General features: G+C 71.1%; 60 protein-coding genes, 1 pseudogene and 1 riboswitch. Of the genes and pseudogenes, 18 read left to right on the top strand and 43 right to left on the bottom strand.

The features are described 5' to 3' along the window. Positions 1-60 precede the first annotated feature (60 nt). On the top strand, positions 61-1,182 hold the full coding sequence (locus ACLQ3B_RS27940) for a low temperature requirement protein A (protein WP_425783664.1): 1,122 nt from the start codon (positions 61-63) through the stop codon (positions 1,180-1,182). Here the strand turns inward: ACLQ3B_RS27940 and ACLQ3B_RS27935 are convergent. The 4 genes from ACLQ3B_RS27935 to ACLQ3B_RS27920 all read right to left on the bottom strand — a co-directional run bounded on the left by ACLQ3B_RS27935 (position 1,179) and on the right by ACLQ3B_RS27920 (position 4,686). Continuing rightward, positions 1,179-1,895 (bottom strand): thymidine kinase, encoded by a 717-nt coding sequence (locus tag ACLQ3B_RS27935; RefSeq protein WP_124821847.1) that lies wholly within the window; start codon positions 1,893-1,895, stop codon positions 1,179-1,181. The two genes, ACLQ3B_RS27940 and ACLQ3B_RS27935, sit on opposite strands and share 4 nt — an antisense overlap. 56 nt (positions 1,896-1,951) lie before the next feature. After that, a complete protein-coding gene (locus ACLQ3B_RS27930; protein ID WP_425783663.1) occupies positions 1,952-3,346 on the bottom strand; it encodes an MFS transporter in 1,395 nt (464 codons plus the stop codon). Positions 3,347-3,363: 17 nt separating this feature from the next. Continuing rightward, the gene (locus ACLQ3B_RS27925; RefSeq protein WP_425783662.1) at positions 3,364-4,131 is read right to left on the bottom strand and encodes a glycerophosphodiester phosphodiesterase; all 768 of its coding nucleotides are present in this window, start codon (positions 4,129-4,131) and stop codon (positions 3,364-3,366) included. A gap of 78 nt (positions 4,132-4,209) precedes the next feature. Continuing rightward, complete coding sequence (locus tag ACLQ3B_RS27920; RefSeq protein WP_425783661.1) at positions 4,210-4,686, bottom strand: MarR family winged helix-turn-helix transcriptional regulator; 477 nt, start codon at positions 4,684-4,686, stop codon at positions 4,210-4,212. 56 nt (positions 4,687-4,742) lie between these two features. Here ACLQ3B_RS27920 and ACLQ3B_RS27915 point away from each other — a divergent pair, with 56 nt between their 5' ends. Continuing rightward, positions 4,743-5,642 (top strand): alpha/beta hydrolase, encoded by a 900-nt coding sequence (locus tag ACLQ3B_RS27915; RefSeq protein ID WP_425783660.1) that lies wholly within the window; start codon positions 4,743-4,745, stop codon positions 5,640-5,642. Between the two features lie 114 nt (positions 5,643-5,756). Here the strand turns inward: ACLQ3B_RS27915 and ACLQ3B_RS27910 are convergent, their stop codons facing one another. Further along, positions 5,757-6,737: an alpha/beta hydrolase family protein gene (locus ACLQ3B_RS27910; RefSeq protein ID WP_425783659.1), complete on the bottom strand. Its 981-nt coding sequence runs from the start codon at positions 6,735-6,737 to the stop codon at positions 5,757-5,759. Positions 6,738-6,898: 161 nt separating this feature from the next. On the opposite strand from ACLQ3B_RS27910, the gene ACLQ3B_RS27905 reads away from it, so the two are divergent. Further along, positions 6,899-7,885, top strand: coding sequence for an AraC family transcriptional regulator (locus ACLQ3B_RS27905; RefSeq protein ID WP_425783778.1), 987 nt, complete (start codon positions 6,899-6,901; stop codon positions 7,883-7,885). Here ACLQ3B_RS27905 and ACLQ3B_RS27900 read toward each other — a convergent pair. Beyond that, entirely contained in the window at positions 7,877-8,644 is a 768-nt protein-coding gene (locus tag ACLQ3B_RS27900; RefSeq protein WP_425783658.1) for a lysophospholipid acyltransferase family protein, read from the bottom strand. The two genes, ACLQ3B_RS27905 and ACLQ3B_RS27900, sit on opposite strands and share 9 nt — an antisense overlap. Positions 8,645-8,796: 152 nt before the next feature. Between ACLQ3B_RS27900 and ACLQ3B_RS27895 the strand changes: the two genes are divergently transcribed. The 3 genes from ACLQ3B_RS27895 (at position 8,797) to ACLQ3B_RS27885 (ending at position 12,610) form a co-directional block, all read left to right on the top strand. Further along, positions 8,797-10,209 (top strand): cytochrome ubiquinol oxidase subunit I, encoded by a 1,413-nt coding sequence (locus tag ACLQ3B_RS27895; RefSeq protein WP_425783657.1) that lies wholly within the window; start codon positions 8,797-8,799, stop codon positions 10,207-10,209. A gap of 14 nt (positions 10,210-10,223) precedes the next feature. Next, complete coding sequence (cydB, locus tag ACLQ3B_RS27890; protein WP_425783656.1) at positions 10,224-11,222, top strand: cytochrome d ubiquinol oxidase subunit II; 999 nt, start codon at positions 10,224-10,226, stop codon at positions 11,220-11,222. Between the two features lie 194 nt (positions 11,223-11,416). After that, positions 11,417-12,610 carry a GNAT family N-acetyltransferase gene (locus ACLQ3B_RS27885; RefSeq protein WP_425783655.1) on the top strand — a complete coding sequence of 398 codons (1,194 nt, stop codon included), beginning with the start codon at positions 11,417-11,419 and terminating at the stop codon, positions 12,608-12,610. Positions 12,611-12,688: 78 nt separating this feature from the next. On the opposite strand, the gene ACLQ3B_RS27880 is transcribed toward ACLQ3B_RS27885, so the two are convergent. Then, entirely contained in the window at positions 12,689-13,117 is a 429-nt protein-coding gene (locus ACLQ3B_RS27880; RefSeq protein ID WP_425783654.1) for a hypothetical protein, read from the bottom strand. A gap of 97 nt (positions 13,118-13,214) precedes the next feature. Between ACLQ3B_RS27880 and ACLQ3B_RS27875 the strand changes: the two genes are divergently transcribed. Then, positions 13,215-13,667, top strand: a complete 453-nt coding sequence (locus tag ACLQ3B_RS27875; RefSeq protein ID WP_425783653.1) for a MarR family winged helix-turn-helix transcriptional regulator — start codon at positions 13,215-13,217, stop codon at positions 13,665-13,667. 6 nt (positions 13,668-13,673) lie between these two features. On the opposite strand, the gene ACLQ3B_RS27870 is transcribed toward ACLQ3B_RS27875, so the two are convergent. Together ACLQ3B_RS27870 and ACLQ3B_RS27865 are read right to left on the bottom strand one after the other, a co-directional pair. Then, on the bottom strand, positions 13,674-14,357 hold the full coding sequence (locus ACLQ3B_RS27870) for a hypothetical protein (RefSeq protein WP_196923105.1): 684 nt from the start codon (positions 14,355-14,357) through the stop codon (positions 13,674-13,676). 83 nt (positions 14,358-14,440) lie between these two features. Continuing rightward, positions 14,441-14,902, bottom strand: a complete 462-nt coding sequence (locus tag ACLQ3B_RS27865; RefSeq protein WP_425783652.1) for a peroxiredoxin — start codon at positions 14,900-14,902, stop codon at positions 14,441-14,443. Between the two features lie 127 nt (positions 14,903-15,029). Between ACLQ3B_RS27865 and ACLQ3B_RS27860 the strand changes: the two genes are divergently transcribed. After that, positions 15,030-15,677 (top strand): SDR family oxidoreductase, encoded by a 648-nt coding sequence (locus ACLQ3B_RS27860; RefSeq protein WP_425783651.1) that lies wholly within the window; start codon positions 15,030-15,032, stop codon positions 15,675-15,677. A 63-nt stretch (positions 15,678-15,740) separates the two neighbouring features. Here ACLQ3B_RS27860 and ACLQ3B_RS27855 read toward each other — a convergent pair whose 3' ends face one another. The 3 genes from ACLQ3B_RS27855 to zwf form a co-directional block, all read right to left on the bottom strand. Continuing rightward, complete coding sequence (locus tag ACLQ3B_RS27855) at positions 15,741-15,866, bottom strand: MFS transporter small subunit (protein ID WP_256442137.1); 126 nt, start codon at positions 15,864-15,866, stop codon at positions 15,741-15,743. Next, a complete protein-coding gene (locus ACLQ3B_RS27850; RefSeq protein ID WP_425783650.1) occupies positions 15,863-17,311 on the bottom strand; it encodes an OFA family MFS transporter in 1,449 nt (482 codons plus the stop codon). Before ACLQ3B_RS27850 ends, ACLQ3B_RS27855 begins: the two co-directional genes overlap by 4 nt. 164 nt (positions 17,312-17,475) lie before the next feature. Then, on the bottom strand, positions 17,476-18,855 hold the full coding sequence (zwf, locus tag ACLQ3B_RS27845) for a glucose-6-phosphate dehydrogenase (protein ID WP_425783649.1): 1,380 nt from the start codon (positions 18,853-18,855) through the stop codon (positions 17,476-17,478). Between the two features lie 213 nt (positions 18,856-19,068). On the opposite strand from zwf, the gene ACLQ3B_RS27840 reads away from it, so the two are divergent. Continuing rightward, a complete protein-coding gene (locus tag ACLQ3B_RS27840; protein WP_425783648.1) occupies positions 19,069-19,239 on the top strand; it encodes a hypothetical protein in 171 nt (56 codons plus the stop codon). Between the two features lie 52 nt (positions 19,240-19,291). Here the strand turns inward: ACLQ3B_RS27840 and ACLQ3B_RS27835 are convergent, their stop codons facing one another. Beyond that, on the bottom strand, positions 19,292-19,756 hold the full coding sequence (locus ACLQ3B_RS27835; RefSeq protein ID WP_425783647.1) for a hypothetical protein: 465 nt from the start codon (positions 19,754-19,756) through the stop codon (positions 19,292-19,294). 187 nt (positions 19,757-19,943) lie between these two features. Here ACLQ3B_RS27835 and ACLQ3B_RS27830 point away from each other — a divergent pair, with 187 nt between their 5' ends. After that, on the top strand, positions 19,944-20,726 hold the full coding sequence (locus tag ACLQ3B_RS27830; protein WP_425783777.1) for an alpha/beta fold hydrolase: 783 nt from the start codon (positions 19,944-19,946) through the stop codon (positions 20,724-20,726). Positions 20,727-20,824: 98 nt separating this feature from the next. On the opposite strand, the gene ACLQ3B_RS27825 is transcribed toward ACLQ3B_RS27830, so the two are convergent. Both ACLQ3B_RS27825 and ACLQ3B_RS27820 read right to left on the bottom strand, forming a co-directional pair. Further along, the gene (locus ACLQ3B_RS27825) at positions 20,825-21,307 is read right to left on the bottom strand and encodes a GNAT family N-acetyltransferase (protein ID WP_425783646.1); all 483 of its coding nucleotides are present in this window, start codon (positions 21,305-21,307) and stop codon (positions 20,825-20,827) included. 264 nt (positions 21,308-21,571) lie between these two features. Next, positions 21,572-22,327, bottom strand: a complete 756-nt coding sequence (locus ACLQ3B_RS27820; protein ID WP_425783645.1) for a hypothetical protein — start codon at positions 22,325-22,327, stop codon at positions 21,572-21,574. A 455-nt stretch (positions 22,328-22,782) separates the two neighbouring features. Here ACLQ3B_RS27820 and ACLQ3B_RS27815 point away from each other — a divergent pair, with 455 nt between their 5' ends. Then, complete coding sequence (locus ACLQ3B_RS27815; protein ID WP_425783644.1) at positions 22,783-23,772, top strand: tyrosine-type recombinase/integrase; 990 nt, start codon at positions 22,783-22,785, stop codon at positions 23,770-23,772. Between the two features lie 6 nt (positions 23,773-23,778). On the opposite strand, the gene ACLQ3B_RS27810 is transcribed toward ACLQ3B_RS27815, so the two are convergent. The 3 genes from ACLQ3B_RS27810 to ACLQ3B_RS27800 form a co-directional block, all read right to left on the bottom strand. Next, entirely contained in the window at positions 23,779-24,468 is a 690-nt protein-coding gene (locus ACLQ3B_RS27810) for a fasciclin domain-containing protein (protein ID WP_425783643.1), read from the bottom strand. 92 nt (positions 24,469-24,560) lie between these two features. Beyond that, entirely contained in the window at positions 24,561-26,663 is a 2,103-nt protein-coding gene (locus ACLQ3B_RS27805; protein WP_425783642.1) for a M14 family zinc carboxypeptidase, read from the bottom strand. A gap of 198 nt (positions 26,664-26,861) precedes the next feature. Continuing rightward, positions 26,862-27,641, bottom strand: coding sequence for an endonuclease/exonuclease/phosphatase family protein (locus ACLQ3B_RS27800; protein ID WP_425783641.1), 780 nt, complete (start codon positions 27,639-27,641; stop codon positions 26,862-26,864). 183 nt (positions 27,642-27,824) lie between these two features. Here ACLQ3B_RS27800 and ACLQ3B_RS27795 point away from each other — a divergent pair, with 183 nt between their 5' ends. Next, positions 27,825-28,598 carry a sulfite exporter TauE/SafE family protein gene (locus tag ACLQ3B_RS27795; RefSeq protein WP_425783640.1) on the top strand — a complete coding sequence of 258 codons (774 nt, stop codon included), beginning with the start codon at positions 27,825-27,827 and terminating at the stop codon, positions 28,596-28,598. 20 nt (positions 28,599-28,618) lie between these two features. Here ACLQ3B_RS27795 and ACLQ3B_RS27790 read toward each other — a convergent pair whose 3' ends face one another. From ACLQ3B_RS27790 to ACLQ3B_RS27770, 5 genes are all read right to left on the bottom strand, one after another. Beyond that, the gene (locus ACLQ3B_RS27790; RefSeq protein WP_425783639.1) at positions 28,619-30,238 is read right to left on the bottom strand and encodes a serine hydrolase domain-containing protein; all 1,620 of its coding nucleotides are present in this window, start codon (positions 30,236-30,238) and stop codon (positions 28,619-28,621) included. A gap of 29 nt (positions 30,239-30,267) precedes the next feature. After that, complete coding sequence (locus tag ACLQ3B_RS27785) at positions 30,268-30,543, bottom strand: hypothetical protein (RefSeq protein ID WP_425783638.1); 276 nt, start codon at positions 30,541-30,543, stop codon at positions 30,268-30,270. A gap of 3 nt (positions 30,544-30,546) precedes the next feature. After that, on the bottom strand, positions 30,547-30,885 hold the full coding sequence (locus tag ACLQ3B_RS27780) for an ArsR/SmtB family transcription factor (RefSeq protein WP_425783637.1): 339 nt from the start codon (positions 30,883-30,885) through the stop codon (positions 30,547-30,549). A gap of 225 nt (positions 30,886-31,110) precedes the next feature. Beyond that, positions 31,111-31,620: a peptide deformylase gene (def, locus tag ACLQ3B_RS27775; protein ID WP_425783636.1), complete on the bottom strand. Its 510-nt coding sequence runs from the start codon at positions 31,618-31,620 to the stop codon at positions 31,111-31,113. Positions 31,621-31,652: 32 nt separating this feature from the next. Next, positions 31,653-32,900 (bottom strand): chorismate-binding protein, encoded by a 1,248-nt coding sequence (locus ACLQ3B_RS27770; RefSeq protein WP_425783635.1) that lies wholly within the window; start codon positions 32,898-32,900, stop codon positions 31,653-31,655. A 123-nt stretch (positions 32,901-33,023) separates the two neighbouring features. Here ACLQ3B_RS27770 and ACLQ3B_RS27765 point away from each other — a divergent pair, with 123 nt between their 5' ends. Continuing rightward, on the top strand, positions 33,024-33,224 hold the full coding sequence (locus ACLQ3B_RS27765; protein ID WP_007460326.1) for a DUF5999 family protein: 201 nt from the start codon (positions 33,024-33,026) through the stop codon (positions 33,222-33,224). Between the two features lie 178 nt (positions 33,225-33,402). On the opposite strand, the gene gcvP is transcribed toward ACLQ3B_RS27765, so the two are convergent. The 3 genes from gcvP to ACLQ3B_RS27750 form a co-directional block, all read right to left on the bottom strand. Next, positions 33,403-36,225, bottom strand: coding sequence for an aminomethyl-transferring glycine dehydrogenase (gene gcvP / locus ACLQ3B_RS27760; protein ID WP_425783634.1), 2,823 nt, complete (start codon positions 36,223-36,225; stop codon positions 33,403-33,405). Positions 36,226-36,298: 73 nt separating this feature from the next. After that, positions 36,299-36,397: riboswitch (glycine riboswitch) on the bottom strand. 136 nt (positions 36,398-36,533) lie between these two features. Continuing rightward, positions 36,534-37,376 carry an NAD-dependent protein deacetylase gene (locus ACLQ3B_RS27755; RefSeq protein ID WP_425783633.1) on the bottom strand — a complete coding sequence of 281 codons (843 nt, stop codon included), beginning with the start codon at positions 37,374-37,376 and terminating at the stop codon, positions 36,534-36,536. Between the two features lie 202 nt (positions 37,377-37,578). Next, the gene (locus ACLQ3B_RS27750; protein ID WP_425783776.1) at positions 37,579-38,646 is read right to left on the bottom strand and encodes a MerR family transcriptional regulator; all 1,068 of its coding nucleotides are present in this window, start codon (positions 38,644-38,646) and stop codon (positions 37,579-37,581) included. 119 nt (positions 38,647-38,765) lie between these two features. Here ACLQ3B_RS27750 and ACLQ3B_RS27745 point away from each other — a divergent pair, with 119 nt between their 5' ends. Together ACLQ3B_RS27745 and ACLQ3B_RS27740 are read left to right on the top strand one after the other, a co-directional pair. Then, a complete protein-coding gene (locus ACLQ3B_RS27745) occupies positions 38,766-39,422 on the top strand; it encodes an NAD(P)-binding oxidoreductase (RefSeq protein ID WP_425783632.1) in 657 nt (218 codons plus the stop codon). A 27-nt stretch (positions 39,423-39,449) separates the two neighbouring features. Then, the gene (locus tag ACLQ3B_RS27740) at positions 39,450-39,641 is read left to right on the top strand and encodes a DUF1905 domain-containing protein (protein WP_425783631.1); all 192 of its coding nucleotides are present in this window, start codon (positions 39,450-39,452) and stop codon (positions 39,639-39,641) included. Here the strand turns inward: ACLQ3B_RS27740 and tnpB are convergent. The 17 genes and pseudogenes from tnpB to ACLQ3B_RS27655 form a co-directional block, all read right to left on the bottom strand. Then, on the bottom strand, positions 39,618-41,009 hold the full coding sequence (tnpB, locus tag ACLQ3B_RS27735; RefSeq protein WP_425783630.1) for an IS607 family element RNA-guided endonuclease TnpB: 1,392 nt from the start codon (positions 41,007-41,009) through the stop codon (positions 39,618-39,620). The two genes, ACLQ3B_RS27740 and tnpB, sit on opposite strands and share 24 nt — an antisense overlap. Beyond that, positions 41,006-41,555: pseudogene (locus ACLQ3B_RS27730) on the bottom strand (IS607 family transposase). Before ACLQ3B_RS27730 ends, tnpB begins: the two are co-directional and overlap by 4 nt. Positions 41,556-41,632: 77 nt before the next feature. Next, on the bottom strand, positions 41,633-42,328 hold the full coding sequence (locus tag ACLQ3B_RS27725; RefSeq protein ID WP_425783629.1) for a DivIVA domain-containing protein: 696 nt from the start codon (positions 42,326-42,328) through the stop codon (positions 41,633-41,635). Positions 42,329-42,380: 52 nt separating this feature from the next. Beyond that, a complete protein-coding gene (locus ACLQ3B_RS27720; protein ID WP_425783628.1) occupies positions 42,381-43,562 on the bottom strand; it encodes a globin domain-containing protein in 1,182 nt (393 codons plus the stop codon). A gap of 2 nt (positions 43,563-43,564) precedes the next feature. Continuing rightward, a complete protein-coding gene (locus tag ACLQ3B_RS27715; protein ID WP_425783627.1) occupies positions 43,565-43,963 on the bottom strand; it encodes a group I truncated hemoglobin in 399 nt (132 codons plus the stop codon). A 258-nt stretch (positions 43,964-44,221) separates the two neighbouring features. After that, complete coding sequence (locus ACLQ3B_RS27710; RefSeq protein ID WP_425783626.1) at positions 44,222-44,818, bottom strand: MerR family transcriptional regulator; 597 nt, start codon at positions 44,816-44,818, stop codon at positions 44,222-44,224. A 160-nt stretch (positions 44,819-44,978) separates the two neighbouring features. Further along, complete coding sequence (locus ACLQ3B_RS27705; protein ID WP_425783625.1) at positions 44,979-45,443, bottom strand: bifunctional nuclease family protein; 465 nt, start codon at positions 45,441-45,443, stop codon at positions 44,979-44,981. A gap of 186 nt (positions 45,444-45,629) precedes the next feature. Further along, a complete protein-coding gene (locus ACLQ3B_RS27700) occupies positions 45,630-46,331 on the bottom strand; it encodes a MerR family transcriptional regulator (RefSeq protein WP_387166754.1) in 702 nt (233 codons plus the stop codon). Between the two features lie 50 nt (positions 46,332-46,381). Continuing rightward, complete coding sequence (gene odhI / locus ACLQ3B_RS27695; RefSeq protein WP_007071101.1) at positions 46,382-46,834, bottom strand: oxoglutarate dehydrogenase inhibitor Odhl; 453 nt, start codon at positions 46,832-46,834, stop codon at positions 46,382-46,384. Between the two features lie 214 nt (positions 46,835-47,048). Beyond that, the gene (gcvH, locus tag ACLQ3B_RS27690) at positions 47,049-47,429 is read right to left on the bottom strand and encodes a glycine cleavage system protein GcvH (protein WP_196926700.1); all 381 of its coding nucleotides are present in this window, start codon (positions 47,427-47,429) and stop codon (positions 47,049-47,051) included. 60 nt (positions 47,430-47,489) lie between these two features. Beyond that, positions 47,490-48,488, bottom strand: coding sequence for a DUF881 domain-containing protein (locus tag ACLQ3B_RS27685; protein WP_425783624.1), 999 nt, complete (start codon positions 48,486-48,488; stop codon positions 47,490-47,492). 11 nt (positions 48,489-48,499) lie between these two features. Next, positions 48,500-48,832, bottom strand: a complete 333-nt coding sequence (locus tag ACLQ3B_RS27680; RefSeq protein WP_030327710.1) for a small basic family protein — start codon at positions 48,830-48,832, stop codon at positions 48,500-48,502. Beyond that, entirely contained in the window at positions 48,829-49,773 is a 945-nt protein-coding gene (locus ACLQ3B_RS27675; RefSeq protein ID WP_425783623.1) for a DUF881 domain-containing protein, read from the bottom strand. Before ACLQ3B_RS27675 ends, ACLQ3B_RS27680 begins: the two co-directional genes overlap by 4 nt. After that, complete coding sequence (locus ACLQ3B_RS27670) at positions 49,770-50,402, bottom strand: CDP-alcohol phosphatidyltransferase family protein (protein ID WP_425783622.1); 633 nt, start codon at positions 50,400-50,402, stop codon at positions 49,770-49,772. The genes ACLQ3B_RS27675 and ACLQ3B_RS27670 overlap by 4 nt, the downstream gene beginning before the upstream one ends. 295 nt (positions 50,403-50,697) lie before the next feature. Continuing rightward, entirely contained in the window at positions 50,698-51,159 is a 462-nt protein-coding gene (locus ACLQ3B_RS27665) for a MarR family winged helix-turn-helix transcriptional regulator (protein ID WP_425783621.1), read from the bottom strand. A gap of 56 nt (positions 51,160-51,215) precedes the next feature. Next, positions 51,216-52,388, bottom strand: a complete 1,173-nt coding sequence (locus ACLQ3B_RS27660) for a PP2C family protein-serine/threonine phosphatase (protein ID WP_425783620.1) — start codon at positions 52,386-52,388, stop codon at positions 51,216-51,218. 72 nt (positions 52,389-52,460) lie between these two features. After that, the gene (locus ACLQ3B_RS27655; RefSeq protein WP_425783619.1) at positions 52,461-53,207 is read right to left on the bottom strand and encodes an SAM-dependent methyltransferase; all 747 of its coding nucleotides are present in this window, start codon (positions 53,205-53,207) and stop codon (positions 52,461-52,463) included. A gap of 116 nt (positions 53,208-53,323) precedes the next feature. Between ACLQ3B_RS27655 and ACLQ3B_RS27650 the strand changes: the two genes are divergently transcribed. From ACLQ3B_RS27650 to ACLQ3B_RS27640, 3 genes are all read left to right on the top strand, one after another. Then, a complete protein-coding gene (locus ACLQ3B_RS27650) occupies positions 53,324-54,205 on the top strand; it encodes a universal stress protein (protein ID WP_425783618.1) in 882 nt (293 codons plus the stop codon). A 99-nt stretch (positions 54,206-54,304) separates the two neighbouring features. Next, a complete protein-coding gene (locus ACLQ3B_RS27645; protein ID WP_088948250.1) occupies positions 54,305-54,517 on the top strand; it encodes a phosphatidylethanolamine-binding protein in 213 nt (70 codons plus the stop codon). Further along, positions 54,514-55,043: hypothetical protein (locus tag ACLQ3B_RS27640; protein WP_425783617.1), on the top strand; the 530-nt coding region annotated here is incomplete at its 3' end. The genes ACLQ3B_RS27645 and ACLQ3B_RS27640, both read left to right, overlap by 4 nt.

The raw sequence follows: 55,043 nt of genomic DNA, 5'->3' as shown, positions 1-55,043 counted from the left end.
GGCGCGGCGCCGGCAGGCCGCGGACCGCTTCACCCGCAGTTGTTGCGCCCGCGCCGGGGCGTGGAGCGGACCACCTCCACCGAACTCTTCTTCGACCTGGTCTACGTCTTCACGATCACCCAGCTGTCGCACTACCTGGCCAAGAACCTCAGCTGGCAGGGTGTCGGGCGGACGGCGGTGCTGTTGGGTCTGGTCTGGCTGGTCTGGATCTACACGGTGTGGGCGGGCAACTGGCTGCACCCGGACCGGACGCCGGTGCGGACCACGCTGCTGGTGGTGACGCTGGGCAGTCTGCTGCTCGCCGCGGCGCTTCCCACCGCGTTCGGCGCCAACGGGCTGCTCTTCGCCGCGGCGTACGCGGCGGTGCAGGTGGGCCGCACGGCCTTCTCCATGTGGGCGATCCGCGGCGAGCGCTGGCTCGGCGACAGTTTCCGGCAGTGTGTCGTCTGGGTCACCGGCACCTCGGCCCTGGCGATCGCCGGTGGGCTGGTGGACGCCCCGGCCCGGGAGCTGATCTGGATCGCGGTGATCGTCGTCGACTCGGTCGGGCTGGCGGCCGGGTTCCCGGTGCCCGGGATGGGGCGCAGTGCGCCGGAGCACTGGCAGGTGGAGGGTGGGCACCTGGCCGAACGCTGTCAGGCGTTCATCCTCATCGCGCTGGGCGAGTCGATCCTGATCACCGGTGGCACGCTGACGCAGCGGCTGGACCGGGTGACGATCGCCGCGTTCCTACTCGCCTTCGCGGGTTCGGTGGCCCTGTGGTGGGTGTACTTCGACCGCGCGCAGGCCAGTATCGCGGCGTTGGCGGCCGCGGGTGAGCGGGCCGGCCGGCTCTCCCGGCTGGTGTTCAACTATCTGCACCCGGTGATGGTGGGCGGCATCGTCGTCACGGCCGTCGGTGACGAGCGGCTGCTGCACGCCCCCGGTGAACCGGTCGGCTGGGCGAGCGCTCTGGTCGTCCTGGGCGGCCCCGCGCTGTTCCTGGCCGGGCATGCCGCGTACCAGATGGCGCTCGGTGACGCCGGGGTGGTCGCCCGGGTCGCGGCGACGCTGCTGCTGCTCGCGCTGTCCCCGGCGGCGGTGGCGCTGCGGGCGCCGGTGGCGTTGGCCGCCGGGGTGGCGCTGCTGATCACGGTCGGGGTGATCGCGGCCGATCGGCGGTCGGCGCGGCGGGCGCCTTAGTCGCGGGGGCCGAGGTCGCCGCTGCGGTAGTGCCGGCGGCACAGCACCTGGTAGCGCACCTCGGCGGTGTCGACGGTGTCGCCGATGACGACCTGGGCGCCCTCGCGCACGACCCGCCCGTCGACGACGCGGGCGTTGAGCAGCCCTTCGCGACCGCACCAGCAGAGCACCTCGACCTGGATGCGGGCCACCTCGTCGGCCAGCTCGAACAAACGTTGCGCGGCGGGGAACATGCGCGAGCGGAAGTCGGTGGCCAGGCCGAAGGCGAACACGTCGACGTCGTAGCTGTCGACCAGCTCGGCCATCTGCTCGACGTGCTCGACGGTGTAGAAGCACGCCTCGTCGCAGATGAGGTAGTCGACGCGTACCCCGTCGGCCCACCGGCCGCGCACCAGGGCCCGCAGGTCCAGGTCGTCGGTGACCTCGATGGCCTCGTGGGCCAGGCCGATGCGGGTGGTGACCTGCGGGCCCAGCGACCTGTCGATGCGGGTGGTGACCAGCCCGCGCCGGCCCTGCCGGGCGTGGTTGTAGTTCATCTGCAACGCCATCGTGGACTTGCCGCAGTCCATCGGCCCCCAGAAGAACTTCAACGCCGCCGCGTGCACCGGACGCCCGTCGAGCCCGCGCGCGGCCGCGCACCCGGCCGGGGCGTGTGGCTGGCCGGGGAAGGGGTGGGCCAGGCAGGTCGGGGCGGTGGCGGCGTCGTCGGTCACGGTCGGGCAGCCTAGCCCATTGACCGGGCCCGATCGGTCGGGCGCGGGATCCGTGCTCAGAGCACCCGGGGTGGTGTGTTGCCCACGGCCACGATGGCACGGCGCAGCGGCACGGCGGCGAGGAGCAGGAACCCGACCACGAAGAAGATCAGCAGTGAGACCAGGCCCACCCGGTACGAGGCGGTGAGTTGGAACACCAGGCCGAAGGCGAGCGGCCCGAGCCAGCTGGTGCCCTTGTCGCTGATCTCGTAGAAACCGTAGTACTCGCCTTCCTTGCCGGTCGGGATGAGCTGGCTGAACAGCGACCGGCTCAGCGCCTGGCTGCCGCCGAGGACCAGGCCGATGGCCGCGCCGAGGGCCATGAACGGCAGCGGCGCCTCGGCCGGCAGCCGGAACACGCCGATGATCACAGCGGTCCAGAGGACCAGGCTGATCAGCACGGTCTTGCGGGCGCCGATGCGCCGCGCCAACGCGCCGAGGGCCAACGCGCCCCCGAAGGCGAGGAACTGCACCAGCAGGATGGTGATGATCAGGGTGCTCTGCTCCAGCCGCAGCTCCTCGGTGCCGTACTGGCTGGCCAGGGTGATGACGGTCTGGATCCCATCGTTGTAGACCAGGAACGCCAGCAGGAAGAACAGGGTCAGCGGGTACGCCCTGATCTCCCGCAGGGTGCGGCCCAGTTGCCGGAACCCGTCGGTGAGCACGTTGCCCTGCCGGGCCAGCGCCGCCTCCGCGCTGGGGCGTTCCCGCATCCAGCGCAGCGGCACGAGGGTGAACACCGCCCACCACACCCCGGCGGAGACGATCGACCAACGGGCCAGGTCCAGGGTGCGTTGCGGGTTGTCGTCGTCGCTGAACAGGGTGACCGCGACCAGGTTGAACGCCAGCAGCAGGCCACCGCCCAGGTAGCCCAGCGCCCAGCCGCGGCTGGAGATGGCGTCGCGTTCGTCCGGGCCGCCGAGCTGCGGTAGGAACGAGTTGTAGACCACGAGGGCCGCGCCGAAGGAGATGTTGGCGATCAGGAACAGCGCCCCGCCGAGCAGGTAGCGGTCACCGGTGACGAAGATCATCGCGATGGTCGCGCCGGCGCCGGTGAACGCGGCGCCGCCGAGCAGCCGCTTCTTGTGCGCCGACCGGTCGGCGATCGCCCCGATCACCGGCAACACGAACACGGTGAGGAACACCGACAGCGAGATCAGGTACGGGTAGTAGGACCCCGCCGCCACCCGGATGCCCAGCGGGTACACGTACCCGTCGCAGGTGTCCGCGCCCAGCTCGCAACCGGCGGCCAGCTCGGCGACCGTGGTGATGAACGGGCCCAGGAACACAGTGATGACGGTGCTCTGGAACGCGGAGTTGGCCCAGTCGTAGATGTACCAGCCGCGCCGCTCCCGGCGAGTGCTCGCCGCAGGAGGGGTGTCGTCCACCGTGGGGGTCACGGTCTCGGCCATCGGGGGTCCTTCGATCGTCAGGCGGCCCAGTGGCCGCGGCTGCGGTAGACGTCGCGCAGCACGCCGACGTGATCGGTCATGATGCCATCCACTCCACGATCCAGTAACTCGTGCATCTGGGCCGGTTCGTCGATCGTCCAGACGTGCACCTGCAGGCCGATGCGGTGGCAGTAGTCGAGGAAGCGGCGATCCACCACCGGCACCCGCCGGTAGCTTGGCGGCACCTGCGCGGCGACCACCGACGGCGGCAGCCGCAGCGGACGCCCGTGCAGGGAGGCGAGCCGCAGCCGGGCGACGCCGCGCATGCCCAGGCTGGTGGCGACCCGCCCCTCGGTGAGCGCCCGCAGCCGGGTCAGCCGGGCGTCACTGAACGAGGCGAGCAGCACCCGGCCGCCCGCACCGGCCCGGGTCACGGTCGCGACGGTCGGCTCGACGCCGCCGTCGGCCTTCACGTCGATGTTGAAGCGGACCTGCGGCCACGCGCCCAACACCTCGTCGAGCCGGGGTACGACGGCAGCGCCGCCGACGCGTACCGACGCGAGATCGGCCCAGCTCATCTCGGCGATGCGCCCCGCCTCACCGGTGACCCGGCGCAGCGTCGGATCGTGGAAGATCACCGCCACGCCGTCCGCGGTGGCGTGCACGTCGGTCTCCACGTACCGGTAGCCCAGCCCGATGGCCCGGGCGAACGCCTCGGTGGTGTTCTCGTCGCCCTCGGCCGCGCCGCCACGGTGGGCGAACGCCAGTGGCGCGGGCGCGTCGAGGTAGCCCAGTCGGGTCAACACGCGACGCAGTATGCCCGCGGTCGGTGGCCGGCGGGTGGCCGGCCGGCGTCTGTCGCCCGCTCGCGCGAAGCAGGCTCGTCAGCCGACAGGCGTGCCGACACCGCCGTGCGCCAAGCTGGCGCGCAGCCGCGCCAGCGTGTGACCGAGTTCCGCGACCTGGGCCGGGGCGATCGACCGACCGATGTGCGTGGTCAGGTGTTCCTGGAAGGTGCCTTCGGCGGCACCGACGAGTTCCGCGCCCAGCGGGGTCAACTCCAGAAGCAGTGACCGGCCGTCGGCCGGGTTCGGCACGCGCCGAACCCAGGCCCGGGCTTCGAGGCGGCCCACGCCCTTGCTGGTCGCCCCGACCCCGATCGCGAAAAACTCGGCGAGATCGGCGACCCGGGAACCAGGATGGTCACGTAGGTAGCTCAGAAACTCGAACTGGGAAGCCACGATGCCGTGCTTGCGGCGCAACGTCTCGTTCAGGGCGTTGTAGAGCCGCGTCTCGCAGCGAACCAGGTCGCTGAAGACCTGAGCCAGTGTGACGGACCCGGCACCGGAAAAAGATGCCATGGCAGGTATATTAGCTTCCACGGCAGCTACTTTATCGCCCGTGGGAGGCGTCGGACATGAGCAGAGAACAGCGCGCGGCCATCGGCGCCATGCTGGGCGGCGGGCCCAAGGGCTTCGCGCCCGAGCCGGTCGAGACGATGCGGGAGAGCTTCGCCACGCTCATGGCGCCGTTCCCGGTTCCTCCGGTGCGGACCTCGGAGCTGACCCTGGGCGGCCGTCCGGCAGTGCTTGTCGAACCGGAGGGCCAGGCCCGCCCGGGCACCATCCTGTATTTTCACGGCGGCTCGTTCGCGCTTGGATCTCCGCGGACCGCGATGGGCCTGACCGCGAGTCTGGTCACCCGGACAGGAGTGCGGGCCTTCTCCCTCGACTACCGACTGGCCCCGGAGAACCCCTTCCCGGCTGCGATCGAGGACTGTCTCGCGGCGTATCGGTCCCTGCTCGACAGCGGCGTCGCCGCCGAGTCGATCGTGTTCGCGGGCGATTCCGCCGGTGGTGGCCTCACGGTGACCACCACCCTCGCCGCCCGAAACGCCGGGCTACCTCTGCCGAGCGCGCTGGTCGCGTTCTCGCCCGGCCTGGACCACACCCGCACAGGCGAGTCGATGGACACCAAAGAAGGCGTCGACCCGTTCTTCACCCGGGAGGGCATGGCCCACACGGCGGAGTTCTACCTCGGCGGCCAGGACCCGAACCAGGAACTCGCCGCGCCCGCCGTGCTCGCCGACCTGACCGGCTTCCCGCCGATCCTGCTGCAGGTCGGCACGAACGAACTGCTGCTCGACGACTCGGTCCGGCTGGCGAAACGCGCCCGCGACGCCGAGGTCGACGTCATCCTCGACATCACCGCAGGCGTTCCGCACGTCTTCCAGTCCTTCATCGGTCAGCTCGACGAGGCCGACCACGCCCTGGACCGCGCCGCCCTGTTCATCACGCAACGACTGCAGACCCCCTGAGCGCCCCGCACGAAGGCTGGTTCCGTCGTCGCTCAGCCGGACACCGGCGTCGCGATCCGGCGTGGCGTGCCGATGCTCGGTGCACGCCACGGTCTTCCACCTCGTGCTTGAGAACTACTTCGACTCGACGCGTCCGATGGGTGTGGTGCTGCCGGCGAGCGCAGCGGTGGCCTGCGTCCAGGCCGGGTCTTCGGGGTAGAGCTCGCTGCGCAGGTAGGACCAAATGAGCGCGCGCACGGCGGCAACTCGGTCGGGGTTTTCGTCGGTGGTCTCGGCCGCGTCGAAGGTGGAGATGCCGCCGAGTCCGTGCTCGGCGTCGAAGATTTCCAGCCGGGTCTTCGGCCCGGGCGCTGCGGTGTAGGGGTCGCTGCGCCAGTCCTGCCGGTCGGAGAAGAAGGGGTGCCAGTCCTTCTCGCCGACGACGATGAGCGCCTTGGGCGTCATGCCGTCGAAGTTGGTGCTGGTGAGTGCGACGTAGGGCTGCGCTGCCGGGCCGTTCAGGTCTTCGCCGCAGCCGGGGGCGGCGATCATGACGCGTGCGCTGAAGCGGTCGTCGACGGCTCCGACCGTTGACCCGTCGCTGGTGTCGGTGATGGTCTGGCCCGAGATCAGGCCGACGGTGTGACCGCCGGCCGAGTGACCGACAGCGGCGATACGGCCGTCGTCCAGGCGATCCGCGAGTCCCGGGACGACGCGTTCGATCTCGCCGAGGTGGTCCACGACCTGGCGGAGATCGTCGGCGCGTGACTTGAGATACAGCGGCGCGTCCGGGTCGTCGGCCTCTCGCAGGCCGAGGAAGGTGGCGTCGAGGTGCGTGGGCTGGATCACGACGAAGCCGTGCGCGGCCCAGAAGTTGACCAGCGGACCGTACCCGTAGAACGAGGAGACAAAGGTCGACGGGCCGTGCCCGTGCGAGAGAACGATGACCGGCAGCTCACCGCCGACGGCCGGAGCCGTCACGCGAACCGCCAGCGGAACCGGGCGCCCGGGAACATCGATCAGGACGGGGTGGTACGAGTAGACGGGCCCAGGGTCCGTCACCGGGAGACCGGCAGCGTACGTCGACGGGTCTTTCGCAGAGTCGTTGAGTTCCATGGAGTGCTCCTTGCGAGTCGTTCCCAATGTCCAGGTGGATGCCCCCGCGAGCACCTCGTCTGCCGTGGACGCCGCCGTGCAGCCGGAGCCGAGCTGGAATTCCGAGGAGTGGGTCATGCGTCCAGCGTGAGTGAGATCGGACGAACTTTGAATGCTTGACGATGCCGATTTTCTTCGCGATAGTTCGAGGCGTGGTGGTTGATCAGTTGTCGGAGGTGTTCGATCTACTTGAGGTGCGCGGCCAGGTCTCCGGCGCGTTCGCGGTGCGGGGACGCTGGGTCACGCGGTCGGTGATCGCGAGCCCGCTGAAGTTGACAGTGATGGTGCGTGGCCGGTGCTGGCTGTCGGCCGACGGGCTGGATGCCCCGATCGAGATGGAGGCCGGTGACGTCGCGGTCCTGACCGGCCGCTCGTGGCTGCGTGCCGAGGGCGGAACCGACGACGGCCCGCGCGAGGAGTTCGCGCCCGAGCCGGGACACTATGCCCTGCGCGTCGGCGGCGCGGACTTCGCCGTCGACGACGTCATCCTCGGCGGCCACGTCGAGCTCAACCAGGCGGGCGCGGCGCTGCTGACGCAGGCACTGCCGCCCGTGGCGCTCATTCGCTCCTGCGACGCCGCCGCGCCCGCCCTACGGGCGTGCGTCGACCGCTTGGTCGAGGAAGTGACGGCCGAGCGGATGGGCGCTGCCTTTGCCGTACGCCAGCACGCCCAACTGCTGATCTTGGAGGTGCTTCGGGCCTGCCTGGGCCAGGCCGAACTGCCGCCGGGGTGGCTGCGGGCGCTGACCGACGACCGCCTGCGTCCCGCGCTGACCCTCATGCACGGTGAACCGAGCCGGCCCTGGAGGCTGGAGGAACTGGCCCGTGCGGCGGCGATGTCGCGGACGTCGTTCGCGGTGCGGTTCCGCTCCGTGGCCGGCGTCCCTCCTCTGACCTACCTCAACTCCTGGCGGATGCTGCTGGCCCAACGGGCGCTGCGCGACCGCGACGTCCGGATCGGGGCCCTGGCCGTGCAGCTTGGCTACACGTCGGAGAGCGCCTTCAGCACTGCCTTCAAACGAGAGGTGGGAGAGGCGCCCATGCGCTACCGATACCGGGTCCGGCACCCAGGTGCGGGCCTAGATCAACTGCTTGGCGGATCAACGTGAGTGGCGGCGGTGCGCCCGGGTGAGGTCGGTCGGGCGGCCGGGGTCGACGTGGCGGGGCAGGTCCGGTTCGTCGGGGCGCAGCGGGGCGAGGGTGTCGGTGAGCGCGTCGATGATCCGGTCGGTGGCCCGCCGGGCCGCGCCGGGGTTGCCGGCCGCCGTCTCACCCAGGTCGACGGGCGTGCCGAAGTGCACCCGGATCACGGGTCGGCGCCACAGCGAGCGGGCGATGCCGCGCAGCATTCCGCGCGGCGCACGGTAGGGCAACACCTCGTGCGCGCCCCACTGGGCGACCGGGACGACCGGGGCGCCACAGGCCAGGGCGAGTCGGGCGGCGCCGGTCTTGCCGCGTTCGGGCCACAGGCCGGGGTCCAGGCCGATGCGCCCCTCGGGGTAGATGAGGATCACCGAGCCGCGGGCGACGGCCGTGGCGGCGTCGTCGAGGGCCCGGTGTACGGCGCTGGTGCCCCGGTCGACCCTGATGTGCCCGGCGTGGCGCATGGCGGCGCCGAACACCGGGACGCGGAACAGCCCGGCGGTCGCCATGATCCGCGGGGCGATGCCGCGGGTCTGGCAGGCGGCGGCCATGACCACCGGGTCGAACGGGCTGATGTGGTTGGCGGCCAGCACCAGCGGGCCGCGACGCAGGTGCGTCGGGACGTCGCCGGTGACCTCGAGGCGGGCGAGCAGGCCGACCAGGCCCCGGGTCAGCAGAAGGGCTGCGCGCCAGATCAGCGGCGGCTGCCAGGTGGAGGTGTTCATCAGCGCGCCATCGTCGCACGCGCCGGCAGGGCCGCGAGGGCGGGTCGGGTGATCAGGGTCATTGGTCCCGCGGCGCTGCGGAGCGCCCCACCTTCTACGACGAGCGGTAGTATTTACTACGTCTCGTAGTACGAATGGTTGGGGGTTTCCAGGTGGACGCTGTGGACGTTGCCCGCTGGCAGTTCGGTGTCACCACCGTCTACCACTTCCTTTTCGTGCCGCTGACCATCGGCCTGTCCGTGCTGGTGGCCATCCTGCAGACGATGTGGCACCGCACCGGCAACGAGCGCTACCTCAAGCTCACCAAGTTCTACGGCAAACTGTTCCTGATCAACTTTGCCATGGGCGTGGTCACCGGCATCGTGCAGGAGTTCCAGTTCGGCATGAACTGGAGCGACTACTCCCGCTTCGTCGGCGACGTCTTCGGCGCCCCCCTGGCCATCGAGGCGCTCGTCGCGTTCTTCCTCGAATCCACATTCATCGGGCTGTGGATCTTCGGCTGGGACCGGCTGCCCAAGCGGGCGCACCTGGCCAGCATCTGGGCCGCCGCGATCGGCACCAACCTGTCCGCGTACTTCATCCTCGCGGCGAACTCGTTCATGCAGAACCCGGTCGGCTACCGCATCAACCCCGACAGCGGACGCGCCGAACTGACCGACTTCCCGGCCGTGCTGACCAACAAGGTCGCCCTGATCACCTTCCCGCACACCCTGGCCGGCTCGTTCCTGGTCGCCGGGTCGCTGATCGTCGCCGTCGGCCTGTGGCACGTCATCCGCAACCGCGACTCCGCCGACACCGGCGCATACCGCTTCGCCACCAAGTTCGGCTCCTGGGTGGTCCTGGTCGCCTCCGCCGCCGTGCTGTTCACCGGCGACATCCAGGGCAAGATCATGACGGACGTGCAGCCGATGAAAATGGCCGCCGCCGAGGGCCTCTACACCACCGAGAGCCCCGCCTCGTTCTCCGTGCTCACCATCGGCAGCCTCGACGGCAGCCGCGAGGTGTTCGCCCTCAAGATCCCGTACCTGCTGTCGTACCTGGGCACCGGCGACCCGAACGGCACCGTGCACGGCATCAACGACCTACAGGCCCAGTACGCCACCCAGTACGGCGCGGGCAGCTACACCCCGATCATCCCGGTCACCTACTGGAGCTTCCGCTTCATGATCGCCTTCGGGATGGCGGCCGGCGCGATCGCCCTGCTGGTGCTCTGGAGCCAGCGCAAGGGCCGCACCCCGAGCAGCAAGTGGCTGCTGCGCGCCGGGCTGGCCATGCCGGTGCTGCCGCTGCTGGCCAACTCCTTCGGCTGGATCTTCACCGAGATGGGCCGCCAGCCGTGGATCGTCTTCGGCGAGATGCTCACCCGCAACGGGGTGTCGCGCAGCGTCTCGCTGGCCGAGGTGCTCACCTCGTTCACCGCGTTCACCCTGATCTACGCCACCCTCGCCGTGATCGAGGTCAAGCTGCTGCTGCGCTACGCCAAGGCCGGCGTGCCGGACGTCAGCGAGCAACCCCCCACCGACGACACCGACGACGCCGAGCGCCCGCTCGCCTTCGCCTACTGATCCCGGAGCCCATCGTGGAACTGACCACCATCTGGTTTCTCCTCGTCGCCGTGCTGTTCACCGGGTACTTCATCCTGGAGGGCTTCGACTTCGGCGTCGGCATGCTGCTGCCCGTGCTCGGCCGCGACGACCGGGAACGCCGCGTCCTGATCAACACCATCGGCCCGGTCTGGGACGGCAACGAGGTCTGGCTGATCACCGCCGGTGGGGCCATGTTCGCCGCGTTCCCCGAGTGGTACGCCACCCTCTTCTCCGGGTTCTACCTGCCACTGCTGCTGATCCTGCTGGCCCTGATCGCCCGGGGAGTCGCCTTCGAGTACCGGCACAAGCGCCCGGAGGCGTCCTGGAAACGCCGCTGGGACGCGGCGATCGTGGTCGGCTCGCTGCTGCCGGCGATCCTGTGGGGTGTCGCCTTCGCCAACATCCTGCGCGGCGTGCCGCTGGACGCCGACCACGAGTACGTCGGCGGCCTGCTGGACCTGCTCAACCCGTACGCCCTGCTGGGCGGCGCGACCACCCTCGCGCTGTTCCTCACCCACGGCGCGGTGTTCATCGCCCTGAAGACCACCGGCGACATCCGGGAGCGGGCGGGCGCCCTCGCGGTGCGCCTGGGTGTGGGCGCCGCCGTGCTCGCGGTCGTGTTCCTGAGCTGGACGCTGAGCATCCGCTCCAGCGCGGCCGCCGTGGTGCTCGCCGTCGGCGCGGCCCTGGCCCTGCTCGGTGGGCTGGCCGCCGCCCGGGTACGCCGGGAAGGCTGGGCGTTCACCGGCACCGCAGTGGCGATCGGCCTGGCCGTGGCGACCCTGTTCGCGGCGTTGTTCCCGAACGTGCTGCCCTCCACCCTGGACGCGGCCGGCACGCTGACGGCCACCAACGCCGCGTCCACGCCGTACACCCTGAAGATCATGACCTGGGTGGCGGTGATCTTCACTCCGGTGGTGCTGGCCTACCAGGGATGGACGTACTGGGTATTCCGCAAGCGCATCGGCGTGGCCAACATCCCGCAGCACTGACCCCCACCCCCTGACCCCCCGACCCCCGCCGCCCGTCGATCATGGAGTTGGGGTGCCCGGTTCGGCATGGTAACGGGCGCTTTGTTGCCCACCACAACTCCATGATCGACGGGGGAGAGGGCTGAGGTGCGCCGGTTTTTCGGCTGGCCGTAAATGGGCGGTCGGTGCGGGAGCTGTCCCGCTACGGTGTGCCGATGCCCGCCACCGTGCACGTACGCGAACTCACCGCCGACGACCTCGACGCCGCCTGGGAGCTGGGTCGGTTCGCGTTCGGCTCCGACCCGCAGCGCCCCGCGCCCGCCACCGTCACGCCTGCCGGCATGACCCGCTACGGCGCGTTCGACGACAGCGGTCGGCTCGTCGGCAAGGCCGTCGACCTGCATCACGACCAGTGGTGGTCGGGCCGGGCGGTGTCGGCCGCCGACGTCGCCGGGGTGGCGGTCGCCCCCGAGGCCCGGGGCCGGGGCGTGGCCCGCGCCATGCTCGTCGCGCTGCTGGACGGCGCCCGCGAGCGTGGGGCGGCGGTCAGCGCGCTGTACCCGACCGTCGCCGCCCCGTACCGGGCCTGCGGGTGGGAGACCGCCGGTGTGCTGCGTACCGTCGATCTGGCCACCGCCGGGCTGCCCCGGCACCGGCCCTGCCCGGACCTGAGCGTGCGGGCCGGCACACCGGCCGACCTGCCCGCCGTCGCCGACCTCTACGAGCGGGTCGCCCGGCACCGCAATGGCATGCTGACCCGCCGGGGCGAGCTGTTCGACTTCCTCGCCGCCGACCGGGGCCTGCCCGGCGACGGCCTCACCCTGGTCGAGGCCGACGGCGACCTGGTCGGCTACGCCACCTGGCAGCGGGGTCGGGGTTACGGCGCCGATTCGGTGCTCACCGTCGACGAGGCCCTGGCCGCCACCGCCGAGGCGGCCCGGGAACTCGTCGGGGTGCTCGCCAGTTGGGCCAGCGTCGCGCCGACGGTGCGGCTGTGCCCGCTCGACGGTGACGCGGTCAGCGTCCAGCTGCCAATGGAGTCGGCGCGCGAGCACGAGCGGGACCTGTGGATGCACCGGCCGGTGGACGTGGTCCGGGCGGTGGCCGCGCGCGGGTGGCCCGCCCACGCCCGGGGCGTCGTCGACTTCACCCTCACCGACGCGCTCGCCGAGTGGAACACCGGGACGTGGCGGCTGACCGTGGCCGATGGCGCCGCCGAGCTGACCCGGATCGACTCCGCTGCCGACCTGCGGTTGGACGTGCGCGGTTTCGCCCTGCTCTACGCCGGGGCGGCGCGCGCCCGGTCGGTCGCGCAGGCCGGGCTGCTGCACCACAGTCCGGCCGTCGACCCGGCCGCTCTCGACCTGCTGGGTGCCGGCGGGCCGGCGCAGTTGCTCGACTACTTCTGACCTGCCGCGCAACCCAGCTCGATGGAGCGGCGACGGCGAGCCGGCCGGCTGGTCGGGCCAGGCCGTGGGCGGCGCCGGTCAGGTCGCGGCCAGTTCGGCGTTCGCCCGCTGGGTGATCAGGGTGAGCACCCGGGCGGCGGCGCTGGCCTCGTCGGTCGGGATGTCCCCGTACAGCCGGGCGGTGATTCCCGCCACGGCGTCAGCGATGCGGGCCTGCATGGCACGGCCGGTGGCGGTGAGCCGCACGGACGCCTCGTCGAGGTGCGCGAGGTCGGCGTCGGCGAGGCCGGCGATCACCTCGTGCACGGCCGGTTCGTCGACCTTGAGGGTGCTGGTGATCCGGCGCACGAGCTGAGCATGCTCGACGGGGCCGGCGGCGAGGACGTTGAGCGCGAGGACCTGGCCGAAGCTGACGCCGAGGGGCGCGACGGCCCGTTCGAGCAGCGCCCGGGTGGCGTAGTGGGCCTGGCCGACGACCTGGCCGTTGAGGGTGGGGACGGTGGACATGACGCCTCCTTCAATACGTTGGCCGAGCCAACGTTGGTCGCCCCAACATAGCAGCCGATCGTGGGTCGCGCCAACGATTCCTGGTAGGCTGCAACCCATGGACAACGCGGCCCCGCAGTCACCCGCCGGGCTCAGCACCACCGGGACCTGGCTGCTCAACCAGACCGCCAGCCACGCCACCCGCCTGCTCAGCGAGGGCTTCGCCGCGCACGACCTACGCGGCTACCACTACCGGCTGCTCGCCAGCCTGGCCGAGGACGGGCCAGCGAGCCAGGCCGACCTCGGCCGTCGCTGCGGCATCGACCGCAGCGATGTGGTGGCCGCCATCAACGACCTGGCCGGCCGAGGGCTCGTGGTGCGGGCCCCCGACCCGGCCGATCGCCGCCGCAACGTCATCAGCGTCACCGACGCCGGCGCCGACGAGGCCCGCCGGATGGGCGCGACCGTCGAGCGCGTCCAAGCCGACCTGCTCGCCCCGCTGTCCAGCACCGAGCGCGAGCAGCTGACGCGACTGCTCACCCGACTGCTGCAGCACCACAGCCGGCACTGACCCGCCTCAGCGGGCCTCGCGCAGCTCCGCCAGCCGGGCCTCGATCTCGGCCAGCTCGGCGCGCAGCTTCTCGGCCTGCTGCTCCGCCTCGGCCCGCTCGGTGCCGAGGATCTGCTCCACCGCCTCCTGCACCCCCGGCACGTCGACCAACGCCACCATCTTCAACGCCTCGGCCGGCTTCACCACGTACGGCTTCGCCAGCGCCTTGCTGCCCTGCTGCGCCGCGACGGTCCACTCACCGTCGGCGTACGCCAGCGTCACGGTGAGGCCCGCGGGGCCCTTCGGCTTGACGGCCTTGACCGCCCGCCGCGCCGGCGGCTTCTCCGTCTGCTCCACCTTCGGCTCCTCCTGTCGCTGCGCGGGCACCCGCGGCGTGTCCAACACGAACTCCGGCGCGGCCACCGCGGGCGGCTCGGGCTCAGGCTCCGGCTTCGGCTCCACCACCCGACGAGTGACACCCTTGGGCGCCACGGCCAGATCGGCGGGGGAGAACGGCAACTCGTCGCGACCGAAACGCACCACCACGAACTCGTCGGACACCTCGGGGTCGGTCAGCTCGATCACCTGACCGACCTGACCGGCGATCTGCCCCGCCGCCGCGGTGAACACCACCCGCGGTTTGCGCCCGGCCGCCAACGCCTCCCGGATGCTCTGCACCTCGCTAGTGGACAAACCCTGGCCGGCATCCATCACAACCCTCTTCCGTACACCTGTTTGATTGCTGTCTTGATACCAGCCGGCTGCGACACCCACCGCACGGGGCTGTCGCCCACTCAGCCGCCCAACGCCCGCAGCGCCCGATCCGCGTGGTCGTTCATGCTGACCTCGCTGTGGATCACCTCGATGACCCGCCGGTCGGTGCCGATCACGAACGTCATCCGCTTCATGCTCAACGGCCCCAACGGCACCCGCCGCTTGACCCCGAACTGCTGCGCCACCGCGCCGTCGACGTCCGACAGCAGCGGATAGTCGAAGCCGTGCAGCTTCGAGAACTCGGCCTGCTTCGCCACCGTGTCGCGGCTGATGCCCACCCGCGACGCGCCCAGCGCCGTGAACTCCGCCGCGAGGTCGCGGAAGTGGCAGCTCTCCGCCGTGCACCCCCGGGTCATCGCCCCCGGGTAGAAGAACAGCACCACCGGCCCGCCCGCCAGGAACTCCGACAGCCGCCGCGGCGTGCCCGTCTCGTCCGGCAGCTCGAAATCCTGCACCACGTCGCCGACACCCACACCCGCCACCGCGCACCTCCATCGTCCGATCGACCGCGCGGTGAGCGTAAGCGATCACTCCCCGAGGACCCACAGGCGCTGGTCGCGGTAGCGTCGGCACAACCCATCGCCCAGCCCTCAGAACGCGGGAGGCACCATGGCACCCGTCACCGTCATCACCGGCGGCGGCCGGGGCATCGGCGCGGCCACCGCCCGCCGGCTCGCCGCCGCCGGCCACCACGTCGCCCTGTGCTACCGCCGCGACGAGGCCGCCGCCACCGCCGTCCTGGCCGACCTACGGACCGTCGGCGCACAGGCCATCGCGGTACGCGCCGACACCACCGACCCCGAGCAGGTGCGCGCCCTGTTCGACGCGGCCGACGACCTGCGCCGGGTCGTCGACGTCAACCTCGTCGGCTACGTCCTCTGCGCCCAGCAGGCCGCCCGGCGGCTCACCGACGGCGGGGCGATCGTCAACGTCTCCTCGGCGGCCGCGACCCTCGGCAGCCCGGGGGAGTACGTGCACTACGCGGCCGTGAAGGCCGCCACCGACACCCTCACCGTCGGCCTGGCCAAGGAACTCGCCCCGAAGGGCATCCGGGTCAACGCCGTCGCCCCCGGAATCGTGCGCACCGACATCCACGCCGACTCCGGGGTGCCCGACCGCGCCGACACCGCCGTCGGTCGCATCCCGCTGGGCCGCGCCGGCGAACCCGACGAGATCGCCGCCGCCATCGCCTGGCTGCTCGGCCCGGACGCCTCGTACGCCACCGGGACCGTGCTGCGCGTCTCCGGCGGTCTCTGACCACACCTGCACACGGTCAGAGACCGCCGGCCGTGCACACGGTCAGAGACCGCCCGATCCGGTTCAGTGGGTGAACAGCTTCGCCGCGGTCACGACGGTCTGCGCGACCCCGTAGCCGAGCAGCGCCGCCACCACCAACCAGGAGATCCACAACCGGGCCTGCTGCCCGGGTCGGCTGTCCTCACTCATCGCGTACCACTCCTCTGCGCCGTCGTGTCCTCGTCCACGTCCCGATCCCCGTGCCCATCGGCGGGCCGTTCCGTGTTCTGTTCCGCCGACGGTTCGTGGTAGCGCTGCGGCACCGGCCGCACCAGCAGGTTCGCCACGAAGCCCACGGCCAGCACCCCCACCATCGTGAACAGCGCCGGACGGTACGCCGCGGCCGTCAGCGATCCCGGCTCGCCCTGCGCGTCGAGGAACCCGTTCACGATCAGCGGACCCGCGATCCCCGCCGCCGACCAGGCGGTCAGCAACCGACCGTGGATCGCACCGACCTGGAAGGTGCCGAACAGGTCCCGCAGGTACGCCGGCACGGTCGCGAACCCACCGCCGTAGAACGACAGGATCACGCAGGCCAACAGCACGAACAGGGCCGTCGAGGTCTGCCCGACCAGCGCCAGCAGCGCGTACAACACCATGCCGACACCCAGGTACACAAGGTAGATCGGTTTACGGCCGATGACGTCCGAGGTGGACGACCACACGAACCGGCCGGCCATGTTGAACAGCGACAGCAGACCCACGAACCCGCCGGCCGCCGCGACGGTCACCGCCGAGGTGCCGTTGTCGCGGAAGAAGTCCTGGATCATCGGGCTGGCCTGCTCCAGGATGCCGATGCCGGCGGTCACGTTGCAGAACAGCACCACCCACAGCAGCCAGAACGAGCGGGTCTTCACCGCGTTCGCCGCCGACACGTTCGCCGTGGTGACCAGCGGCTTCGCCGCCACGCTGGTCGGGTCGAAGCCGGCCGGCCGCCAGTCCGGCGCCGGCACCCGCACGTTCGCCACCCCGAACATCATGACCACGAAGTAGCCCAGGCCGAGCGTCACGAACAGCCACACCAGGGCGCTGCCCGACGCCGTCGACCCCGCGTTGGCCGGGTCGTAGCCGGCGTCGAAGAACGACAACAGTTGCCGCGACAGGGGAGAGGCGACCATCGCCCCACCACCGAACCCCATGATCGCCAACCCGGTGGCCAGTCCTGGCCGGTCCGGGAACCACTTGATCAGGGTGGACACGGGGGAGATGTAACCGATGCCCAGCCCGATGCCGCCGAGCAGCCCGTAGCCCAGATACAGCAGCCACAGCTGCTTCGTGGCGATGCCCAGCGAGCCCACCAGGAAACCCGCCGCCCAGAAACAGGCCGACACGAACATGGCCTTACGCGGCCCGTTCGCCTCCACCCAGGTCCCGGCGATCGCGGCGGACAACCCGAGCATCACGATCGCGATGCTGAAGATCACCCCGATCGCCGTCTGACTGGTGTCGAAGTGGGCGATCAGCGAGTTCTTGTAGACGCTTGTGGCGTAGACCTGACCGATGCAGAGGTGAATGGCCAACGCCGCCGGGGGGATGAGCCATCGGCTGTAGCCGGGCGGCGCGACGGTGTGCCGACGATCGAGTGCGGAAAGCATGCGCTGCTTCCTCTCCGACGAGGACGAGAAACGTCGCACCCAACGTGCCCACACCACACGTAAGCGGCAAACCTCATCGTCGCCGGACGGTCGCTCCGCTGAGCTGAGCGGTCAGTCAGCGTCCGCGCGAGCCGCACGCCGACCGGCGGCGTGCGGCTCGGCTTCTACCGCAGGTCCGGGGTGTGCCAGTCGCCAGCCAACGCGTCGGCGTCCGCCGGACCCCAACTGCCCCTCTCGTACGACTGCACAGCCGTCGACAGATCCAGGATCGGCTCGACGATGCGCCACTCCTGCTCGATCGTCTCGGCCCGCGCGAAGCGCAGGTGCTGCCCGTCCATCGCGTCGTCGAGCAGCCGCTCGTAGGCCTCCTGTCGTCGACCGAGAGCAGCGCCGAAGTCGACGGACAGGTCCACCGGACGGCTCGCCACCTCGGCGCCCGGGCTCTTCGCCTGGATCGACATCGTGATGCCGTCACCGCGCCCGAGGCGGAAACGCAACAGGTTCGCGACCCCCACCGTGCCCCGCTCGGCCGGGATCAGCGAGCGCTGCGGCTGCTTGAACTCGACCACGACCTCCGTCGCCGTCCCCGGCAGGGACTTACCGGTACGCAGGTAGATGGGCACACCCGCCCAGCGGGGGGAGTCGACGGTCAACCGGGTCGCCACGAACGTCTCCGTGTTCGAACCCGCCGCCACACCCGGCTCGTCGCGGTAGCCGGCGTACTGCCCACGAACCGTGGATTCCGGCGACAGCGGCGCGATCTGCCGCAGCACCGCGGCCTCCGCCTCCCGGAACGCCGCGGTGTCCTCGCTGGCCGGCGCCTCCATCGCGATCAGCGCGACGACCTGCAGGATGTGGTTCTGCAGCACGTCCCGGGTCGCGCCCACCGTGTCGTAGAAACCGGCCCGGCCCTGCGTACCGAAACCCTCGGCGAGGGTCACCTGGATGTTGTCGATGTGCTCGTTGTTCCACAGCGGCTCGAACAGCCGGTTGGCGAACCGGAAGGCGTAGAGACCCTCGACGGCCTCCTTGCCGAGGTAGTGGTCGATGCGGAAGACCCGCTCCGGCGCGAAGGCCGCGCCCAGCGTGCGCTCCAACTCGCGGGAGGACGCCAGGTCACGCCCGAACGGCTTCTCCACGATCACCCGACCCCGGTCGGCCAGACCCACCGCCGCCAGGCCGTCGACGACGGAGCCGAACACCGCCGGAGGGATCGCCAGGTAGAAGACCGGCCGCTCGGCGTCGCGCAGCCGCTCAGCCAGCCGCTGGTACGTCGTCGGGTCCGCGTAGTTGCCGGAGATCATCGAAAGGTTGTCCGCCAGCCGATCGAAGGTCTCGTCGTCGATCTCGTCGGTGGCCTCGGTGACCGACTTGCGGGCCATGGTGACCAGTTGCTGATCATCCCAGGCAGAGCGGGCCACACCGATCACCGGGACGTCGAGGCGGTCGCGCCGGGTCAACTCGTACAGAGCCGGGAACAGCTTCTTCGAGACGAGGTCTCCGGTGACGCCGAACAGCACTACCGCGTCTGAGCGCACGTGCATGTCACTTCCCATTCGATCATCCGAACCTGATCTTCCGAACGGACAACGGCACGACCCACTCCAGGAATTCCCCAGCGTGCGGCGTACGTGAGGTCGGCGACAACACTGTCTCGACGAGCCCTTATGTTAAGGAAGGTTTACAGTACGGGCGGAGCGCCGGTAGCCTGCGATTCTCATCGACAACTGTCGATCATTACGAGGCCTGGAGGTACCGTGCGTCGCCGACACACCACCACACGGCTGCTGGCCATCGCCGAACTCGGCTGGTCCACCTCCACCAGCCACGACTGGGAATCGTTCCGGACCCGACTGGGGGAGCAGGCGCCCCGCTGGCGACTGCAACAGGTCGACTTCTACCCGTCCCCGCAGGTGCCCTGGCTCTGAGCCGTACCCGTCGAAAGTGGGCACCGGCCGTCGGCCGGTGCCCACACGACGATCAGCGACCGCAGACGGTGTCCAACGCCTTCAGCGGCGGGTCGAGATCCGGCGCCTCGACCTCGGTGGCCTTCGGGCTGGCCAGGTGCTTCTCGACCCCCGCCGCCAAGGTCTCCAACGCGGTGCGCACCTGCGGATCGACAGCGGTCGGCGCCGCCGTCCGGAGATCCTGCAACAGCGCGGTGTAGTGGCCCCGGACCTTCGCGCCCGCCTCCTTGGCGCTGACCGGCTTGTCGATCGCGGCGATCGCGTCGTCGGCCATCGCGACGTAGTGCTTCTTGACAAAATCGAGACTGGCGTCGCAGACCTCCTTGCTGTTCGCCGCCACGTCGACGGTCGGGCTGGGCGCCGCGGTCGCCGTCGGCGCGGCGGTCCCCGCGCTCTCCTTCTCGGCAGGCTGGCAGCCGACAACGAGACAAGCGGTCGCGACCAGACCAACGACAATACGGACAGGCGTACTCGTCAAGGCGTTTCCCCCGTGGTGATGTGCGGCCCCGCCGTTCGAGGTGAACGCGCGGCGGCCGGAGCGCACCACTGTAGACAGCCGACGTCGATGCCGCACACGGCTTTCACCCGCCGGCTCGGTGTCCCTGCTCACCCCGCCAAACATGAGACGTTGGAGCGCACAGCCAACCCCCAGCGAGGACTCCTTCATGCACCTGGCGTACCACCAATCAGCGCAAACCGGACCAGCGGTGGTGTGCCTACCCATGTTCAGCATGAGCCGCGCCGCCACGGCCGCCGCCTTCAGCCCCGCCCTGGCGGGCGCGGGCCTGCGAGAGATCTACCTGGACCTGCCCGGCCACGGAGACACCCCCACACACTGCCCACCCACCTCCCAGGCGGTGCTCGACACCGTCAGCGCCTGGCTCGACCACCACCTCGACACGCCAGCCCTGCTCGCCGGTGGCTCCTACGGCGCGTACCTGGCCGCCGGCCTCGCCCGCCAACGACCCGACCTCGTCCGCGGCCTGCTCCTCGTCTGTCCCGGAGTCACCATCGCCCGTCACACCCGGACTCTGCCCGACGAACCACCGCTCGAAGCGCCCACCGGCTGGCTCGACGCCGCCCCCACCGCCCTGCACGCACACCTCGACGCCGCACTGGGCCACCGCACCCCAGCCGTCGTCACGACGGTGCTCGCGGCACTGAACTCAGGCGGCCCCGGCGACGCGACATTCCAACAGGAGTTGCAGGGCGGCCCCGGCTACGCGCTACCCGACGAGGACGCCGACGTCGCCTTCGACGGCCCGGTCAGCGTGATCACCGGCCGACAGGACCGCATCGTCGGGTACGCCGACCAGTTCCGCGCCATGCGTCACTATCCGCGCGGCACCTACACCGTGCTCGACGCGGCCGGGCACTACCTGCCGTACGAACAACCCACAGCGCTACACGCGCTCACCCAGGACTGGCTGCGCCGTACGCACATCTGACGACCCGAGCTGGGGGAGCGGACCGCTGGACCAACAGCCCGACGCAACGGCTCGTGGAGCTGGTGCGATCCGGGGCAGACCCCCCGCCCCGGATCGGATCAGAGTTCCCGGTAGTAGACGGCGATCGGCAGCGGCGTGCAACCCAGCGCTTCGTACAGGGCTCGGGCGGGCACGTGGAAGCCGTCCCCGCCCGTGCCGATAGTGACGACCTCGGCGCCGAGGTCCCGCATCGCGGCGAACGCATGCTCGCACAGCACGGTTCCCGCGCCGAGCCGGCGGTGCTCCGCGGACACGGCGAGGATCGTGACGCTGGCACTTCGGCGCTCGGGTTCCACGGCCCAGGCCACGTAGCCGGCGACGGCACCGTCGATCTCGGCCACCGCGACGTACCGGTGCTCGGCGGGGTCGTGCAGCACGGCAACCTGCTTGACGTAGTCGTCGCGCCACCTGCCGTGCTGGTTGGCGAAAACGATCTCGCCCACGAGAGGGCGGAAGGATTCTTCGTAGAACGGCCCGAACGTCTCGATGGTCAGTTCGGTGAGCCGAGCCAGGTCATGCTGAAGAAACGAGCGGATACGCATGGGAGTGTGCCTCTCGAGCTGAGGTTCTGAAAGCCAACAAAACAGGCATCAGATGGCCAGCCAGCGGCCGCAACGGCGGCGAGCCGACCCTCAGTGGCGGGTACGCCAGGCAGCGAAGCAACTCATGAACGAATCCTACGGGGCGCTGCACCCGAGTTCGCGGCACGCGCTGTCCACCGCGACCGAGCGGTAAGCACGATTCGATAATGCACATTATGTAAAGCTAGGCGTTCTGGCGGTCCCCTCGTCGTCGCCGGACAGGGGTCAGTCGCGCGTCAGGCCGGGCGGACACGCGTCCTCGTCCAGCCCGACGAGGCGCGCATTGACCAGCGGGTTGTGCCGCAGTGCCGTGAGCACGGCGACGCTGGCGCCGATGTCGGTCCAGGTGTCGTCCCAGAGGGCCGAGACGAGCCAGGAACGGTCCGCCGGGAAGAACAGGTCGGGCAGCGTCCCGTCGCCGCGCATGTGACCGGTCCGCCAGGTGCGGGCCTGTTCCGGCCCGGCCTCGACCAACACGTAGGACCAACCCCAGTAGAGGGACACCCTCGGGGCGTACGGGAAGACGACGTCGTGGGCGCCGGTGTCGAGAAAGCCCAGCCACCAGGGCTGATCCGCGGTGCACGACACCAACTCGTCGATCACGGCACGTTCGTGGGCGTCGAAACCGACACCTTCTGGCGGGTAGAAGGTGCCGTACGCCTCGAACACCGGCGGGATCGCCGTGGTGACCGAGAAACCCTGCGTGGTGCGCCCGGCGAGCCAGGCGACGTCGCTGGCCGCGCCGATCCGCCAGGGCCGCCCGTCCTTGCTGACCTCCGTAGGCCCGGTCCGAGTCGTTGCGTCTGCCGCGTCGCCGGCGACCCGGGTGGGCGACGCATATGGAGCCCACCCGCGTCGGCCTGCGGCCCGCCACCGGTGTCCCGTTGGGCAGACCAGATCCATCGGGCCCTCCAGGTCGGTGTAGACGGTAGGCGCGCCGGGTCGACCACAGGTGGGACAGGTGGCGGCGGGCGGCGTCATGCCGCGCACGATACGTGCTCCTCGATCAGCTCCAGCCCTTCTTGTGCGGTCCGGACCGCGGCGCGTGGCGGCGCGTGGCGGCGCGTGGCGGCGCGTGGCGGCGCGTGGCGGCGCGTGGCGGCGGGCGGCGGCGGGCGGCGGCGGGCGGCGGCGGGCGGCGGCGGGCGGCGGCGGGCGGCGGCGGGCGGCGGCGAGTGCCTGTCGAGTTGCCCCAGGCATGGGGCACGGCAGCGTTCGGCGCCGGAACCGCCGGCCCCGCAACCGCCGGCCCCACGTACCGGGCGGGCGGTGATATCCGTCGGTGCCGTTATCGCCCGCCCCCGCAATCGCCCGCCCCACCGCTGGGGCAGCTCGACAGGCAATCAACAGCACATCCGGGGCTAGGGCCTGGATGTGCTCCGCTCCCCTCGTTCACCCGCTTCCCCGAAACACGAAAATGCTGCATAATATCCCTTATGCATGACAAAAAGGACGAATCGCTCGGAGTGTTGATTGAGGAGTTCCTGACCGCGCGAGCCACCCGCAAGCCCTCCCCCCACACGCTGGCCGCGTACCGCAGGGATCTGCACGCGATCGCGGCTCTGATCGCGGAGGCCCCTCCCCTCCCCCTGGACTCCTTGTCGATCACCGACCTCTCCCCCCGGGTGATGCGGGCGGCCTTCGCCCGGTTCGCCGCTCCCCGAGCGCCCGCGTCGGTGCATCGGGCCTGGTCCACCTGGAACAACTTCTTCACGTTCCTGGTCGCTGACGGGTTCGTGGCGGGTAACCCGATGCCGGCGGTCGGGCGGCCTCGGGCGCTACTCCCCCAGCCGAAGCCGCTGCGCGGCGCGGACACCCCCGAGGTGCTGCTCGCGTCCGCCGCGCGAGACGACGGCCGGCAACGCGATCCGTGGCCGGAGCGGGACGTGGCGGTGCTGGCGGTGGCGCTCTGCGCCGGGTTGCGTCTGTCGGAGTTGCTGGCGTTGCGCGTCGACTCGCTCGGCGGTCGGCCCGGTGAGCGGCGGGTCGAGGTGTCGGGCAAGGGCGGGCGGCCTCGGGTGGTGCCGATCGAGGCGGATCTGGACCGGGTGCTGAGGGACTACCTGGACAGTCGGGTGCGGCGCTTCGGTTCGCGGTCGGTACGCCCCGACTCGGCGTTTCTGGTGGATCGGCGTGGTGAGCCGTTGCGCCGTGGTGGCCTGCAGTATCTCGTCGAGTCCTGTTATCGGCGGGCGGGCATCGGTGACCGGGTGCCGCGGGGGGCACGGTTGCACGCGCTGCGGCACACGTTCGCGACCCGGTTGGCGGAGGACGGTGCGAGCGCGGCGGAGATCATGCGGTTGTTGGGGCACGCGTCGTTGGCGTCGTCGCAGACGTACATCGAGGTGACGGCGGGGCAGCAGCGCGACGCGGTCCGCGCCAACCGGACCAACCGCGCGTTGGCGGGTCTGGTGCCGCCGGGGTGAGTGTGGTCAGTGTGCGCGGTGGTCGGTGTCGTCGGCGGTGACGGGTAGGGGGCCGAGGACGGCGTTGATGACGTGGATGCGGGCGTTGGTGGCCTGGTAGTCGGCGCAGACCGTGTCGGCGCGGTCGGCGAGGCGGGTGGTGGGCCCGGCGCGGGTGACGGTGACGGTGACGCCGTCGAGGGTGGTGGCGGTGCCGGCGGTGGTGAGGTCGGCGATCGGGTGGGTTCCGGTGATGAGGTGGGCTTTCAGCAGGGTGCGCAGCTGGTCGGTGTGGTGGGTCATGAGGTCGTCCCAGTTGTCCTCGGAGAACGTGGCGCCGAAGGCGTCGTCGGAGGGCGCCAGGACGGTGACGCCGGCGTCGGCGGGCAGGTCGGTGAGGACGCCGCTGGTGCGCAGGGCGGCCTCGAACGTGGTGAGGGTGGGGATCCAGCGCAGCGCCTGGTCGACGGGTTGACCGGCGAGGAAGCTCGGGTTGCCGGGGTCGGTGCCGGTGGGCAGGGCGGCGCAGAGTGGCCCGGTGACCTGGGGCGCGGTGGTCGCTGGCGCGGCATCCGTGCGGGGAGCTGCGGGGCTCCCGGTGCAGGCAGCGAGCAGCAGGGTCGGCAGGAGCAGGCCGAGCGTCCGTCGGACGTGCCGGGCGCCGTGCGGTCCGCGGGATCGTCGGGGGTGTCGCGGTGCGGTGCTGGGGTGCGCCACGGTGGCCTCCACGGGTGCGGGGGTTTGTGGTGCGGCGGGGGGGGGGCCCCCCCCCCCCCCCCCCCCCGCGGCTGCTCGCTAGTTGTTGTCGGTCACAGTGCCGCGCACTGGGTGGTGCGGGGGCCGTGGACGGTGTTGGCGATGCCGAGGTTGTGTGGGGTGGGGTTGTTGCCGGTGCAGGTGAGTGGGCCGCGGATGGTGGTGCCGGCCAGCACCGGTGCGTCGGTGCCTGTGGTGTTGCCGGACAGGTCGACGGGGCCGGCGATGGTGGCGTCGATGACGGAGATCGTGTCGGTGGTGTTGGTGATGCGGACCGGCCCGTTGATGGTGCTGTCGGCGAGCATGATGCCGACGGCGCCGGTGGCGGTGAGCGGGCCGCTGATGGTCGTCGCGGTGGTGACGAGTGCGGCGCCGGGTCGGACGGTGACCGGGCCGTTGATGGTGGCGTCGTCGGCGCAGGTGAAGCCGGATACGACCAGCGGTCCGTTGCGCCGGCCGGTGAGGGTCGGGTAGACGCGTTCGCCGTCGGTCAGCTTCTCGACGCCCTTGGTGTCGAGCAGCAGCGGGATCAGGCCGCGTTCGGGCTGGTTGAGGGGTACGTAGTAGCCGTCGCCGGTCTTGATGACCTTCCAGCCGTGTGCGGTGATGCGTTGGGCGACTGTGGTGCCGATGCCGCCGGGTCCGTCGGTGCGGGCGCCGTTGTACTGCGCGTCGGTGAGTTTGTAGGCGCAGGGCGCGTTGTCGAGGATCAGGTCGGCGGGGGGCGCGTCGAGTGGTGGTGGGCTGTCGCCGGGGTGTGGTGCCGGGTGGGCGGGGATGGGGCGGGATCCGCGGAAGACCAGCCGGCCGGTGTTGGCGGCCTGGGATTCGATGGCGTTGGTGCGGGCTTGCAGGATGTCGGCGCGGTCGGTGCGGTGGTAGTCGAGGAACTGGTGGAACGTCCACAGGGCGGAGTAGGTCTTGCGGCGCCGGTTGTTGGCGGTGTTGCCCTCGTCGGGGCGGGTCTGGCCGCCGGAGCTGCGTAGTTCCAGCAGGGAGTTGGTGACGTTCTTGAGGCCGAGGGTGTTGCGCAGGATGGTTTCCTCGCTGAGGCCGACGTTGCCGCCGCCTTCGCAGCCGTAGGGGCAGGCCCACCAGCCGGCTTCGGCGCCCTTGGCGTACATGTGGCCTTCGATCATGTCCTGGGACTGGTCGAAGATGGGTTGGGCGACGTTCTGGTGCCGTGGTGGCAGCATCGGCAGGTCGCCGGCGCGGGAGTTGCCGAACTCGTGGCCGTCGTAGCCGGCGACGGGTCGGTAGTCGCGGACCATCCTGATGTACGCGGTGGTTTCGGGTTGGCGGATCAGGGAGTAGTCGCGGTTGAGGTCCTGGCCGGTGGAGTTGCCGCGGGTGTTGTTGGCGCGGCCGTCTCCGTTGATGGTGGGGACGATCAGGACGGTGGTGTGGGTGAGGAGGTCGGTGATGCGGGGGTCGGTGCTGAAGGCGAGTTGGCGGGCCATGATGAGGCAGGCTTCGCGGTCGCCGGGTTCGTTGCCGTGCACGTTGCAGTTGATGGCCACAGGTGCGGTGGCGGCGATGGCTGCGGGGGTGGCCGCCGGGGTGGGGTGGCCGATGACGAGCATGTTGATGGGTCGGTTCTGCACGGTGCGGCCGAGTTCGACGACGCGGACGCGGTCGCTGAGGGTGTCGATGGCGGCGGTGTAGGCGTACTCGTCGGTGTCGCTTGTGTATTGCGCGGCGTGGGTGGTCTCCCATTGGGTGCGCAGGTTCTGGCCGGGGGTGTCGGGGTTGCCCCAGGGTGCGGTGGTGGTGGCGGTGACCGGGTCGGAGTAGGGCTGTTCGGTGGTGCCGGTGCGGGCGCGTACGCGCCATTGGAAGGTGTCGCCGGGGTTGTAGCCGGCGTCGGCGAAGGTGGGTGCCTGTTGGTTGATCTGGCGGTTGGGTCGCCAGATACCGACGACGGTGGGTGCGCCGGTGGGGGTGTTGTCGGCGTCGACGGGGGTGCGTTCGATCTGGTAGTCGGTGGCGCCGTCGACGGGTTGCCAGGCGAGGGTGGTGTATCCGTCGGCCTGGTGGGCGGTGAGGGCGCTGACCTGGTCCGGTGGTGCGGCGTTGGCGGGGGTGGGTGCTGCGGTGCTGAGCGTGATGGCGATGAGGGTGGACACGGCGATGACTGTGGGTCGCTGGCGTCTCATGTGGCCTCCGACGAGTTGATCGTGGCGCGTATCGATCAGCATGATCGTCGGAGTTCCTCGATGCAATGATCTTGAGGGAATCTTGCGGTCCGCTCCCCCGCCGCGGCGTGACCGTCAGCGGGCGTGGCGCAGGGCCCAGTCGAGGGCGACCTCGGTGATGGTGTCGCCCCGGTAGAGCGCGGCGTTGGCGGGGCGGTGTCAGCCGAGGTCGACCAGCAGGGGGCGGTGGTCGGAGATGGTGGACGGCGGCGCGGTGACGGCGCGTACCGGTGGGAGGTCGGCGAGGGCGTGCCGGTCGGCGAGGATGTGGTCGAGTTGGACGCGGGGCTGCCCGGACGGGTAGGTGGGGCGGCGGCCCAGGGGGTGCCAGCCGGAGATGAGCCGGGCCGCGCCGGCGGGCAGGTTGAGGTCGCCGAGCAGGACGCGGGGGCCCGGTAGGGCGCGCAGGGCGCGGACGGTCTGGCGTAGTTGGCGGGCGTTCCAGCCGGGCACGAAGGACAGGTGGGTCGCGGCGACGGTGAGGGGGCCGTGCGGGGTGTCCAGGACGGCGGCGAGGACCACGCGGGGTTCGTCGTGCAGCAGGATGAGGCCGCCGCGGGGGCCGGGCGCATAGACCGGTGAGCGTACGGGCGCCGGCTTGAGTCGGGTGACCTGCCAGCTGCGTACGGGGTGTCGGCTGATCAGCCCGATGCCGTAGCAGGGTTCGCCGTGGCCGTCGTCGTCGTGGCGTAGCGGGCGGAACTGTTCGCCGGGGGTGCCGACGACGGCGGCGGCGAAGCGGTGGTGGGGGGCGTCGAGGGCGCGGGCGGCGATGGCGGTGAGGTCGAGGTTGCCGCTGCGGCGTTGGTCGCGGTCGACCTCCTGCAGGGCGAGCACGTCGGCGTCGAGGGCGCCGATGGCGGCGGCGAGCCGGTCGGAGTCGACGAGCCCGTCGGTGAGGGATCGTCCGTGCAGCAGGTTGAAGGTGGCCAGGCGCACTCCTGCACCTTACGTGGCCGTGGCATGGTTGCCGGGTGGTGAAGGTGTTGCTGTGCTCGGTGCTGGTGTTCGTGGCGGTCGGGGCGTTGGGGGTGTGGTTGCGGCGTTCGCGGGGTCGGTGAGCGGGTGAGGCTGGCCACTCGGGTTCCGCTGCGGCGCGTCGGGTGGGGAGAATTGCCGCCCGTGGACGCCGTGACACTGAGTACCCTCCTGGCCGCCGCCGCGATGGCCGGGTGGGTCGATGCCGTGGTCGGTGGTGGCGGGTTGTTGCTGCTGCCGGCGTTGCTGGTGGCCGCACCGGGGTTGCCGGTGGCCACCGCGCTGGGCACGAACAAGTTGGCCGCGATCTTCGGTACGGCCACGGCGGCGACGACGTACGCCCGCAGGACGACTGTCGACTGGCGGGTGGCGGGGCCGGCGGCGGGGTTGGCGGTGTTCAGCGCGGGCGTGGGCGCGGCGCTCGCCGGGGCGGTGCCGGCGTCGGCGTACCGGCCGGTGGTGTTGGTGGTGTTGGTGGCGGTGGCGGTGTTCGTGCTGCTGCGTCCCCGGCTGGGGGTGCTGCCGGCGCCGCAGCGGCGCACCCCGGCGCGGGTGGCGGCGGTGGTCGCGGTGGCCGGGGTGGGGATCGCCCTGTACGACGGGTTGATCGGCCCGGGTACCGGCACGTTTCTGGTGTTGGCGTTCACCGCAATCATCGGCGCGGACTTCGTGCACGGCTCCGCGATGGCGAAGGTCGTGAACGCGGGGACGAACCTGGGCGCGCTCGTGGTGTTCGGGGTGACCGGGCACGTGTGGTGGCTGCTGGGCGCGGGCATGGCAGTGTGCAACATCGCCGGCGCGGTGGTGGGGGCGCGGATGGCGTTGCGCCGCGGCTCCGGGTTCGTGCGGGTCGTGTTGCTGGTGGTGGTGGTGGCGTTGGTCGCGAAGCTCGGCCATGACCAGTGGGTGGCTCGGTGAGGGTGCGCTGACCCCGGGGGTTACCGGGGGTCGGCGGCTGCCTGGGTCGCTGACTCTCCGGTGTGTCGGAGCAGCCCGTCGAGCGGGGCTGTCGTTGGCGCGGGGACGCCGGGTCGGCGGGTGCGGACTGTGTCGTAGACGCTGATGCCGAGTCGGGCCAGCGCGAGTGCGGCTGACAGGGCGACCACGATGCGGATGGCGTGACCGACGTCTGGTGCCCACAGCTGGAGCTTGGCCAGTCCGGCGCCCTTCCAGAAGGTGGGCACCAGCCACGTGGCGGTGGCTGCGACGGCGGTGCATCCGCCGATCCAGCAGGCGGTGGTGACGATCGTCCGGGTGCGTGAACGGGCCGGCGGGGTGGGGCCGTGTCGCCGGGTACGCAGGATGCGGGTCACGGACCATCCCAGCATGATGAGCAGTGCTGCGGCGATGGCGAGCAACCCGCCGAGGGCCCAGGTGTGAATCGGGTCTTCGGTGGCGGCCGTCGGTGTGCCACCGTGCAGAATGCGGGTCACGTTGAACGCTCCGGCGCTCAGCGGCGCGTCCATCGGCAGGCCGTAGATGTTGGCCATGATGATCACGGCGAGGTTCGCGTCGGGATCCAGCACGATGTGGGTGAAGTAGTCCGGGGTCGCGCCGGCGTGCCAGACGATGCGCGCGCCGACGCCGTCCAGGGGGCTGTTCTTCCAGCCGAACCCGTAGGTGCCGTGACCGGTGTCCACGGTTCCGGTGTGCATCTGTTTCGTGCCCTCGGCGCTGAGGATCCGGGTGTCGCCGAAGCGACCGCCGCCCACTTGCGCGACGGCGTAGTGGGACAGGTCGTCGAGGCTGGCCGCGAGGAACCCGTACGGCACTCCGGCGGTGTCGAACGGCGCGGCGAAGCGCTGCGGCCGGCCGAGGTAGTACCGGTGCCCGGCGGGGATGCCGACGGCGCGGGCCTCGTCGGCGGTGGCTGCGGAACGCGTCATCCGGAGGGGATCGAGCACGTGGCGGCGCAGGTAGCCGCCGAAGGTCTCGCCGGCGACGCTCTCGACGAGCGCGCCGAGGATCATGTAGTTGGCGTCGCTGTACTCGTAGGCCTGCCCGACGGGCGTGGTGGGTCGCAGGGTGCTCAGGTCACGCACGGATTGGGTCAGTGCTCCGGGCCGGTTGTCGTACCGGTCTGTCAGGTCGGTGCTCCACACCTGCGGTAGGCCGCTGGTGTGGGTCAACAGGTGGCGGACGGTGACCGTCCGGGTGGTGTCCGCGGCACCGAGTCGCAGCCACGGGAGGTACGTGGAGGCCGCGGCGTCGAGGTGGACCCGGCCGGACTCGACTAGTTGGGCCACCGCCAGTGCGGTGAACGACTTGCTCGTCGATCCGAGCATGAACGGCGTCTGTGTCGTCATCGGCCGTCCGTCGCCGTCGACACCCCAGGCACCCCGCTGGAGGATCTCGTCGCCGCGGATCACCGCGTATGCCATTCCGGGTGCCCGTGTTTGCTTCAGGTAGGCGCGTAGGTAGTGCTCGGTGGCGGCGAGTTCGTCGACGGACGCGGGGCTGGCCGCGACGGGCGCGGCTGTCATGGCCAGCACGACCAGGCAGGTGGCTGCGCCGATGAGGCGGCGGGTCCGCGTCCGCAGTCGGGTCGGGGTGTTCACGTCGAATGTCCTCCCCCGTCGGTGGTCCGTCAGCCGATCTGGCTCAGCAGCTTCTCGAGGGCGGCCAGTCGCTGCCGGACCTCGCCGAGTTCGTCCCGTACGCCCTTGAGCTCGCCTGCGGTGGCCTGCGCACTGTCGGCGCCCCGTTCGGCCAGCACTCGGTAGCCCTCCTCCCGGGCCGCCGCGTACCGGGCCCGATAGATGCTGGTCCCGATGAGACCGGCGACGGTGATCACCGCCAGCACGATCGCCGTCACGGCGATGGTGGAGGTCTGCGCCACGTCCAACGCCACCTGATGGGTCATTGCTCACTCCTCCTGTTGTGCGGCCGACCCCGAGCCGGTCAGGCTCTGCGCTGCCAGCACGATCGTGTCCAGGTCCAGGGGAACCGTGAACGGCACGGCCTGGACGTACTTCACCGAGCTGCCGTCGGATGCTGTCACCAGTTCGCCGGTCACCAGACCGGCCGCTTCCAGCTTCTGCAGGTGCATGTAGAGCAGTGGTCGGTTCATCTGCAGCTGGCGCGCCAACTCGCTGACGTAGGTGCGCTGCCGCGCCAGGGCGGCAAGGATGCGCAGCCGGTGTGGGCTGGCCAGGGCGGCCAACAGCGGCACGAGCTCGTCACCGGTCGGCGAGGCGCCGCTCATCCTGGACTCCCTCCTCGGCACCCGGTGTCAGATTCCTCTGACACCCGGTGTCACAAAAGTCTGACAGGGGTGTCGAGAGGTGTCAACGCCAGACGAGGAACCTGGGATCGCAGTCGCCGCCCTACCAGTCATTGCCGCGCAGCGCTACTGCTCATTCAGCGCGGTTACCGGCCCGGCGCCGCTGACGGACACTGACGCGTCAGCTGGTCCCGGCGCGGCGGCGGATCAGCGGCGGCGGCTGGGTGAGTCGAAACGCCCGGCGCGGATCTCCCGCAGGGCCCGGCGGCGGGTGTCGCCGCGCAGGGTGTCGACGTAGAGCCGGCCGCCCAGGTGGTCGGTCTCGTGTTGCAGGGCGCGGGCCAGGAACCCGCTGCCGGCGATGGTCAACGGCTCGCCGTGCTGGTCGACGCCGTGGGCGGTGGCGTGCAGGGCCCGCACGGTCGGGAAGTACAGCCCGGGGATGGACAGGCAGCCCTCCTCGTCGTCCTGGAGCTCCTCGGACAACTCCACTGTGGGGTTGATGAGGTGGCCGCGGTGCCCGTCGGCGTCGTAGACGAACACCTGGGCGCTGACGCCGATCTGCGGTGCGGCGACACCGGCGCGCCCGGGTGCGCCGAGCAGGGTGTCCATCAGGTCGGTGACGAGGGCGCGCAGCTCGGCGTCGAAGGTGGTGACCGGTTCACATCCGGTGCGCAGGACAGGGTCGCCGATGATCCGGATGGGCCGCATGGTCATGCCGGTCAGCGTATCGCCGTCCGACGCGCGGGTCAGCGCCCGGCCAGGGTCGCGCGGATCGGGGTGGTCTTCGCGGCGGCCTCGGCGACCTCGGCGCTCGGGTCGCTGTCCCAGGTGATGCCGCCGCCGGCCCAGGTGTGCAGCCGTTGGCCGTCGGCCGCGGCGGTGCGGATGGTCAGGCCGAGGTCGACGTGGCCCGGGGCGACCCAGCCCAACGCGCCCATGCTGGCGCCCCGCCCGACGGGTTCGAGGGCGCTGATCTGGGTCAGGGCGGCGAGTTTCGGGGCCCCGGTGACAGAGCCGCCGGGGCAGGTGGCGCGCAGCAGGTCGGCGAGGCCGAGGCCGTCGGCGGCGGTGGCGCGCACGGTCGACTCGGCCTGCCACAGGTCGCACCAGCGGCGCACGGCGAACAGGTCGTCGACGGTGACGGTGCCGGTGCGGGCGATGCGGGCGAGGTCGTTGCGTTCCAGGTCGACGATCATGATGTGTTCGGCGCGTTCCTTCGCGCTGGCCAGCAGTTCGGCGCGGCCGGCGGCGGTGGCCGGGCGGGTGCCCTTGATGGGTCGGGTGATCACCTGCCCGTCGGTGACCTCGACGAGGGTCTCCGGGGAGGCGCAGCCGATGGCCCAACCGTCGCCGGTGAGGACACCGCCGTAGCGGGCGCCGGGGAGCGCGCCGAGGCGGCTCAGGGCGGGCAACGGGTCGCCGGTGTAGGGGGCGCAGGCGTGGCCGACGAGGTTGCTCTGGTAGACGTCGCCGCGGCCGATGGCGGCGCGGATCGCGTCGACGGCGGCGGCGTGCTGGCCGGGGGTCCAGCTCTCGACCCACTCGCCGAGCCACCAGGGTGCCGGTGCGCCGGGCCGGGTGGCCCGGGTGGGGCCGTGCTCGTAGACGACGACGGCGAGGTCGGGCAGGACCGGCGCGGGTTCCGGCGCCCCGGTGGGGGCGCCGGCGAGCAGGGCCCCGGCGGCGGCGGACAGGTACAGGGCCGCGCCGCAGACCCCGGTGCCGTGGCGGGCGGGGGCGGGTCGGGTCAGGTCGTGCAGGGGCAGGCCGTGCGCCGCGAGGAACTCCTCGGCGAGGGCCGCGGGGTCACCGCCGTCGCCGCGAGACCAGTGCAGGCGGGCGCGTTCGACAAGCGCGCCCCGGCACGCGGCCGGCGCGGCGGGTACATCGACCGCCGCCGCCGGGCCGCTGTCGTCGGCCAATCCAGCCGGGTCGCGGTCCGCGACACACACCTGTGGGAGCGTTTCCACGCCGTACGGTCCAACCTTCCTCATCCGTTCAGTGGATTTCCCGGGCACCAGGCGTGCACCTGCTCGATGCTGGACACTTTCGCTTGGTACTGTGCGTCACTGGTCATGTGAACCATGACACAGTGCCCCCACAGTCCGGAGAACCCGATGTGCCAGCACCAACCGACCTGCCCCTCCGCTGAAGCCACCGACCGGGAAGCCGCGCGGGTCCTCGCCTGCTTCCGTGAGCAGGGCTGGAGCCTGCTCTGCAACGGCGTCATCGTCTTCGAGGACACCGGCGAGTTGCTTCCCGACGGCAGCAGCATCGCACCGCACCGCGGCCCCGCCCGCCACGCCCTCGTGGCGTAACCCGACCACTCAGCGTCACCAAATAGCCGCCGTCGACCCAGGCTAGTCCCCCGGTAAGGGACGTCCCCGCCCAGGTCGCAGCGGCTGCCGGGGCAGGCCGTACCGCCCGCCCCGGCGCGCCGTCGTTCAATCCTCGAACGCCTGCGGCGTTTGTCAGTCTCGAACGCCGGCGGCGTTGTCAGTCCTCGAACGCCTCCGGCGACGGGCACGAGCAGACCAGGTTCCGGTCGCCGTACGCGCCGTCGATCCGCCGCACCGGCGGCCAGTACTTCCCGGCCCGGTCCACCCCGGCCGGGTACGCGCCCACCGACCGCGGGTACGCGTGCGACCACTCGTCACCGCTGACCATCGACGCGGTGTGCGGCGCGTTCGCGAGGGGGTTGTCCCCTCCCGGCCACGCCCCGGAACCCACCTGCTCGATCTCCGCGCGGATGGCGATCATCGCGTCGCAGAACCGGTCCAGCTCGGCCAGGTCCTCGCTCTCGGTCGGCTCCACCATCAGCGTCCCCGCCACCGGGAACGACATCGTGGGCGCGTGGAAGCCGTAGTCGATCAGCCGCTTCGCCACGTCGTCGACGCTCACCCCGGTCGCCTTCGTCAACGGCCGCAGGTCGAGGATGCACTCGTGCGCCACCAGGCCCTTGTTGCCGGCGTACAGCACCGGGAAGTGCCCGCGCAGCCGCGCCGCCACGTAGTTCGCCGCGAGGACCGCCACACCGGTCGCCCGGGTCAGCCCCTCGGCGCCCATCATCCGCAGGTACGCCCACGGGATCGGCAGGATGCCCGCCGACCCGTACTTCGCCGCCGAGATCGCCGGGGTGGCGTCCACGTGCGCGCCCAGCGGGTCACCGGGCAGGAACGCCGCCAGGTGCGCGCGCACCGCGACCGGGCCCACACCGGGGCCACCACCGCCGTGCGGGATGCAGAACGTCTTGTGCAGGTTCAGGTGCGACACGTCCGCGCCGAACTTGCCCGGCTTGGCGAACCCGACCAGGGCGTTGAGGTTCGCCCCGTCGACGTACACCTGCCCGCCGGCGTCGTGGACCTTCGCGCACAGCGACGCGATGCCCGTCTCGTACACGCCGTGCGTCGACGGGTACGTCACCATGATCGCGGCGAGCGCGTCGCGGTGCTTCTCGATCTTCGCGTCCAGGTCGACGAGGTCGACGTTGCCGTCGTCGTCGCAGGCCACCACGACGACCCGCATGCCGGCCATCACCGCCGACGCCGCGTTCGTGCCGTGCGCCGACGACGGGATCAGGCACACGTCGCGGTGCGTCTCACCCCGCGACGCGTGGTAGGACCGGATCGCCAGCAACCCGGCCAGCTCACCCTGCGAACCGGCGTTGGGTTGCACGCTCACCGCGTCGTAGCCGGTCACCTCGGCCAGCCACGACTCCAACTGACCGATCATCTCCCGGTACCCGACGGTCTGGGTGTCCGGCGCGAACGGGTGGATGTTCGCGAACTCCGCCCAGCTGACCGGCTCCATCTCGGTGGTCGCGTTCAGCTTCATCGTGCACGACCCGAGCGGGATCATGCCCCGGTCCAGGGCGTAGTCGAAGTCCGACAGCCGCCGCAGGTAGCGCAGCATCGCCGTCTCCGAGTGGTGGCTGCGGAACACCGGGTGGGTGAGGAAGTCGCTGCCGCGCGTCAGGTCGACCGGCAGGGCCGCGTCCACGTCGCCGTCGAACGCGGGCACCCCGAACGACGCCCACACCTCCCGCAGGTGCGCGTCGGTCGTCGTCTCGTCGCAGGACACCCCCACCCGGTCGGCGTCGACCAGCCGCAGGTTCACCCCCCGCTGCTCGGCCGCCGCGACGACCCGCGCCGCCGCGCCCGACACGGTCGCGGTGACGGTGTCGAAGAACGCGACGTCCGCGACGTCCACCCCACCGGCGCGCAACCCGGCCGCGAGCCGCGCCGCCATCCGATGGGTACGCGTCGCGATGTCCCGCAGCCCGTCCGGCCCGTGGTAGACGGCGTACATGCCGGCCATCACGGCGAGCAGCACCTGCGCGGTGCAGATGTTGCTTGTCGCCTTCTCCCGCCGGATGTGCTGCTCACGGGTCTGCAACGCCAACCGGTAGGCCGGGTTGCCGTCCGCGTCGCGCGACACCCCGACGAGACGCCCGGGCAGCATCCGCTCCAGGCCCGAGCGCACCGCCAGGTAACCGGCGTGCGGCCCACCGAAGCCCATCGGTACGCCGAAGCGCTGGGTGGTGCCGGCGGCGATGTCCGCGCCGATCTCCCCCGGCGCCCGCAGCAGCGTCAACGCCAACAGGTCCGCCGCCACGGTCACCAGGGCGCCGACGGCGTGCGCCGCCTCGACGAGGCTCGCGTGATCGCGCACCGCCCCGGAGGCCCCCGGGTACTGCAGGTGCAGGCCGAAGAACTCCGCCGGCACCTCGTCGCGCTCGACGTCGACGACCCGCACCTCGATGCCGAGCGGCTCGGCCCGGCTGGTGATCACCGCGATGGTCTGCGGCAACGCGTCGGCGTCGACGACGTACACCCGGCTCTTACTCTTGGAGGCCCGCCGCGCGAGGGTCATGGCCTCCGCCGCGGCGGTGCCCTCGTCGAGCATGGAGGCGTTCGCGGTGGCCAACCCGGTCAGGTCGGTGACCATGGTCTGGAAGTTCAGCAGCGCCTCCAGGCGGCCCTGGCTGATCTCCGGCTGGTACGGCGTGTACGCCGTGTACCAGGCCGGGTCCTCCAGCACGTTACGGCGGATCACCGCCGGGGTGTGCGTGCCGTGGTAGCCCAGACCGATCATGGAGACGGCGACGGTGTTACGCGCCGCCAGGGCGCGCAGTTCGGCGATCGTCTCGGCCTCGGTGGCCGGGTCCGGCAGGTCGAGGGTGCCGTGCCAGCGGATCACCTCGGGGATCGCGGCGTCCATCAGCTCGTCGATCGAGCCGTGCCCGACGACCTCCAACATCCGACGCTCGTCGTCGGGACCGGGACCGATGTGACGGGTGGCGAACTGCTCTACGGACATCAGGGGCACTCCCGGGGCGAGGTCGACGTGTCGGCCTCCCCCTCTGTCGCACCCCATGGGGCGCTCCACAGTGCCTGCCCACGAGGTCCTTTTGCCTGAGAGGTTCCGGGGAGGATTTGCCCCTTCGGCGCCGCCCTGCGTGCTGTCGGGCGGTCTCTCCCACGTGGGTGTTACCGGCGTGCTCAACGCTACCAGCGTTGGTGTTTCCGACTCATGTCCTACCCCCGGGCCAGGCACCCCACCCGGCGGGCCCGCGCGGTCACCTCTTCCCGGGGGCCCAGGCCGTCACGCCCCGAGGGCCCGCGCCGTCACACCGCGAGCGGTGCCCCGGCGCCGACCCGCGCGGCCAGTTGCGGCAACACCGCACCCAACGGCGCGTCGACGCACACGGTGGCGTGGCCGTCACCACGGGTCGCACCCTGGTTGACGATCGCGACCGGTATGCCCCGTTTAGCGGCCCGGATCACGAAACGCCGCCCCGACATCACCGTCAACGACGACCCGAGCACCAGCAACGACCGGGCCTGCTCCACGGCCGCGAAACACCGCGCCACCCGCTGCGGCGGCACCGTCTCACCGAAGAACACCACGTCCGGTTTCACCATCCCGGTGCCGCAGATCCCGCAGTCCACCGGCCGGAACGCCGCCACCTGCTCATCGGGGAGATCAACATCACCGTCCGGGTTGACCGCGGCGACGCGGGCCACGAAGTCCGGGTTGGCCTCGCGCAGCCGCCGGTCCAGCTCCTCCCGGGAGGTCAGGTTGCCGCAGTCCAGGCAGGTCACCTCGTCGAGGCGACCATGCAACTCGATCACCGACGTGCTGCCGGCCGCACCGTGCAGACCGTCGACGTTCTGGGTGATCACCGTGTCGACCAGACCCGCGCGTTGCAGCTCGGCCACCGCCCGGTGCCCGGCGTTGGGCGCCGCGCCCGCGATCAACCGCCACCCCAGGTGGCTACGCGCCCAGTAGCGCCGCCGGGCCAGGGGATCCCGGGTGAACGCCTGGAAGGTCATCGGCGTGTGCCGCCGCGCCACCCCGCTGGGCCCCCGGTAGTCCGGAATCCCCGACTCGGTGGACAGGCCGGCGCCGCTGAGCACCACCACCCCACCGCCGGCCACCAGCGAGGTCAACGCGTCCAGGCTCTCCATCACCTCTCCATGCTGCCTCAACCCGTGCGCCAACGCCGAACCCCGCGCCGGCTGGGTGGCCCCACCCGGCGCGGGGAAGCCGGCGACGGCCGACGCCTGCCCCTAGCTCGCTGGCGACGGCTTACGCCGCTGGGTGGCCGGCGACGGCTTACGCCGCTAGGTGGCCGGCGACGGCTTACGCCGCTAGGTGGCCGGCGACGGCTTACGCCGCGACGACGTCGGCGACGACACAGGCGATGTTGTCCGGCGCCCCCTCGGCCCGCGCCAGCTCGATCAACTCCCGCACCGTGTCCTCGGGGGCGGCGGGCGCGGCCAACGCCGAGCGCAGGTCGGCCCGGGCGACGACCGCGGACAACCCGTCGGAGCACAGCAGATACCGGTCACCGGGCTGCGCGGCGCGCAACGCCAGATCCGCCTCGACCTGCCGACCACCACCGAGGGCGCGCACCAGCACCGCGCGCTGCGGATGCGTCGCCGCCTGGTCCCGGTCGAGCCTGCCCTGATCAACCTGGGCCTGCACCCAGGTGTGATCCTGCGTGAGCAGCGACAGCTCACCGTCGCGCAGCAGGTACGCCCGGGTGTCACCGACGTGCACCAGGGCCAGTTGGGCGCCGCTGAGCAGCAGCGCGGTCAGGGTGGTGACCGGCTGGTCGGCGTCGCTCGCCAACCCGCGTACGGCGCGGTCGGCGTCGCTCACCACACCGGCCAGCATCGTCAGCAGGTCGACGGCCGGCACGTCGGTCAGCTCCAACGGCTTCAGGGCGTCGACGGCGGCGGCGCTGGCAGCCGCCCCGCCGGGCCCCCGCATCCCGTCGGCCACGGCGAGCAACCGCCCGCCGGCGTACGCGGTGTCCTCGTTGCTGTCACGTACCAGCCCGGTGTCGCAACCGGCGGCGCAGCGAACGGCAACTGCGCAATTCGGGTCGGACATGGTGGCGCCCCCTTCAGACAGGTGGTCCACGAGGAGGGTGGCGAGCCGGGCGCGGGCCGCGGTGTCGGCACTGACCTGCCGCCAGTACGCGGTGATCGCCTCGGCCGCCGCCGCCGGATCCAGGTCACACACGACCCGGATCGTCGCCAGCGGCATGCCGAGCCGCCGCAACTGGGCGACCAGCCGGGCCACCGGCAACTGCGCCGGGTCGTAGAGCCGGTAGCCGGACTCCGGATCCACAGCGGCCGGCGCCAGCAGCCCCACCCGGTCGTACAGGCGCAACGCCTTCGGCGTCAGCCTCGCCGCCCGGGCGAACGCCCCGATGGTCATGAGCCCCACGTCGACATCCTCCTCGTGCCGGTCGCGGCGACCGGTGCCCACCAGGCTCAGGGTTACCCGAAGGTCAAGGTCAAGGCCGGCGCCACCGCCGTCACCCGCGGCGCCGGTAGGTTGGGCGCATGCGCGTCGTCATCGCCGGAGGCCACGGCAAGATCGCCCTACTGCTGCAACGTCACCTCGCCGGGCGCGGCGACACCGCCGTCGGCCTCATCCGCAACCCCGAGCAGACCGCGGCGCTGCGCGCCGCCGGCGCCACCCCCGTCGTCTGCGACCTGGAACACACCCCGGTCGCGCAGGTGGCCGCGCACCTCGACGGCGCCGACGCGGTGATCTTCGCCGCGGGCGCCGGCCCCGGCAGCGGCGCCGCCCGCAAGGACACCGTCGACCGGGCCGCCGCCGCGCTGCTCGCCGACGCCGCCACCCGCGCGGGCGTCCACCGTTACCTGCTCGTCTCCTCCATGGGCGTGGACACGCCACCCGCCCCCGACGGCGACGACGTGTGGGCGGCGTACCTGCGCGCCAAACGCGCCGCCGAGGACGACCTGCGCGGCCGCGACCTGGCCTGGACGATGCTGCGACCCGGGCGGCTCACCGACGACCCGCCCACCGGGCGGGTCACCCTCACCCCGCACGCCGGCCGTGGCGCGATCAGCCGCACCGACGTCGCCCACGTCCTCGCCGGCCTGCTCGACGAACCACGCACCACCGGCGCGACCCTGGAACTCGTCGACGGGCCCACCCCGATCGCCGAGGCCATCCGCGCCGCCACCACCTGACCGACCCCCCGCGCCGAAGAGAGAGCCATGGAACCGCAACCACTCGACTACCGCTTCACCGCGCCCATCGAGAAAGACGGCGCGTTCGCCACCTACGTGACAGTGCCCGACTCCGCGGACCTGCTCGGCACCCGACGCGCCGTCAAGGTCACCGGCACCATCGACGGGCACCCGTTCAGCGCCACCCTCATGCCGTTACCGGCGAGTGCTCAGAAGTGAGCGCTGCGCGGTAGTCCCGCCTTGCGGTGGGACGGTCCCGGCCTGACCCGCTCGCGCGGTGCCGGGTAGACGCTTCACAGCCACCTGCCCGCGGGTGCGGGTCTTCTGGTCGGCTCCACGTCCGTTTAGCGACTCCCGGCCACTCCGGTCGTCGGTTACCTCACGCGCGAGGGCGGCGAGGTTGAGTGCGGCGTTGAGGTCCCGGTCGAGACTCAACCCGCAGGCGGTGCAGGTGTAGGTCCGCTCGGCCAGGGGCAGCTTGGTTTTCACCGCGCCGCAGCCGGAGCAGGTCTTGCTCGACGGATACCACCGGCCGGCGGTGACCAGCCGCCCACCGTTCCACTCGCTCTTGTAGGTCAGTTGACGCCGGATCTCCGCGAAGCTTGCGTCCGCGACGTGCCGGGCCAGCCGGCGGTTACGCAACATGCCCGCGACGTTCAGGTCCTCGACCACGACGGTGCCGTGCTCGCGGGTCAGCCGGGTGGTGAACTGGTGTAAACCGTCGCGGCGTAGCCCGACGACGCGCGCGTGCGCCCGCGAGAGCTGTTGCTGCGCCCGGGTCCAGCGGTTCGACCCGACCCGACGCACCCGACGGTCAGGAGTGACGCATCGGCTCACCGCCCGGGCCAGACGGCGCATCCGGCGCTCGGCCACCACGAGGTGCCGCGGGTTAGCCACCCGTTCGCCAGTCGACAGCACCGCGAGGTGCTTCACACCAAGGTCCACCCCCACGATCGAGCCAGGCCGGGCTGGTGCACCCACGGCGCGCTCGACCTCGCAGGTGAACGACACGAACCAGCGACCGCCCTCGCGCCGCACCGTCGCGGACATGATCCGCGCGGTGCCCGCCTCCAACCGCCGAGCCAGCTTGCGCGCCGACTCATGCAGCCGCAGCGCGCCCAGCCGGGGTAGCACCACGTGCCGCCAGTCGGCCTCGATCCGCATCACGCCGGTGGTGAACCGCACCGTAGGCGTGCTGCGCCGCCGGGACTTGAAGCGGGGAAACCCGACCGCGCGACCCTTACGAGCACCCTTGCGCGCGTCAGACCAATTCTTCAGCGCCCTCGCGAGGGCATCGAGACCGGTGTTGAACGCCTCCTTCGAGCACTCCGCCCACCACGGCGCGACCTCATCCTTGGCGGCGTTCCACGCCTTACGCAGTGACGGCAGCGACCACGAGATCGGCGGGCTCAGCAACTCGTCCGGCACACCGTAGGTGCGTTCGGCAGCGCGCTGGCTCATGACCGCCTTCACGCGAGCCAGGGCCCAGTTGTGCGCGACCCGAGCCGCGCCAGCGTGGGCGAGGACCGCCCGCTCCTGGCGCGGTGACAGGTCCAACGCGAACCGGTACGCCTGCAACGTCTTCACGACGGTCCCTCTGTAGCCGCTTCGACCGCGCGCTGAGCTCGGTTCGCCGCGCCACGGCGACCGTATAGGCGTGCGCACAGCGAGGTCAGGATCTCGGTCATGTCCCGGACGAGGTCGTCATCCACCTCAGCGGGGTCCACCACCAGTGTAGGCGGCGGCCCTGTGCGCTCAGCGCGGCCTCGACGTATTCGGCGCCGAAGCGGGCGAACCGGTCGCGGTGCTCGACGACAATGGTCGTCACGGCAGGATCACGCAGTAGGGCGAGGAACTCCTCGCGATGCCCGTTGAGGACGGAGCCAACCTCGGTGACGACACGATCGACAGCCAACCCCTGCCCAGTGGCCCACACGGTCACCCGGGCCACCTGCCGGTCGAGGTCCGTCTTCTGGTCCGACCAGCCTCAGCCGGCGTGCCCGTCAACGGCTCGCCGACCATGATGAGACGCCCGAGCCGATACGTCGGAACGGGCAGCGCCCCGGCCTCGTAACGCCGCCGCGCGGTCGCGTACGAGACGCCGGTGGCCGCTGCCCGCTCCTTCACGTTCACGCCCGCACCATAGCCCTCTAATGAGCACTCATGCCCACCACAACGAGACCTGCTAGCAGCCCCACCCCCGCGACGACTCAGCGCTGCTGGTGCCGCGGCAACGCCGACTGCCCCACCACACCACCGACGAACGGCGCCCCCGGCGTCTCCGCCGCGATCCGATCCATCGTGCGCGCCAACTGCTCACTGCCGTCATCGAGATGCCGCGCCGCCGCCTGCATGTGCGACACCATCATCTCGCCGAAAATCCGCAACGCCTCACGGGTCGCCACCGTGTCGTCGAAGCTCGACCCGGCCGCGCTGCGATACTCCGCCACCGCCCGCTCCGCCTCCTGCTTCGCCTCCGCCTCCGCCGCGTGCAGGTAGCTCTCATACTGCACCCGGGCGTACTCGGCGACCCGACGCGCGTAGTCATGCGCCTGCGCGATGATCTGCTCCGCCTCCCGCTGCGCCGCCGACAGCAGATTCACCTCCCGCGCCGCCGGAAGCTTCGCCGCCGCCCCCGTACTCGGAATCACCCCGTGCCGGTGCAACTCCACCCGGTCGGTCAGCCGCTCGTTCTCCGCCCGCAACGTCGCGATCTGCGTCGCCAACAGGTCCAACTCGTCAGCGACCTGCACCCGGAACCGGTCCACGTCAGCGTTGTCGTAACCACGCCGGGCGAACGACGCGGCACCGAACTCCCACCGCCGAACCCGATCGGCGGTCATCCGCACCTGCACACCGCCGGAAATCTGCACCCCGTCATACCGACTGATCGGTGTCGCGCTCACCTGCGCAGACCTCCGTTCGCGACTGCGGGGCTCGCAAGCTCACTCCTCGCGCTCACCTGTGCCCACCTCCCGAAACGTCACCCGCGGCCGACTGCTGCACCGCCGTCCGCCACGCCGGGCCATACCACTGCGCACCCAGGCCCTCGTGGTGCACCTGCCCCGCGTGGTAACCCGCCTGAACCAACGTCTGCACCGCGTACGACACCATCTCGTCCGACCCACACACGAACACGTGCCGGGAACGCCAGTCACCGTCGGCCAACGCCCGGTCCACCGCCTGCACGAACTCTCCTGGCCGGTGCACGTCGGCACCCACCACGTACGTCACCGTCAACCACGGATACGACGACGCCAACTTGTCGATCGCGTCGCTGTCGTAGAACTCGCTACGGGAACGGGCCCCCACGTAGAGGTCCACCCGCCTGCGGGAACCCTCCGCGGCCACCTGCTCCACCAACGCCTTCACCGGCGCCCAGCCCGTGCCCGCGACCAACAGCAACAGATCACTGGAACCCGCCGACCACAACCCCAGCCGGTCCCCCACCGGCGCCGCCAGGTGAACCCGATCCCCCACCGCCGACCCGTACACCAGCCGCGACGACACCGCACCACCCGGCGCGGCCCGCACATGCAACTCCAACGTGCCGTCCGCCCGCGGCGCGTTCGCCGGCGAGTAGTACCGCCACGACCGCACCGACGGGTGCGACACCCCGATCGACTGACCCGGGGTGAACGGCAACAGGTACTGCGGGCGCACCGTCAACACCGCCACGTCGAACGCCCGCCGCTCGTGCGCCACGATCTCCGCCACCCACCACGGCGGATTGACCGCCTCAGCGGCCTGCGCGGCCTCCATCATCACCTGGGCGACCAACCCGTACGCGGCCGTCCAGTCGGCAGCCAACTCGTCGGTCCACTGTTCGGCGAGGAAATGCTGCAACGTCGCCACCAGCGCCTCACCGACCGCCGGGTAGTGCTCCGCGCGGACCGCGAACTTGCGGTGATCCGCGCCGAGATCCTGCAGGAAACCCACCAGCCGATCCACCTGGTCCACATTGGACACGATGTGACCCAACGCGGTCACGAGGCGATCCCGCTGACCGGCCATGTTCGTCGGGAACATCTGCCGCGTCTCGGGGTGAGCGAGGAACAACGTCGAGTAGAAGTAGAGCGGCACCTGGTCGCCGTGACCGGCGACCACCGACCAGCTCTGCTTGAGGCGAGCCGCGTCCACGCTCAGACGCCCGACCTGTTCCCGGCAGCCACCACCTGGCCCTGCACCTGCCCCAGCACTGTCTGCACATCAGCGATGATGTCCGACGGCACCCCCAGCTCGGTCAACGTCACCGTCAGGTGCTCGCCCACCTTCGCGTAGTGCCCCTCAGTGATGTTCAACGGCTGGTGCGCCTCGGCCAACCCACGACCCGTGTACTCGTTCGGGCCACCCAGCACCACGGTCAACATCAACGCCAGGTGCCGCCGCTGACCCGCCATGTCCACATCGGCGAAGTAGCCCGCCAACTCCGGGTCCGCGAGCACCTTGTCGTAGAACAGCTCAACGGCCGCCTTGACCGAGCTGGCACCGCCAATGCGGTCGTAGTGCGAAGCGGGCGCCGTCTCTTCCGTAACCGTCACGGTCGTTCCTTCCGGGGATGAAGGGTCCAGAACCGTGAGGGACCATAGCGTGCCAACCGCCTCCGGTCAGCGACCCCTTATCGGATTCCCGACAACACGCCGACACGTTGCGTCACCACTACCGATGGGTACTTCCACAATCGGCCACCGAAGCAACACCCACCGTATCCACAGTGGACCGTGACGGCCGATGCAACCCCGCCACCGTCACCGACGGTCGCGAGAAAACAACCGAAAAAAATCCGAAAGTTCGAACGGTCAGCCGGCGCGCCGCCGCGCCCGCCGCGCCGCCAACTCGTCACCCACCGGATCCGAACCCGACGCCACCGCCGGCTCTACCGGGGCGCTCGTCGCCGGCTCCGCCGGCAGATGCGACAACGACCCCTGGATCTCCTTGAAAGCACCACCGATCGCGATGCCGAAGACCCCCTGGCCACCCTGCAACAGGTCGACCACCTCCTCCGGAGACCGGCACTCATACACCGTCGTCCCATCAGAGATCAGCGTGATCCCCGCCAGATCCTCCACACCCCGCGACCGCAACGCCTCGATCGCCTTACGGATGTTCTGCAGGGACACCCCCGCATCCAACAACCGCTTCACGACCTTCAACACCACCAGGTCCCGGAACGAATACAACCGCTGCGTCCCCGAACCCGAGGCATCACGAACGCTCGGCACCACAAGCGTCGTCCGCGCCCAGTAATCCAACTGCCGGTAACTGATGCCCACCGCGTGGCAGGCCGTCACACCCCGGTAGCCAACCGAACCGTCACCCTCAGCCGCCACACCTGGCGACGAGGCACCCGACTCGTCGAACTCTGCACCCGGATCGGAATCCCGCGGCTCGTGCATCCGGACAACCTCCCCGTCAGTGTGGCGACGCATCGTTTCCTCCGACGCGCACCCCTCGACATGGAAACCCTATCGCCACCACCAGGAGTTACCACGGAGGAACCGACGCGACACGCCGCGCAGCCACCGAGAAAGATCACCAACCGAACCCGGGCACACCTCAGCCCGCGAAATCCTCCGGACGCACCTGATCCAGGAACTCGCGGAACTTCTCCACCTCGTCCTCCTGCTCATCAGGGATAACGATCCCCGCCTCGCTGAGGACCTGCTCCGCACAACGAATCGGCGCACCGACACGCAACGCCAACGCGATCGAATCGCTCGGCCGCGCCGACACCCGCACCCCATCGCCGATCAACAGATCCGCGTAGAAGACGTTGTCCTTCAGCTCGGTGATCTCCACCGCCTGCAAGGGAGCCTTCAACGCCGCCAACACGTCCCGCAGAAGATCATGCGTCAACGGCCGGGCCGGCTTGACCCCCTGCTGCTCATAAGCGATAGCCGTCGCCTCGACCGCGCCGATCCAGATCGGCAGATAGCGGTCCCCCTCGACCTCCCTGAGCAGGACGATCGGCTGGTTGCTGGGCAGCTCCACCCGAACTCCGACCACGCTCAGCTCGCGCACCGCCGCCTCCGTGTCGTTGTCACCTACGCCGCACCGCGCCCTTTCCCTGCACGGTACACGGACCGCAACACGGCCGTCCCATGCGCTACAGCACCACGTCCGCGCCGAAAAGGGGTTACCCCGGCAAGCCTACGGCACGCTTCCCCGAAGAGATCTTTCCGCTCAGCCGCCACCCGCCGGGAACCCTCACCGACCCAACGTCGACCGCAAACCCACACGCACCAACGCCGCGTGCAACTGCTCCGACAACGCCACCAACTCACGCGCCGTCTCCGCCGCCCGCGCCCGCGCCGCCGGATCACTCTGCCGCGCCAACGGCGCCACCAACTGCGCGAACAAACCGACCTCCCGGTCCGCCGCCGTCCGATAACCCCGCAGGTGCCGCGGCTCCAACCCGTACGACGCCAACCCCGCCACCGCCGACGCGATGATCAGAGCATCCGCGTCATACCACCCCGGCGGATCCGACACCAGCACACCGAGCCGCTCCAACTCCACCAACGTCGACTCGTCGATCCCACTGCGCGCCACCAGATCAGCCCGGCCGAGCCGCACCTGCGACGACTCGGCCGGCTCCGCCAACTCACGACCCGGCACCGCACCATCGGGACCAACCGCCACCAACGCCGGCCGCGACCGCCCCGGCTGCTCACCGGACGAATCCCACTGGGCCAACTGCTCCCGGATCACCCGCAACGGCAGGTACTTGTCCCGCTGCGCGGTCAACACGAACCGCAACCGCGCCACATCGTCCCAGCTGTACTTCCGGTAACCCGCCGCCGTCCGCTGCGGCTCGACCAAACCCTCGGCCTCAAGAAACCGCAGCTTCGAAATCGTGGTGTCCGGAAAATCCACCCGCAACTGCCCAAGCACCTCACCGATGCTCATCAGCGGCTCAGACCGAGCCGCCCCGGGTGACATGGAGGCCGCAGGCTCGTTCACCCCCGGCCGGCCTCCTCCTCCGGGCGCGGACCGGCGATGAACACCACCCGGAACTTACCGATCTGGACCTCGTCACCATTGCTCAACGTCGCCGCCTCAACCCGCTCACGATTGACGTACGTGCCATTCAGGCTACCCACGTCCCGCACCGTGAACGTCCCACCATCACGGTGGAACTCCGCATGCCGACGCGACACCGTCACGTCATCCAGGAAGATGTCACTGTCCGGGTGCCGGCCACTGGTCGTCACATCGTGGTCCAACAGGAACCGGGCACCCGCATTCGGGCCTCGACGAACCACCAGCAGCGCCATACCCGGCGGCAACGAACCGGACATCCGGCTCGGCACCACATCGGTATCCGGCCCCTCCAGCACTTCGTCGAGCGAACCGAGATTGAGCGTCGAAGTGACGTCGAGTGGGGGGAACTCGTCGTCTGGCCGCGTCATGGGACCACCTCACGGATCTGTTCGGTCGGCGTCGGGTAATGGCGGGTCTGGCCGCCGGGCACTTGAACACCCGGCGGCTGGCTCCCCGTGCCCGGGAAGGCAATTCCGCAACGCTCAACTATTGGGTTCTCGGTCGACTGGGCGAGCCTAGCCAGCGCCGAAATGCAGGGCAACCGGACGCGCGCAGACATCCCACGCACCGGATCAAGCACACTCAGCCTTCGGTGATCTTCTGATACGCGGCCGCCGTGAGCAACCCGTCCGTCGCAGTCGGATCATTCGGCGTGATCTCCACCAACCAACCCTCACCGTACGGATCAGTGTTGATCAGCTCAGGCGTGTCACCCAACGCGTCGTTGCGCGCCGCCACCGTACCGGCCACCGGCGCGTAGATCTCCGACACACTCTTGGTCGACTCGATCTCACCCAACGAGTCACCGGCCGCGACCACCGCACCCGCCTCGGGCAACTGCACGTACACGATGTCACCAAGCGCGTCCTGCGCGAAGTGGGTGATGCCGACCCGGACCGAAGCCGTGCCGTCACCCGCCACCCACTCATGCTCGGCGGTGTATCGCAGATCCTCGGGAATCACCAGACGCGTCCTTCATCCATCGGTGCCCCGGACCACCCGGGTCCGGCGCGGCCGCGCCGGTCAGGAGACCGGACGGGCGTGTTCCAACTTGATCGGCACGTGCAGCGCCGAAACCTCGGCAACCTCACGCTCCCCAAACGTCACGTTACCGCCGTCACCCCGGACCGACGCCACCACCCCACCAGGAATGTTCAACGCCGTACGCATCGTCGCCGGATCACCGATCACCGTGATCGTGTACGGCCCCGACAACCGACGCCCCTCCACCATCAACGACCCGTTGTCCCCATCGAGGAAGTACGTCGACGCGATGATCCGCACCGTCGCCCGATCCCCACCGGAGATCTGCATCGCCTCAGCGCCCGCACCACGCAACTCCTGCACCGCGTCCAACACCCGGTCCGCCGAAATCGCCTTCACACCGGCGTCGAACTGCACAGTCAACCCCGGCCCCACCGCCGGCAACGTCCCCGCCAGGATGCCCAACTCATCCGCCCGCCGCGTCGCCTCATCCAACGCCGCCTGACGACCCTGCTCACCCGACTGCAACTGCCGCTGACTGTCCTCCAGAGCACGGATGTCCTGCTGCAGGCGATTCTCCCGGGCATCCAGATCCGACAAGATCCGGACCAGGTCCTCCTGCCGGGTGGCCCCCAACGTCGGGTCCGTCGACGTCGTCTTCAACTGCACGACCAACGTGAACCCCAGCAACGCCAACAACGCCACGATCATCACCCCGGCCGTACTCCACCGGGACCGACCAGCCGCCGGCGCCGCCGGCACCGCCAACCCGTCGGAATCCGCGACCGGCTCCCCCGACCGCGACACCACGCTCAGGTCCACCGTCGCACCGTCGTCGACCGGCTCCACACCCGGCTCCGCCGCCGGCTCGTCACCCGACGGCTGCGGCTGCGCAGGCCCCTGCGGCGCCAACGGACTCAACTCATCCGGATCCGGCGCATCCGGCCGCGGATCCGGCTCACCCGCCGGCCCACCCGGCCGCACCGGACCCGCCGGCTGCGGCCACCCGGTGCCCGTGTCGGTCTGCTCGTCACTCATCGCAACCCAACCTACGCCCGGAACAGGTGTCGACGGATCGCCGCCACGTTGCCGAAGATACGCACACCCAGCACCACGACCACACCCGTGGACAACTGCCCGCCCACCCCCAACTGGTCACCCAGATACACGATCAGACCAGCGACCAGCACATTCGAAATGAACGACACCACGAACTGCTTGTCGTCGAAGATGCGATCCAACCGAGCCCGCACCCCACCGAACACCGCGTCCAACGCGGCCACCACCGCGATCGGCAGGTACGGCTGCAACGCCGCCGGCACCGTGGGATCAAGCCACACGCCCAGCACCACACCGGCGAGCAACGCCAGCACCGCGATCATCGGCCACCTCCGGAGGGGCTAACAGTCGTCGCCGGACCGGACGACCCGGGACTGCCGGACCGGCCACCCGACGCGGAAGGGCTCGGACTGACCGACGGCTTGGCGTAGCGTAGCTGCGGCTCCGGCGCCGCCGGCAGGGTGAGGTCATCCGCCTCCCGCACACCGAACGACAACCCGGTCCCCTGCGCGACCTTGCGCATCAACGCCGCGTTCCGGCTGCCCTCGAACTTGCGCCGCATCGAACCCGGCCCAATCGCCGACACCTCGTACGGCCCGGTCACCGGCCGGAAATCCACGAGCATCGCCTCACCCGCCGACCGGATCGTCGACGTCGACGTCAACCGTTGCCCGTTGATGGCGATCGCCTCCGCGCCGGCGCTCCACAACGCGTTCGCCACCCCCTGCAGGTCGCTGTACAGCACCCGCGGCGGCCCAGCCCCGGCACCGGTCACCGCGTCCGCCTTGTCCGGCGCGTCCGCCAACCGCACCACCACACCGTCACCGCGCACCCGACCCAGCCCCGTGCTCGCCTCCAGGTTGCGCAACCGGGCGGCGGCCGACCCACTCAACGCCGCGTCCCGCTGCCGACTGACCTCCTCGCGCAGCTGGTCCGCTCGCGTGGACAACCGGTCGGTCTGACTCTCCCGCTCCTTGATCTGCGTCACCAGACCCGAGCGGGCCTGGCTGCGCCCCGGCTCGTCCGCCACGGTCTGCCGGTACGCGACCGCGAACAGGAAACCGAGCATCACCACCACGACCAGGCTCACCGACCGCGCCGGCAACGCCCGCCACCCCCGCGCCGGAGCGGGCTCCGCCGCGCCTCGACGGGCGGCAGCCGCGTCCGCGTACCCCGGATCCAGCGGGTTGCGGAACAGCTCGGTGAGGAAATCCGGCGCGTACACCCGGTCCTGGCCGGGCTTCCCCAACCGCGGCGCGCTCACGCCGCCGCTCCTGAGGCGCGCGCCGCGCGCACCAACCGGGTCGCCTGCACGACGTACATCCCGCCGGCCACCCAGTAGAGCACCAACCCCCACCAGGCCAACGCCCAACCGATGGCGCTCGCCGCCGTCGCCACGTCGGTGGCCGCGGTGGCCAACAGCAGCACCGGGAACGCCGCGAGCAGCAGGAACGTGGCGGTCTTGCCCACGTAGTGCACCGGGGGCGGCCCGTACCCGTAGCGACGCAGCACCGCCAGCGAGGCGAGCAGGAGCACCTCACGGGCCAGCAGCGCCGCGGTGAACTGCCACGGCACCACCTCCCGCGCGGTGAAGGCGACAAGGGTGGCGAGGATGTAGAGCCGGTCGGCGAGCGGGTCGAGCAGCTCGCCCAGGCGGCTCACCTGGTGCAGGCGGCGTGCGATCCAACCGTCGACCCAGTCGGTGGTGCCGCCGATGGCCAGCACGACGACCGCGGCCACGTCGGCCCGCTCCACCAGGAACAGGTAGAGGAAGAGCGGCACGCCCAGCAGCCGCCCGAAGCTGATCAGGTTGGGCAGGGTGAGCACCTGGTTGCCGGGGGTCTGGTCACCGGTGTCCCGCGGTTGCTCTGCCCGAGCCGGCCGACGCGACACCGATCCTCCTCCACGGCACGCGGGCCCCCGGCCGACGCCGGGCGCGGCTGAGGGTCGTACGCGCTGTCGGGCCGACGAACGCCGGCTCTCCCCTGCGGCCCCGGGCGGGGCCTCTTCCCCTGACGCGGCCCGCGATCTCGATGATCGCGGGCCGGGTAGGTGCGCTGCCACTATATCGGGCTTCCTCTCGCCGTCCGGGCGCCGCCGCCGGGCTGTCGGTGCGGCTGTGCCGCGCTGTGGCGTGGGTCACCACGCCTAAAGCGTCCTAGGATACTAGTGGACGGGGGAACGGCGCTCAGGCTGTCTGGACCGCGGAGTCGGTCTGCTGCGCGGGCACCGAGGTCGCCGCCCGCGCGAACCCGACAAGCGCCAACAACAGCTCGTGCTGCGTCCGCGCCGGCATCCGGTCCAGTACCACCTGCACCGCACGCTGCCGCCGCTCGGCCAACTCCCCCAACAGGGTCAACGCGGCGGCGGTCGGCACCAACCGCACCTCACGCCTGTCGCGCGGATCGGCCACCCGGCGCAACAACCCGGTCGCCTCCAGCCGGTCGCACAGGCGGCTCGCCGACGAGGGCACGACGTCCAGCAGCTCCGCCAACCCGTTGACGTTGGTCTCCGGTCGACCGCTGAGCAGCATGAGCACCCTCAACTGGGTGGGCGGCACCTCGTGCCGCGACGCGGCCGAGTCCAGCACGGCGATCAGCGTCCCGGCGGCGGCATCGATCGCCGCGGCGAGATCCGCAGGTCGCTCCACCTGATGTCCCCTGCCGTCGTCGCGCTGGTGCCCGCCCGGCAACGCGGCGGCGAATCTCACCCCGTGCCCCGTTCGCGCGGACCGTGCCAGTCCAGACAGACCACGACGGCGTCGTCGCGCAGATCGGAATCCGCGTGATAGGCGTGCAGTTCGCGCATCACCGTACCAACCGCCTCGGCCGGCGGCTGCAGCCGCGTGGCGCGCAGGGAACGCGCCATCATCCGCTGCCCGTACGGCTCCTGACCCGGTGGCTCGGCAGCCCACACCCCGTCGCTGACCACGAAGAGGCGGTCACCCGGAGCCAGTTGCATCTCCTGAAGCTCGTAGCGGGTCTCGGCGAACATGCCCAACGGCAGCTGCTGATCGAGCTTCATCGGCTCGACCGTGGACCCGCGCATCCGCAACAGATGTGGGGAGCCCGCGTCGACCGCCCGCACCCGCCCGGAGCGGGTGTCCACCTCGAGCAACAGGGTGGCCACGTACCGGGCCCCCCGGTGCTGGTAGAAGACCGTGTCCGAGGCCAACTCGGCCTGTTCCACAAGGCCACCACCGGAGCGCCGCGCGTTGCGCATCGCGTTGACCGTGACGGCGGTCAACAGGGACGCGGCCAGCCCACTGCCCTCGCCGTTGAGCACCGTCAGGGTGAGCCGGTCGCCGTCCAGCGACCAGTCGAAGTGGTCGCCACCCACCGTGTACGCCGGTTCGAGCTGGCCGGCCAGCTCGAACGCGTGGTGCGCCACACCGCGACCGGGCAGCAGGTCCCACTGCATCTCGGCGGCCATCGTCAGCCGCTCCCGACGCCGGGCCCGCCGGTAACGGTCGGTCTCCCGGTCCGCCGCGCGCATCGCCACCGCCAGGGCGCCGGCGATGTCCGTGGCACGACCGGTGACCGCCGGATTCGGTGCGGCCGGAAGCTCGATCAGCAGCACGCCCAGCCGCTCCCCCCACACCGTCAACGGCAGGTAGAGCCGGCAGGGGCCCTCGCCGTCGCGCACCGGTTGCTGGCTGCTGAAGCAGCGCTGCGCCATGGTGTGGCAGGCCAGGAAACCGCCGGCCGGCAGGTCGGGGTCCAGCACCGGCCAGAGGCCGCTGATCCGGTAGTCGGCGACGAAGACGTCGGTGCGCAGCGCGCCCATCGTCGACCGGATCGCCCGGTCCGCGGCCTCCGCCAACTGGTCGGGCGGGGCCTCGCGCAACGCGCGCGACACCACGTCCGGCGCGTCTACCATCGTCGCCCTCCCCAGAAGCTTGCTACAGGGCAAGCATCATACGGACGCCCCCGGGACAGATGATCCGCGCGGTCAGTCACCCGGGCGGGTCGCGAGCACACCGTGGAACGCGTCGGGCACCCGCGCCGGCGGACCGTCCGGCCGCCACTCGGCGACCGGGACGATCCCGTCCGCCGTCGGCGCCCACCGACCCAGCAGGGGCGCGAACGCCGCCGGTGGACGCATCCGGAACTGCGGCCCCATCATGGCCAACGCCTGCGGATGGGCCGCCAACTCCTCGGTGTCGAAGTCCACCGCCAGCAGGCTGCCCGGCGCCGCGGCAGCGTACAACTCGTCGAGGGTGTGGGTCACTGTGGCGTCGTCGAGGAACGCGGCCAACCCGAGGAAGACCACTCCGACCGGCCGCCGACCCCACCCCGGCACGAAGCGGTGCAGCTGCGCCGGGTCGACAGTGCCGATGTCCGTCGCGTCGCCGAAGCCGTAGCCGGCCCGGTCGCTGCCGGCGAGGATGCTCTGGCCCAGCCGGATGGTGACCGGGTCGACGTCGGTGTAGAGCACCGTGGCGTCGGTGGCGACCTCGTGCACGTTGCCCATCGTCGGCACCCCGGCGCCGAACACCAGGAACCCGTCCACGCCGTGGGCGGCCATGGCCCGTACCGCCCGGCCCAGGAACGCCCGCAGCTCCCGGAACACCGGCGCGCACGGCCCGTACGCCTGCTCGAACGCGCTCGCGGCGGCCACGTCCACGGGGAAGTGATGCTGCCCGCCGAGCCAGAAGTCGATCATGCGCGCGGTGCTCGGCTGGTCTGGTTCACCCATCGACGACGCCCCCTCCCCGGCCGGTCGTCGCCAGCGTACCGACCGGGACGCGCTCAGCGGTATCGCGGCGCGGGAGCGTCCGGTCCCGCGATACTGGCCGCGGGCGGGGGTGGGCGGTGAACTCGGCGAACAACGCGGCGGTGGTGGTCGGCGTCGATGGCTCGGAGTCGGCGCTGCGTGCCGTACGCCTCGCCGCCACCGAGGCGGCACGCCGACACCGACCACTGCGGGTCGTGCACGGCTTCATCTGGCCGCTGCTGCACGTGCCGGTCTCCCCCGCCCCGCACGCGCCGCCCGGCGGTGGGCTGCGCGACCGGGCCGAGGAACTGGTCGAGGCCGCGGTGCGCGAGGCCGAGGCGACCGTGCCCGGGTTGTCCGTCTCCGGCGAGATCATCGACGGTGAGGCCGCCGCGGTGCTGGTGGGCGAGTCCCCCACCGCCGCGCTCATCGTGCTCGGCGACCGCGGGTTGGGTGGATTTCCCGCGCTGGTGGTCGGCTCGGTAGCGGTGCAGGTCGCCGCGTACGCCGACTGCCCGGTGCTGGTCGCGCGGGGGGAGCGACGACCCGACGAGCCGGTGCTGGTCGCGGTGGACGGTTCGGACGCCTCCCGGCGCGCGGCGGACCACGCCGCCGAGACCGCCGTGTCGCTAGGTGTGCCGCTGGTGGCGCTGCACGCCTACCGACATCCCGGCAGCAGCGGGCCGGGTGACATGCAACCCCTGGTGTACGACGAGGCGAAGCTGCGCGGCGAGCAGGAGCGGATGCTCGCCGGGTGGCTGACCGGGCTCACCGAGGAGCACAGGGGTCTGCGGTTGACCTGCCGGGTCATCCATGGTCGACCCGGCGGTGTGCTCGCCGAGGCGTCCCGTTCCGCCCAACTGGCGGTCGTCGGAGGGCGCGGGCGCGGCGAGGTGACCGGGTTGCTGTTGGGGTCGGTGAGCCAGTCGATGCTGCACCACGCGCAGTGCCCGGTCGTCGTGGTCCGCGCGCCCCACTAGCGCGCCGGGGTTGGTCCGCCACCAGACGGGTAGACGGCCGCGGTACGCCCAGCGGACGGTGGGCAGCACCAGGTGCCCAGACCGACGAAGGAGGCACAGATGCCAGGACCACGGCCGGGCAGCAACGCGTACGACAAGCAGCGGGCGCGGTTGCGCAACGCGATCGACGACTCCGGACGCCGAGTGCCCGACGGCAAGGCGAACCAGGTCGCCAACCGGATCCTCCAGGAGGATCGCGGCCAACGAGGCGTGGTGCGCGGAGAGCGCACGTATGGCCCGAAGAGCGAGCGCGAACCGGGCGATCCGAAGTGAGGACTGTCGACGTGGCCGACGGCGCGATCGCGGGCGCCGTCGGCAGCACCGCGCTGAACGTGGTCAGCTACCTCGACATGGCGCTACGGGGACGGCCGGAGAGCGACGTCCCCCAGGAGACCGTCGACCGGCTGGCCGGGATCGCGCACGTGGACCTGGGGAACGGGGCCCGGGCGGCCAACCGCCGCTCGGGCCTCGGGCCTCTGATCGGTTACGGGCTCGGCGTCGCCGCGGGTGTCGGGTTCGCGCTGTACGCCGGTGGTCGACGTCAACCGTTGCCGGTGGCCACCGGCCTGCTCGGCGCGGGCGTGATGACCATGACCGACGGGTCGATCACGGTGCTCGGCATCAGCGACCCGCGGACGTGGCGGCGCTCCGACTGGATCTCCGACATCATCCCGCACCTCGCGTACGGGCTGGCGGCCGCTAGAACCCGGGCGTCGCTGCGGGCCCCGCCAACACGCGCCCCGGCCGGGCCGTGCGGCGCCTGCTGCCCCGGGGGCCCGGGCCGCCCCGCGGCCGCGCG

Origin of the sequence: Micromonospora sp. DT53, assembly GCF_049841535.1 — a bacterium.
Taxonomy (GTDB): domain Bacteria; phylum Actinomycetota; class Actinomycetes; order Mycobacteriales; family Micromonosporaceae; genus Micromonospora.
Note: the sequence above shows the minus strand (reverse complement) of the source record. Positions and strands in the feature narration are given on the sequence as shown.

Excerpts from the sequence above, each read along its gene's own strand:
- ACLQ3B_RS27820 (WP_425783645.1), bottom strand. The coding sequence starts at position 22,327 with ATGACGCCGCCCGCCGCCACCTGTCCCACCTGTGGTCGACCCGGCGCG.
- ACLQ3B_RS27680 (WP_030327710.1), bottom strand. The coding sequence starts at position 48,832 with ATGATCGCGGTGCTGGCGTTGCTCGCCGGTGTGGTGCTGGGCGTGTGG.
- ACLQ3B_RS27660 (WP_425783620.1), bottom strand. The coding sequence starts at position 52,388 with ATGGTAGACGCGCCGGACGTGGTGTCGCGCGCGTTGCGCGAGGCCCCG.
- ACLQ3B_RS27655 (WP_425783619.1), bottom strand. The coding sequence starts at position 53,207 with ATGGGTGAACCAGACCAGCCGAGCACCGCGCGCATGATCGACTTCTGG.
- ACLQ3B_RS27805 (WP_425783642.1), bottom strand. The coding sequence starts at position 26,663 with ATGAGACGCCAGCGACCCACAGTCATCGCCGTGTCCACCCTCATCGCC.
- gcvP (WP_425783634.1), bottom strand. The coding sequence starts at position 36,225 with ATGTCCGTAGAGCAGTTCGCCACCCGTCACATCGGTCCCGGTCCCGAC.
- ACLQ3B_RS27780 (WP_425783637.1), bottom strand. The coding sequence starts at position 30,885 with ATGAGCGGCGCCTCGCCGACCGGTGACGAGCTCGTGCCGCTGTTGGCC.
- ACLQ3B_RS27645 (WP_088948250.1), top strand. The coding sequence starts at position 54,305 with ATGCCAGGACCACGGCCGGGCAGCAACGCGTACGACAAGCAGCGGGCG.
- ACLQ3B_RS27825 (WP_425783646.1), bottom strand. The coding sequence starts at position 21,307 with ATGCGTATCCGCTCGTTTCTTCAGCATGACCTGGCTCGGCTCACCGAA.
- ACLQ3B_RS27700 (WP_387166754.1), bottom strand. The coding sequence starts at position 46,331 with ATGAGCATCGGTGAGGTGCTTGGGCAGTTGCGGGTGGATTTTCCGGAC.
- ACLQ3B_RS27785 (WP_425783638.1), bottom strand. The coding sequence starts at position 30,543 with ATGACCCATCAGGTGGCGTTGGACGTGGCGCAGACCTCCACCATCGCC.
- ACLQ3B_RS27740 (WP_425783631.1), top strand. The coding sequence starts at position 39,450 with ATGGAACCGCAACCACTCGACTACCGCTTCACCGCGCCCATCGAGAAA.
- ACLQ3B_RS27710 (WP_425783626.1), bottom strand. The coding sequence starts at position 44,818 with ATGCACGAGCCGCGGGATTCCGATCCGGGTGCAGAGTTCGACGAGTCG.
- ACLQ3B_RS27870 (WP_196923105.1), bottom strand. The coding sequence starts at position 14,357 with ATGGATGCCGGCCAGGGTTTGTCCACTAGCGAGGTGCAGAGCATCCGG.
- ACLQ3B_RS27855 (WP_256442137.1), bottom strand. The coding sequence starts at position 15,866 with ATGAGTGAGGACAGCCGACCCGGGCAGCAGGCCCGGTTGTGGATCTCC.
- ACLQ3B_RS27875 (WP_425783653.1), top strand. The coding sequence starts at position 13,215 with ATGGACAACGCGGCCCCGCAGTCACCCGCCGGGCTCAGCACCACCGGG.
- ACLQ3B_RS27930 (WP_425783663.1), bottom strand. The coding sequence starts at position 3,346 with ATGGCCGAGACCGTGACCCCCACGGTGGACGACACCCCTCCTGCGGCG.
- ACLQ3B_RS27915 (WP_425783660.1), top strand. The coding sequence starts at position 4,743 with ATGAGCAGAGAACAGCGCGCGGCCATCGGCGCCATGCTGGGCGGCGGG.
- ACLQ3B_RS27770 (WP_425783635.1), bottom strand. The coding sequence starts at position 32,900 with ATGAGGAAGGTTGGACCGTACGGCGTGGAAACGCTCCCACAGGTGTGT.
- ACLQ3B_RS27685 (WP_425783624.1), bottom strand. The coding sequence starts at position 48,488 with ATGAGTGACGAGCAGACCGACACGGGCACCGGGTGGCCGCAGCCGGCG.
- odhI (WP_007071101.1), bottom strand. The coding sequence starts at position 46,834 with ATGACGCGGCCAGACGACGAGTTCCCCCCACTCGACGTCACTTCGACG.
- ACLQ3B_RS27910 (WP_425783659.1), bottom strand. The coding sequence starts at position 6,737 with ATGGAACTCAACGACTCTGCGAAAGACCCGTCGACGTACGCTGCCGGT.
- ACLQ3B_RS27900 (WP_425783658.1), bottom strand. The coding sequence starts at position 8,644 with ATGAACACCTCCACCTGGCAGCCGCCGCTGATCTGGCGCGCAGCCCTT.
- ACLQ3B_RS27880 (WP_425783654.1), bottom strand. The coding sequence starts at position 13,117 with ATGTCCACCGTCCCCACCCTCAACGGCCAGGTCGTCGGCCAGGCCCAC.
- ACLQ3B_RS27860 (WP_425783651.1), top strand. The coding sequence starts at position 15,030 with ATGGCACCCGTCACCGTCATCACCGGCGGCGGCCGGGGCATCGGCGCG.
- ACLQ3B_RS27905 (WP_425783778.1), top strand. The coding sequence starts at position 6,899 with ATGCCGATTTTCTTCGCGATAGTTCGAGGCGTGGTGGTTGATCAGTTG.
- ACLQ3B_RS27920 (WP_425783661.1), bottom strand. The coding sequence starts at position 4,686 with ATGGCATCTTTTTCCGGTGCCGGGTCCGTCACACTGGCTCAGGTCTTC.
- ACLQ3B_RS27765 (WP_007460326.1), top strand. The coding sequence starts at position 33,024 with ATGTGCCAGCACCAACCGACCTGCCCCTCCGCTGAAGCCACCGACCGG.
- ACLQ3B_RS27885 (WP_425783655.1), top strand. The coding sequence starts at position 11,417 with ATGCCCGCCACCGTGCACGTACGCGAACTCACCGCCGACGACCTCGAC.
- zwf (WP_425783649.1), bottom strand. The coding sequence starts at position 18,855 with ATGCACGTGCGCTCAGACGCGGTAGTGCTGTTCGGCGTCACCGGAGAC.
- ACLQ3B_RS27755 (WP_425783633.1), bottom strand. The coding sequence starts at position 37,376 with ATGGAGAGCCTGGACGCGTTGACCTCGCTGGTGGCCGGCGGTGGGGTG.
- ACLQ3B_RS27815 (WP_425783644.1), top strand. The coding sequence starts at position 22,783 with ATGCATGACAAAAAGGACGAATCGCTCGGAGTGTTGATTGAGGAGTTC.
- def (WP_425783636.1), bottom strand. The coding sequence starts at position 31,620 with ATGACCATGCGGCCCATCCGGATCATCGGCGACCCTGTCCTGCGCACC.
- ACLQ3B_RS27850 (WP_425783650.1), bottom strand. The coding sequence starts at position 17,311 with ATGCTTTCCGCACTCGATCGTCGGCACACCGTCGCGCCGCCCGGCTAC.
- ACLQ3B_RS27745 (WP_425783632.1), top strand. The coding sequence starts at position 38,766 with ATGCGCGTCGTCATCGCCGGAGGCCACGGCAAGATCGCCCTACTGCTG.
- ACLQ3B_RS27830 (WP_425783777.1), top strand. The coding sequence starts at position 19,944 with ATGCACCTGGCGTACCACCAATCAGCGCAAACCGGACCAGCGGTGGTG.